This window comes from Nocardiopsis potens DSM 45234, from assembly GCF_000341105.1.
GTDB lineage: Bacteria > Actinomycetota > Actinomycetes > Streptosporangiales > Streptosporangiaceae > Nocardiopsis_A > Nocardiopsis_A potens.
On the sequence record NZ_ANBB01000067.1, the window covers coordinates 1 to 56,631 of the forward strand.

General features: G+C 74.7%; 47 protein-coding genes and 2 CRISPR repeat arrays. Of the genes, 20 read left to right on the forward strand and 27 right to left on the reverse strand.

Annotated features, from left to right (window positions below; genetic code table 11):
* The coding region (locus tag D459_RS32845; RefSeq protein ID WP_017595911.1) for a serine/threonine-protein kinase at positions 1–1,164 on the reverse strand (1,164 nt) is incomplete at its 3' end.
* A gap of 1,321 nt (positions 1,165–2,485) precedes the next feature.
* Positions 2,486–3,247 carry an ArsR/SmtB family transcription factor gene (locus tag D459_RS0125920; protein ID WP_017595913.1) on the reverse strand — a complete coding sequence of 254 codons (762 nt, stop codon included), beginning with the start codon at positions 3,245–3,247 and terminating at the stop codon, positions 2,486–2,488.
* 64 nt (positions 3,248–3,311) lie between these two features.
* Here D459_RS0125920 and D459_RS32855 point away from each other — a divergent pair, with 64 nt between their 5' ends.
* Entirely contained in the window at positions 3,312–4,790 is a 1,479-nt protein-coding gene (locus D459_RS32855; RefSeq protein WP_017595914.1) for an MFS transporter, read from the forward strand.
* Between the two features lie 57 nt (positions 4,791–4,847).
* Positions 4,848–5,765, forward strand: coding sequence for a PhzF family phenazine biosynthesis protein (locus D459_RS0125930; protein WP_017595915.1), 918 nt, complete (start codon positions 4,848–4,850; stop codon positions 5,763–5,765).
* Between the two features lie 579 nt (positions 5,766–6,344).
* Here D459_RS0125930 and D459_RS32860 read toward each other — a convergent pair.
* Together D459_RS32860 and D459_RS0125940 are read right to left on the reverse strand one after the other, a co-directional pair.
* Positions 6,345–7,043, reverse strand: coding sequence for a hypothetical protein (locus D459_RS32860; protein WP_017595916.1), 699 nt, complete (start codon positions 7,041–7,043; stop codon positions 6,345–6,347).
* Between the two features lie 392 nt (positions 7,044–7,435).
* Positions 7,436–8,437 (reverse strand): helix-turn-helix transcriptional regulator, encoded by a 1,002-nt coding sequence (locus D459_RS0125940; RefSeq protein WP_017595917.1) that lies wholly within the window; start codon positions 8,435–8,437, stop codon positions 7,436–7,438.
* A 113-nt stretch (positions 8,438–8,550) separates the two neighbouring features.
* Here D459_RS0125940 and D459_RS0125945 point away from each other — a divergent pair, with 113 nt between their 5' ends.
* From D459_RS0125945 to D459_RS0125955, 3 genes are all read left to right on the forward strand, one after another.
* Entirely contained in the window at positions 8,551–9,018 is a 468-nt protein-coding gene (locus tag D459_RS0125945; RefSeq protein ID WP_017595918.1) for a VOC family protein, read from the forward strand.
* A gap of 439 nt (positions 9,019–9,457) precedes the next feature.
* Positions 9,458–9,922: a hypothetical protein gene (locus D459_RS0125950; RefSeq protein WP_017595919.1), complete on the forward strand. Its 465-nt coding sequence runs from the start codon at positions 9,458–9,460 to the stop codon at positions 9,920–9,922.
* A gap of 175 nt (positions 9,923–10,097) precedes the next feature.
* Positions 10,098–11,408, forward strand: a complete 1,311-nt coding sequence (locus tag D459_RS0125955; RefSeq protein WP_017595920.1) for an MFS transporter — start codon at positions 10,098–10,100, stop codon at positions 11,406–11,408.
* 70 nt (positions 11,409–11,478) lie between these two features.
* Here D459_RS0125955 and D459_RS36610 read toward each other — a convergent pair whose 3' ends face one another.
* From D459_RS36610 to D459_RS0126005, 10 genes are all read right to left on the reverse strand, one after another.
* Positions 11,479–13,359 carry a serine/threonine-protein kinase gene (locus D459_RS36610; RefSeq protein WP_241485131.1) on the reverse strand — a complete coding sequence of 627 codons (1,881 nt, stop codon included), beginning with the start codon at positions 13,357–13,359 and terminating at the stop codon, positions 11,479–11,481.
* Between the two features lie 182 nt (positions 13,360–13,541).
* Positions 13,542–13,997: a CRISPR direct-repeat array (repeat unit 29 nt; unit sequence GGGACCATCCCCGCGTGCGCGGGGAGGAG).
* Positions 13,998–14,051: 54 nt separating this feature from the next.
* Positions 14,052–14,402 carry a type I-E CRISPR-associated endoribonuclease Cas2e gene (cas2e, locus tag D459_RS0125965; RefSeq protein WP_017595921.1) on the reverse strand — a complete coding sequence of 117 codons (351 nt, stop codon included), beginning with the start codon at positions 14,400–14,402 and terminating at the stop codon, positions 14,052–14,054.
* A complete protein-coding gene (gene cas1e, locus D459_RS0125970; RefSeq protein ID WP_051065546.1) occupies positions 14,399–15,373 on the reverse strand; it encodes a type I-E CRISPR-associated endonuclease Cas1e in 975 nt (324 codons plus the stop codon). The genes cas2e and cas1e overlap by 4 nt, the downstream gene beginning before the upstream one ends.
* A 1-nt stretch (position 15,374) precedes the next feature.
* Positions 15,375–16,073, reverse strand: coding sequence for a type I-E CRISPR-associated protein Cas6/Cse3/CasE (gene cas6e, locus D459_RS0125975; RefSeq protein WP_017595923.1), 699 nt, complete (start codon positions 16,071–16,073; stop codon positions 15,375–15,377).
* Complete coding sequence (cas5e, locus tag D459_RS0125980) at positions 16,073–16,786, reverse strand: type I-E CRISPR-associated protein Cas5/CasD (RefSeq protein ID WP_017595924.1); 714 nt, start codon at positions 16,784–16,786, stop codon at positions 16,073–16,075. The genes cas6e and cas5e overlap by 1 nt, the downstream gene beginning before the upstream one ends.
* Complete coding sequence (cas7e, locus tag D459_RS0125985; protein ID WP_017595925.1) at positions 16,783–17,958, reverse strand: type I-E CRISPR-associated protein Cas7/Cse4/CasC; 1,176 nt, start codon at positions 17,956–17,958, stop codon at positions 16,783–16,785. Before cas7e ends, cas5e begins: the two co-directional genes overlap by 4 nt.
* Positions 17,955–18,689 carry a type I-E CRISPR-associated protein Cse2/CasB gene (gene casB / locus D459_RS0125990; RefSeq protein WP_017595926.1) on the reverse strand — a complete coding sequence of 245 codons (735 nt, stop codon included), beginning with the start codon at positions 18,687–18,689 and terminating at the stop codon, positions 17,955–17,957. Before casB ends, cas7e begins: the two co-directional genes overlap by 4 nt.
* 3 nt (positions 18,690–18,692) lie before the next feature.
* Complete coding sequence (gene casA, locus D459_RS0125995; protein WP_026120768.1) at positions 18,693–20,333, reverse strand: type I-E CRISPR-associated protein Cse1/CasA; 1,641 nt, start codon at positions 20,331–20,333, stop codon at positions 18,693–18,695.
* Complete coding sequence (locus tag D459_RS0126000) at positions 20,320–23,223, reverse strand: CRISPR-associated helicase/endonuclease Cas3 (RefSeq protein ID WP_040711121.1); 2,904 nt, start codon at positions 23,221–23,223, stop codon at positions 20,320–20,322. Before D459_RS0126000 ends, casA begins: the two co-directional genes overlap by 14 nt.
* A 162-nt stretch (positions 23,224–23,385) precedes the next feature.
* Positions 23,386–25,083: a CRISPR direct-repeat array (repeat unit 29 nt; unit sequence GGGACCATCCCCGCGTGCGCGGGGAGCAG).
* Positions 25,084–26,001: 918 nt separating this feature from the next.
* Positions 26,002–26,571, reverse strand: coding sequence for a hypothetical protein (locus D459_RS0126005; protein WP_152523114.1), 570 nt, complete (start codon positions 26,569–26,571; stop codon positions 26,002–26,004).
* Between the two features lie 466 nt (positions 26,572–27,037).
* Between D459_RS0126005 and D459_RS0126010 the strand changes: the two genes are divergently transcribed.
* Positions 27,038–28,216, forward strand: a complete 1,179-nt coding sequence (locus tag D459_RS0126010) for a DUF418 domain-containing protein (RefSeq protein WP_017595930.1) — start codon at positions 27,038–27,040, stop codon at positions 28,214–28,216.
* A gap of 578 nt (positions 28,217–28,794) precedes the next feature.
* The gene (locus tag D459_RS0126015) at positions 28,795–29,751 is read left to right on the forward strand and encodes an SGNH/GDSL hydrolase family protein (protein WP_017595931.1); all 957 of its coding nucleotides are present in this window, start codon (positions 28,795–28,797) and stop codon (positions 29,749–29,751) included.
* 301 nt (positions 29,752–30,052) lie between these two features.
* Here the strand turns inward: D459_RS0126015 and D459_RS0126020 are convergent, their stop codons facing one another.
* Positions 30,053–31,867 carry an alkyl/aryl-sulfatase gene (locus D459_RS0126020; RefSeq protein ID WP_026120771.1) on the reverse strand — a complete coding sequence of 605 codons (1,815 nt, stop codon included), beginning with the start codon at positions 31,865–31,867 and terminating at the stop codon, positions 30,053–30,055.
* A 177-nt stretch (positions 31,868–32,044) separates the two neighbouring features.
* Here D459_RS0126020 and D459_RS0126025 point away from each other — a divergent pair, with 177 nt between their 5' ends.
* Positions 32,045–33,049, forward strand: coding sequence for a DUF389 domain-containing protein (locus tag D459_RS0126025; RefSeq protein WP_026120772.1), 1,005 nt, complete (start codon positions 32,045–32,047; stop codon positions 33,047–33,049).
* Between the two features lie 75 nt (positions 33,050–33,124).
* Here the strand turns inward: D459_RS0126025 and D459_RS0126030 are convergent, their stop codons facing one another.
* The 5 genes from D459_RS0126030 to D459_RS0126050 form a co-directional block, all read right to left on the reverse strand.
* Positions 33,125–34,786, reverse strand: a complete 1,662-nt coding sequence (locus D459_RS0126030) for a SulP family inorganic anion transporter (RefSeq protein WP_152523115.1) — start codon at positions 34,784–34,786, stop codon at positions 33,125–33,127.
* Positions 34,787–34,866: 80 nt separating this feature from the next.
* The gene (locus D459_RS0126035; RefSeq protein ID WP_017595935.1) at positions 34,867–36,582 is read right to left on the reverse strand and encodes a SulP family inorganic anion transporter; all 1,716 of its coding nucleotides are present in this window, start codon (positions 36,580–36,582) and stop codon (positions 34,867–34,869) included.
* A gap of 157 nt (positions 36,583–36,739) precedes the next feature.
* Complete coding sequence (locus D459_RS0126040; RefSeq protein WP_017595936.1) at positions 36,740–37,222, reverse strand: DUF1269 domain-containing protein; 483 nt, start codon at positions 37,220–37,222, stop codon at positions 36,740–36,742.
* A gap of 353 nt (positions 37,223–37,575) precedes the next feature.
* Complete coding sequence (locus D459_RS0126045) at positions 37,576–37,830, reverse strand: lipopolysaccharide assembly protein LapA domain-containing protein (RefSeq protein WP_017595937.1); 255 nt, start codon at positions 37,828–37,830, stop codon at positions 37,576–37,578.
* A 246-nt stretch (positions 37,831–38,076) separates the two neighbouring features.
* Positions 38,077–40,692, reverse strand: a complete 2,616-nt coding sequence (locus D459_RS0126050) for a hypothetical protein (RefSeq protein ID WP_026120774.1) — start codon at positions 40,690–40,692, stop codon at positions 38,077–38,079.
* A gap of 208 nt (positions 40,693–40,900) precedes the next feature.
* Here D459_RS0126050 and D459_RS0126055 point away from each other — a divergent pair, with 208 nt between their 5' ends.
* Positions 40,901–41,527 carry a dihydrofolate reductase family protein gene (locus D459_RS0126055; protein ID WP_017595938.1) on the forward strand — a complete coding sequence of 209 codons (627 nt, stop codon included), beginning with the start codon at positions 40,901–40,903 and terminating at the stop codon, positions 41,525–41,527.
* A gap of 172 nt (positions 41,528–41,699) precedes the next feature.
* Here D459_RS0126055 and D459_RS33915 read toward each other — a convergent pair whose 3' ends face one another.
* Complete coding sequence (locus tag D459_RS33915; RefSeq protein ID WP_017595939.1) at positions 41,700–43,694, reverse strand: serine/threonine-protein kinase; 1,995 nt, start codon at positions 43,692–43,694, stop codon at positions 41,700–41,702.
* A 250-nt stretch (positions 43,695–43,944) separates the two neighbouring features.
* Positions 43,945–44,400, reverse strand: coding sequence for a DUF6228 family protein (locus D459_RS37150; protein WP_017595940.1), 456 nt, complete (start codon positions 44,398–44,400; stop codon positions 43,945–43,947).
* Between the two features lie 168 nt (positions 44,401–44,568).
* Here D459_RS37150 and D459_RS37155 point away from each other — a divergent pair, with 168 nt between their 5' ends.
* Entirely contained in the window at positions 44,569–45,141 is a 573-nt protein-coding gene (locus tag D459_RS37155; RefSeq protein ID WP_017595941.1) for a GrpB family protein, read from the forward strand.
* Between the two features lie 49 nt (positions 45,142–45,190).
* Here D459_RS37155 and D459_RS32875 read toward each other — a convergent pair whose 3' ends face one another.
* The 4 genes from D459_RS32875 to D459_RS35975 all read right to left on the reverse strand — a co-directional run bounded on the left by D459_RS32875 (position 45,191) and on the right by D459_RS35975 (position 47,684).
* A complete protein-coding gene (locus D459_RS32875; protein ID WP_017595942.1) occupies positions 45,191–45,760 on the reverse strand; it encodes a DUF998 domain-containing protein in 570 nt (189 codons plus the stop codon).
* 88 nt (positions 45,761–45,848) lie between these two features.
* On the reverse strand, positions 45,849–47,120 hold the full coding sequence (locus tag D459_RS0126080) for an RNA-guided endonuclease InsQ/TnpB family protein (protein ID WP_017595943.1): 1,272 nt from the start codon (positions 47,118–47,120) through the stop codon (positions 45,849–45,851).
* Positions 47,117–47,254 (reverse strand): hypothetical protein, encoded by a 138-nt coding sequence (locus D459_RS36285; RefSeq protein ID WP_169558475.1) that lies wholly within the window; start codon positions 47,252–47,254, stop codon positions 47,117–47,119. Before D459_RS36285 ends, D459_RS0126080 begins: the two co-directional genes overlap by 4 nt.
* Before the next feature lie 277 nt (positions 47,255–47,531).
* On the reverse strand, positions 47,532–47,684 hold the full coding sequence (locus tag D459_RS35975) for a hypothetical protein (RefSeq protein WP_017595945.1): 153 nt from the start codon (positions 47,682–47,684) through the stop codon (positions 47,532–47,534).
* A gap of 81 nt (positions 47,685–47,765) precedes the next feature.
* Between D459_RS35975 and D459_RS32880 the strand changes: the two genes are divergently transcribed.
* Positions 47,766–48,389 carry a TetR/AcrR family transcriptional regulator C-terminal domain-containing protein gene (locus D459_RS32880; RefSeq protein WP_017595946.1) on the forward strand — a complete coding sequence of 208 codons (624 nt, stop codon included), beginning with the start codon at positions 47,766–47,768 and terminating at the stop codon, positions 48,387–48,389.
* Positions 48,390–48,441: 52 nt separating this feature from the next.
* Positions 48,442–48,978 carry an NUDIX domain-containing protein gene (locus D459_RS0126100; protein ID WP_020380339.1) on the forward strand — a complete coding sequence of 179 codons (537 nt, stop codon included), beginning with the start codon at positions 48,442–48,444 and terminating at the stop codon, positions 48,976–48,978.
* Here the strand turns inward: D459_RS0126100 and D459_RS0126105 are convergent.
* A complete protein-coding gene (locus D459_RS0126105) occupies positions 48,962–50,362 on the reverse strand; it encodes a hypothetical protein (RefSeq protein WP_241485132.1) in 1,401 nt (466 codons plus the stop codon). The two genes, D459_RS0126100 and D459_RS0126105, sit on opposite strands and share 17 nt — an antisense overlap.
* A gap of 136 nt (positions 50,363–50,498) precedes the next feature.
* On the opposite strand from D459_RS0126105, the gene D459_RS0126110 reads away from it, so the two are divergent.
* From D459_RS0126110 to D459_RS0126150, 8 genes are all read left to right on the forward strand, one after another.
* A complete protein-coding gene (locus D459_RS0126110; RefSeq protein WP_017595949.1) occupies positions 50,499–50,711 on the forward strand; it encodes a hypothetical protein in 213 nt (70 codons plus the stop codon).
* Positions 50,708–51,148, forward strand: coding sequence for a hypothetical protein (locus tag D459_RS36430; RefSeq protein WP_017595950.1), 441 nt, complete (start codon positions 50,708–50,710; stop codon positions 51,146–51,148). Before D459_RS0126110 ends, D459_RS36430 begins: the two co-directional genes overlap by 4 nt.
* A gap of 184 nt (positions 51,149–51,332) precedes the next feature.
* The gene (locus D459_RS36290) at positions 51,333–51,491 is read left to right on the forward strand and encodes a hypothetical protein (RefSeq protein ID WP_017595951.1); all 159 of its coding nucleotides are present in this window, start codon (positions 51,333–51,335) and stop codon (positions 51,489–51,491) included.
* A 57-nt stretch (positions 51,492–51,548) separates the two neighbouring features.
* Positions 51,549–53,111 (forward strand): asparagine synthase, encoded by a 1,563-nt coding sequence (locus D459_RS0126130; RefSeq protein ID WP_241485133.1) that lies wholly within the window; start codon positions 51,549–51,551, stop codon positions 53,109–53,111.
* 19 nt (positions 53,112–53,130) lie between these two features.
* Entirely contained in the window at positions 53,131–53,652 is a 522-nt protein-coding gene (locus D459_RS0126135) for a GNAT family protein (protein WP_017595953.1), read from the forward strand.
* 488 nt (positions 53,653–54,140) lie between these two features.
* Entirely contained in the window at positions 54,141–55,235 is a 1,095-nt protein-coding gene (locus tag D459_RS32890) for a hypothetical protein (protein WP_081620712.1), read from the forward strand.
* 237 nt (positions 55,236–55,472) lie between these two features.
* Positions 55,473–55,877: a hypothetical protein gene (locus tag D459_RS0126145; protein WP_017595955.1), complete on the forward strand. Its 405-nt coding sequence runs from the start codon at positions 55,473–55,475 to the stop codon at positions 55,875–55,877.
* Positions 55,878–55,915: 38 nt separating this feature from the next.
* Entirely contained in the window at positions 55,916–56,326 is a 411-nt protein-coding gene (locus D459_RS0126150) for a ChaB family protein (protein WP_017595956.1), read from the forward strand.
* Positions 56,327–56,631: the final 305 nt, after the last annotated feature.

Sequence of the window (56,631 nt, forward strand, 5' to 3'; positions counted from 1 at the left end):
GCCGAGGTAGGCCTCGGCGTCGCGCTTGAGCTTCTGCAGCACGAACGCGCTGATCTGCTGCGGCGAGAACCCCACGCCGTCGACCTCCTTCCTCCGGTCCGCCCCCATCTCCCGCTTCACCGACCTGACGGTCCGGCCGGCGTTGGTCACCGCCTGCCGCTTGGCGACCTCGCCCACCAGCACCTCGCCGTTCTTGGCGAAGGCGACGACGGACGGCGTGGTCCGCGCGCCTTCGGCATTGGCGATGACCGTGGGCTCTCCGCCCTCCAGCACCGAGACGACCGAGTTCGTCGTCCCCAGGTCGATGCCGACCGCCCTCGATGAGCGCCTCTTCTTTCCCGCTCGGGGCCTCCCCCTTCCGATCCGGGTACGGCGGAGCCGCTCGGCGAGCTCCCTGCCGTCCGGGCGGTCGTCGGGGTTCTTGGCGAGAAGGTCGAGAACCGCGCGCTCAAGCCCTTCGGGGATATCGCCCCTGTTCGACGATGGGGGAACGGGCGACTTGTTCAAATGGCCGTTGATGACGGCGGGCATTCCGCCGGTGAAGGGCGGCTTCAAAGTCAGAAGCGCGTACAGGGTGCAGCCCAGACCGTACAGGTCCGTTCGCGCTTCGACCGGTTGTGAATCGAACTGCTCGGGTGCCATATAAGGCAGGCTTCCGACCGGCCCCCGGGTGAGGCCGCGGGTGGCGCCGTCCATCCACGCTATACCGAAATCGCAGATCTTCACCCGCCCTCCGGTCGTTCTGAAGATGTTGGAGGGTTTGACGTCGCGGTGGACGACTCCCGCGTCGTGCGCGGCGGCCAGCCCTTCGGCGGCCTGGACTCCGATGTCGAGCACGGAGTCGACGTCCAGGCCCTGGATCCGCCGGGTGAGCACCCGTTCGAGGTCTTCCCCTTCGAGGAGTTCGAGCACCAGGTACGCATGGCCGTCGTCCTCGCCGGTATCGAACACCTTGGCGATCGAGGGGTGGTCCAGGCGGGCGGCGGCCCGCCCTTCCCGGCGGAGCCGGGCCCCGATCTCGGCAGAGGATTCCTCGAGAACGAGTTTGACCGCCACGAACCGGTCCAGGGGCAGATCCAGAGCGCGCCAGACCTGGCCCATTCCTCCCCGCCCGAGCCCGGCCTCCAGCCGGTACCTGCCGTTGAGGACCGTCCCCTGCCGCATACCCACCTCTCCTGAATCCTGCGGCCGGACCTGCGACCACAGGTCGGCTTCGTGCTGACACCCGTGCTCTCGAGAACGGAAGACGGACCTGCCCTCCTCAATGTACGCGGCCCTTCCGACCGATTCCGATGGGAGGCGGGGATCGGTCCCGTGAACCAGGATTTCTCCGCTCGCTGAGACCGAACTCGTGACGCCGCAGGGGCGCTCCGGACGCCTGCGACGCGGGCCCCGCCACCGCGGACCGGACGAAACCTCTCACGACCCCTCCCCCCACCCCCGGGAGGACACGGTGAGCAATGGCAAATTCGGAGACATCCAGGTCGACAGGGGCGACCTATTTCCAAAGCAGAGCAGTGAGGCCCATGCGCCCCCGAAGGACACCACTCTCAAAAGGGCCCCTATTCAGAGATCCGCATGCCGTTCCTCTCTGACGCCTTCAGGGTCGAGGCACCCTTGAACCACAACGCCGTCGAGAAGAAGACGAAACCGGAGGTCGACACTAAGGGCACTGAAACGAAAAGGACTTCAACAAAAGCAACGCCGTGGCCATCCACTCCGACTCCTCGAAATGCCCCAAAGGCTCCCCCGAGGACAAGAATAAAGAGTTCAAGAGCCTATACGGCGAGCACACCATCCTGGCGACCTTCCTCAACCAGACCGAAAACTCAGCGCCCACGAGCGACCAACTCGGGATCGCCCGGACCCCGCGCACGCGGGGAGCACCGCGGTGAGCGCGGGGCGCGAGCGTGCATGGAGGACTCACCCCCGCGCATGCGGGGAGCACCTGCTGGCACTCCGGGCAGCGGCTCAGGCGGGTGGGCTCACCCCCGCGCATGCGGGGAGCACCTGCCCGGCGGTCCGGAGGAGCCCCCGATGGGGGGCTCACCCCCGCGCATGCGGGGAGCACCTGCCCGGCGGTCCGGAGGAGCCCCCGATGGGGGGCTCACCCCCGCGCATGCGGGGAGCACGATGCGCAGGTACGGGGCCTTGGAATCCGCGCGGGCTCACCCCCGCACATGCGGGGAGCACTCGCCGAGGTTGGCGCGGGTGTCGGTGTCGAGGGGCTCACCCCCGCACATGCGGGGAGCACCCCCACGGCCCGGCCGACCACGCCCCGATCATCGGCTCACCCCCGCACATGCGGGGAGCACCCTTCACGAACTGCAGCGATGCAGGGCGTTATCAAAACTTGATGTTTTTGACGGCTCACCCTGTCCTCGATTGTCCTCGGTCGAAGTGAACGGCTCCTCCGGCATGATCGCAGTACCGGAGTGCGGTCAGAGGCGGATCGGGAGAATCACTTCCCAAACGGACGGGGCCGCTACCACTGGAGAGTCAGACCGAGCGAGCGCTCCAGGCCCGCCGCCCCCTTGTCGGTGACGTGGACGACGCGCGGCGCCGTGCCCCAGCGCACCCAGTCCAGTGCGAAGAGTCGGGCCGTCAGCGCCGCGCCGAGTCCGCCGGCCAGGTGGTGCCGGTGCTCGCTCCAGTCGACGCAGTAGAGCACGGCGGGGCGGCGGGGCGGCAGCCGGTCGGCGTCGATGCCGAGTTCGCGGAGCCTTGTCCGACCGGTTTCGGTGAGTTCGTAGCGGATGTCGCGTCCGTAGGAGGCGGGGCGGTCGCGCACGGCCTCATCCGGGCGGTGGACGCCGTCGTAGCCGGTCAGCACTCCGCGGTCGAGCAGCGCGCCCATCAAGGCGGTGCCGAGTCGCCCGGCCAGGTGGTCGTAGCAGGTGCGGGCGCGGTGCAGGGCGTTGGTGCGGTTGCTCTGCTTCAGCGAGGTGATGGGCAGCGGCGGCGCGATCAGGGCGAGGGCCTCCAAGGCGGCCGAGACGTCCGGACCGGCCAGGCGGTAGTAGCGGTGCCGGCCCTGCCGGCTGACCGTGACGAACTCGCCCTCGACCAGCTTGGCCAGGTGCACGCTGGCGGTGGCGGCGCTGACGCCCGCCTCGCCGGCGAGTGCGCTCGCGGGCAGCGCGCGGCCGTCGGCCAGGCACTTGAGCATCCGGGCGCGCGAGGGGTCGGCGATCAGCGCCGCGGCGCGGGCGATGTCGGTCTGCTGCTTGAGCGGTTCGTCCACCATGGCCGCAGCCTACGACGCCGACACTTTGATGTGCGACGAAGTATCCGGCTTCGATGATCATCGCATGAGAGCAACGCACCCCGCCGCTCGCAGCGGGCCGGCCAGGCGGTCGGCGGCCGGACGGGCCGCCGGCGCCCCTCGGCCCGCGCTCGCCGCGGCTCCGCTGATCGCGCTCAGCCTGGGCTACTTCCTCGTCATGCTCGACGTCACCGCCGTCAACGTGGCCCTCCCCGGCGTCCGCGCCTCACTCGGCGCCGGTGCCACCGCCCTGCAGTGGATCGTCGACGGCTACAGCACCCTCTTCGCCGCCCTGCTGCTGGTCGGCGGCGCGCTCGCCGACCGCGCCGGCCACCGCCCCGTGTTCCTGGCCGGACTCGGCGTCTTCGCCGCCGCCTCGCTGGCCTGCGCTCTCGCCGGGTCACCGGCATCGCTGATCGCCGGCAGGCTGGCGCAGGGCGCGGGGGCGGCGCTGCTGGTGCCCGCCTCCCTCGGCCTGCTCCAGGCCACCCATCCCGACCCCGCGCTGCGCGCCCGCGCCGTCGCCGTCTGGGGCCTGGTCGCCTCGGTGGCCTTCGGCGCCGGACCGGTGGCCGGCGGGCTGCTGGTCTCCGCCGGCGGCTGGCGCGCGGTGTTCTGGCTGAACCTCCCCGTCGCCGTCCTCGCCGCCGCCCTCACCCTGCGCCACCTCCCGCCCGCCGCCCGGCCCCGGGACACGCGGTGGAAGGCGGACCCGCTCGGTCAGCTCCTCTGCGTGGCCGGCCTCATCGCGCTGACCGGCGGGCTCAACGAGGCGGGCGCGCGCGGCTGGACCTCGCCCGCGGTGCTCTCCGCGCTGGGCCTGGGCGTCGCCGCCCTGGCCGCCTTCGCCGCCGTGGAACGCGCCCTCGAGGCGCGCGCCCGCGCAGGCGGACGACGCGCCCCGCTGCTCCCGCCGTCCCTGTTCCGCACCCCCTCCTTCGCCTCCACCGCGGCCATCGGCCTGCTCATCAGCCTCGGCTACTACGGCATGCTGTTCCTGGCCACCCTGTACTTCCAGCAGGAGCGCGGCTTCAGCCCCCTGGCCACCGGCCTCGCCCTGCTGCCGTCGGTGTGCACGGGGCTGGTCGCCGCCCCGCTGCTCAGCCGGATCGCCGCCCGCACCGGCCCGTACCCGCCCATGGCCGCCGGCCTCGCACTGGGCACGCTCGGCTTCCTCGGCTGGCTGCCGGCCGGGCCCCACACCCCCTATCCCGTGCTGCTGTTCGCCTTGACCGCCACCGGCCTCGGCCAGACGCTGACGGCGCTCGCCGCCACGGCCGCCGTCATCGACGCCGCGCCCGCCGCCCTCGCGGGCACCGCCTCCGCGGTCTTCAACGTCTCCCGGCAGGTCGGCAGCGCCGTCGGAGTGGCCCTGTCCGGCACGTTCGCCGCAGCGGCGGCGGACTTCACGGCGGGCCTGCGGCTGTCGGCCGGCCTCGCCGCGGCGGCCTTCGCGACCGGCACCCTGCTCGCCTTCGCCGCCCGCCGCCGGACCGCCGGCGCCCCTGCGGCGCAAGGCCGCTGACCCCGGCCCGCCGCCCGGCGGGCCGTCAAGGACCCCCGCAAGAAAGGACGATCGACCATGACGAACCCGACGACTCCCACCGCGACCGGACCGGCCCGCCCCCTGACCGCCGAGGTGCTGCACTACGCCGCCTTCACCACCGACCCCGGCGGAGGCAACGGCGCCGGGGTCGTCCTGGACGCCTCCGGCCTCGGCGACGCCGAGATGCTGGGGATCGCCTCCGAACTGGGCTACTCGGAGTCCGCCTTCGTCACCCCCGGCCCCGACCCCGACGACGACCGGTCGTTCACCCTGCGCTTCTTCAGCCCCAAGGCCGAAGTGGGCTTCTGCGGCCACGCCACCGTGGCCACCGCGGTGGCGCTCGGCGAGCGCCTCGGCGAAGGCGGCTTCGGCTTCCATACCGCCGCCGGCCACGTGCCCGTGGCCGTCCGCGAGGAGAACGGCGTACTGAAGGCCACCCTCACCAGCGTGACGCCCCGGGTGCACGAAGCGGACCCGGCCGATGTGGCCGAAGCCCTGGCGGCGCTCGACTGGCGGGCCGGCGACCTCGATGCCGCCCTGCCTCCGCGGATCGCCTTCGCGGGCGTGCGCCACCTGGTGCTGGCGGCCGCGACCCGCGAGCGCCTGGCCGACCTCGACTACGACTTCGACCGGCTGGCGCGGCTGATGCGGCGGCTCGACCTGACCACCGTCCAGCTGGTGTGGCGCGAAGCCGCGACCGTCTTCCACGTCCGCGACCCGTTCCCGATCGGCGGCGTGGTGGAGGACGCCGCGACGGGCGCCGCGGCCGCGGCGTTCGGCGCCTACGCCCGCGACCTGGCCCTCGTCCCGGCGGAGGCGAGGCTCGTCCTCCACCAGGGCCACGACATGGGCCGCCCGTCGCTACTGGAGGTCGACCTGGTCGCCGGCGACCCGCGGGTGGGCGTCACCGGGGCCGCGATCGGCATCCGGCCGGCGGAGGCGCCGCGGCCGTAGCGGGACACCGCTGGGCCGGCGCGCGAACCGCGCCGGCCCAGCGCCCGGACCGCTCCCAGGCCGCCGGAGCACGGCGATCGTCGGCGCCCCGCGCGATGCCGCGGCGGCCGCGCCGGCGAAGGCAAGGGCCACCGCGGCCACCACGGGCGGGGCCCGCCGCTCCTGAGGCTGCGACGAGCCGCCGAGCGGCACGGCCGGCGCCCGCCTTCGGCGCCTCCCGCCTGCCCGAATCCGATCATGCGAGGGCAGGCGCCGCTTCCGGTCGCTCCCCCGGACGGCTTTCGGGGAGGGCCTCAACGTGGCGGACCCCGGGCGTCCGGTCCGAGGTGCCGGCGGATCGCGCCGGGCCCGCGGACGGCCGACTCACCCCCCATACGCGGGGAGCAGGATCCGGAGAAGGCCCGGGCCGAGCGCGACGGGTTCCGTGCGGTGGTCCGGCCCCCGGTAGGGGCAGCGGGCGGGAGGGCGCACCCTCGGCGGCCGGGCGCGGCTCCGGCGGCCGTCCGCGCCGGCCTCGGCGGGACCCGCCGGATCGGGGGACGGCGGCGGGCGGCATACCGCCGGCCGACAGGGCGGCGGTCAATCACCGCCGTCGCCCCCGTCTCCGAAGCCGCCGCCGTCGCCGCCGGAGCCGCCGCCGGAGCCGCCGCTGTAGCCCGCGCCGCCGCTGCGGTCGGTGCCGTACCTGCGCTTGTACTCCCGCCACTCCCGCTGCTGCCGGTTCCACACCTGTCTGCTCATCCCCTTGGGGCGCCGAGGAGCGTTCCGGTCCTCCCCGTCGATGAGGATCACGAACCCGAGTGTCACCACGACCGTCACGGCGACGGCGACCAGGGTCAGCAGCCCTTCGAGAACCGCCCCGACCGCGTCGGCCGCGCCGCCGACCGCCTCCCGGACGCCCGGATCGGTCAAGGCCCCGGCCAGGGCCAGGAACGCGGCCCCGGCCGCGGTCCACATCGCGACGTCCAGGAGGTCGCGGATGCGGATTCGGTGGCGGGCCTCGTCCACATGGTCGGTCGCCCAGACGCACGCGGCGCACACGAGCACGTACCCGGCCAGCACCACCGAGAAGACCCTCGCGCCGGTGCTCTCCGGCCACTCGGTCACGAGCGCGATCAGGGTCATGCCCGCGCCGCCGCCGGCGGCCACCGCAGCCGAGTGGGTGAGCACGTCGTTGCGCTTCTCGGAGCGCTTCTCCCCATGAGAGCCGACCACGATCCACAGCGACCAGGCGCACGCGAGCGCGCATCCGGCCACGATCAGCAGCATCGACGACATGGCGCCCCTCCACGGGGTGGCGGTGGTCCGCTCCCTACCCGGCCCCGACCCCGCCGACGACCGGCGGCGGCGGCCGGACCAGGACACCGCTCCCCGCACCGGGCGGCCCTTCCGGAACCACCGGGCGGCACGGAGGCGGTGGTCGGGCCGCCCGGGAGCCGGCGGCGGCTTTCACCGCACCGGCCTGGGCCGGCGCGGAGGGGGCGAGGAGCACCGGAACCCGGCCGGGGCCGCCGGTGAAGCGGGGCCGCTCGGCGGCGGACCGGGCTCCGCAGGCCCCGGGGCGGGGGGCGGGTGCGGCGCACGCCTCCGCTGCCCGGGCGGGCGGTTCGGCGGTGCCGGATGCGGCAGCGGCAGGCCGGACACCGCCCGGCCGGTCCGCGGGGCGCGGCTCAATCGGCCGCGCCGCCCGCGGCGCGGCGCGCGCGGCGGGACAGCTCGGCGAAGGCCTCCCGCAGCGGGGCCGGGCCGACGACTTCGATCTCGGCGTCGAAGCGCGCCAGCGCCGCGGCCAGAGCGGCCCAGGACCAGGAGCCCGCCACCAGCCTGGTCCGGTCGGGGCCGACCTCCTCGACCAGTCCGCCGTCGGCGAACGGGGCCACCTGCGCGGCCGGGAGGTCCAGGATCACCTCGCCGCGGCACGGCCAGGCGTCCTCGCCGCCGGAGCCTTTGAACCGGGAGGAGACGAAGGCCGCGACGTCGCCGCCCGGGAGGCGCCGGCGGTCGAAGCGCGGGCCGTTGGGGGTGCGCAGCGCCATCCGGTCGGCGCGGTAGATCCGCCAGTCCGCGCGCTCCGGGTCCCAGCCGACGAGGTACCAGCCTCCGCCCCGGAACACCAGGTGGTGGGGGTGGGTCCGGCGCGGCGGGCGCGGGTCGGCGCCGTCGGGGCGGCCCGGCGGCACGTAGTCGAACCGCACCTCCTCGGCGGAGCGGACGGCGGCGCCCAGCGCGAGCAGGACGCCGGCATCGACCCGGCGGCCGGCCCCGGGCCCGGCCTCGACCGCGGTGAGCTCGAGGGCGTCGACGCGCCGCCGCAGGCGGGAGGGGAGGACCCGGCGCAGCGTCGCCAGGGCCCGCGCGGCGCCCTCCGCGATGCCCTCCCCCGTCCCGGCCGCGATGCGCAGCGCCGCGGCGAGCGCGACGGCCTGCTCGTCGTCGAACAGCAGGGGCGGCAGTTCGGCGCCGGCTTCGAGCCGGTAGCCGCCCTCGGGCCCCCTGACCGCCTCGACCGGGTAGCCGAGTTCGCGCAGCCGGTCGACGTCGCGGCGCACCGTGCGCCCGCTGACGCCCAGCCGCCGGGCCAGCAGCTCCCCGGGCCAGTCGCGGCGGACCTGCAGCAGCGACAGCAGCCGGAGCAGGCGGGAAGAGGTCCCGGTGGAGGAGGCGGTCGGCATGTCCTTCAGGCTGCCACGGGTAGCGGACGATGCCCGTCCGCTACCGCTGGGATGGTCGCTCCCGTCCCCGGAGACCTCCGGGGAGGAGAACCGCACGTGAGGACCGGATCACCATGTCGGTAAATGCTGTCGCCCACCTCAACTTCCGCGGCCAGGCCCGCGCGGCCCTGGAGTTCTACCGGTCGGTGTTCGGCGGGCAGGCCACCATCGCCACCTACGGCGACTTCGGCGCGCCCGCCGGGGCGCCCGGTGCCGGCGACGTGGTGTTCGGCCAGGTCGTCGCCGGCAACGGCTTCCGGATCATGGCCTACGACGTGCCCGGCGAGCACGCGCCGCCCGCCGGGCGCACCCCCGCCACCCGCCGCGAGAACGGCACCACCATCACCGAGGAGCCCTTCTTCCTCTCCGTGCGCGGCGAGACCGTCGAGGAGGTCGGCGCGCTGTGGGAGCGCCTGGCCGAGGGCGCGTCGGTCATCGAGGCGTACGGCCCGGCCCCGTGGGCGCCCGCCTTCGGCATGCTGACCGACCGCTTCGGCATCACCTGGATCCTCGACGTCGAGGCCGGGCACGCCCCGTCCTGACGCCCCTGCCCGCCCCGGGGTGCGGCCCGGCGCCGGGCCGCACCCCGGCCCGCCCGGCCGAGCGCCGGGCGCCGGCGTCTCCACGTCCCTCGAGGACAGCCGGCCCGGCCGTGAAAAGGAGAGCGGTCAAAGCCCTCGCCGCGGCGAACCGCCGCCCGCCGGCTCCCGATGCGCACAGAGCCGGCGGGCACGGCGGTGCAGACCAGCACCGGGTGCGCGGCCGCCCCGATCGAGCGGCGTCGGCCGCCGATCCCTGCGCCGCCCCGTAGTGCGGCCGGGCGGCTCCGGCACCGGAGCGGGCGAGGACAACGAGCGGCGCTCCGATATCGGCACCCATCCCATGTGACCGATTATGGCCATTTCACCCGCTTCGTTCTTCATGTTCTCTCTGTAGCCTCACGGGAATCGAAATCCCCCGCACGAATCGAAAAGAGCGCACATGAAGCTCCGGTCCCGGGCGTTCGCGACCGCCACGGCCCTGGCGATCGCCGCCACCTGCTTCACCGCCGCCGCCTCACCGGCCTCGGCCGCCCCCAAGGTGAGCTTCGGCAGCGGAGGAAAGGCCTCCGACGGCTCCCGCAACGTCAACGTCGCCATCGACGGCTCCGTGGCCGGACGGGGCTTCTGGAACGCCGACCCCGGGTCCACCAACGGCTGGCCCGACGGCGACACCCTCTACGTGATCGATTCGCGCTCCGACGGCTACGCCATCTCCGCCGATATCGTGCACGCGCACAACACCCCTTCCTACTCCCGGACCGCGAGCACCTCGGGCAGAAAGGCCCCCGTCACCGTCAAGAGGGGCGGCAACCTCGCCGAGGGGCGCAAGCTCCAGCTGCGCGTCTGCGTGACCCAGGGGTCGAGGAACGTGGCCTGCTCCCCCTACTACAGCGCCCACGCCTGACGCCCACCGGAGCATCCCGGCGGCCCGGCTCCCGGCCCGCCGGCCGCTCCCCGGGCCCCACCCTTTCCAGGACCGGCCGCCTTCCGGGGCCGGTCCTCGGCCTGTCCGCCGAACCGCGCCCCGCCGGACCACGCCCGCGCGCCGCGGAATCCCCCACTCCGGAAAGGCATCCCCCATGCAGGAGCAATCCCCCACCTCCTCCTCGGACGCCCCCGGCGGGCCGGCGGCGCGGAAGGCGCCGGTCCCGCTCGGGCGGGTCTTCAACCGGTTCTGGGCCGGGAGCCTGGCCAGCAACCTCGGCGACGGCGTGACGGTCGTCGCGCTGCCCCTGGTGGCGGCGGTGCTCACCGATGATCCGCTCATGGTGTCCGGGCTGTTCGCGGCGCGGTTCCTGCCCTGGCTGCTGTTCGGGCTGGCCGCCGGGGTGGTCGCGGACCGGGTCGACCGGGGGCGGCTCATGGTGGCGGCCAACCTGGTCCGGGCCGCGGCGCTCATCGTGCCGGCCGGGCTCATCGGCACCGGGAATGCGGGCATATGGGTGCTGTACGCGGTCATGTTCACCGTCATGACCTGCGAGGTGTTCTACGACATCGGCGGGCGGGCGATGCTCCCCGACGTCGCCCCCGCCGGGACCATCGACCGCGCCAACGGGCGGCTGGAGGGCGGCAAGACCGTCACCCAGGACTTCGCCGGCGGCCCCCTGGCCGGGTTCCTCTTCGCGGTGGCGGCCTTCCTCCCGCTGGCGGTCAACGGCGCCGCCTACCTGCTGGGCGCCCTGGTGCTGCTGGGGCTGCCCCTGGCCGTGCGCAGGCCGGCGAGGCCCGCAGCCGAGGGCGGGGAGGCGGGCGCCCGCCCGTCGCCCCTGGCGGACCTGCGCGACGGGTTCGCCTTCGTCTTCCGCGGCAGCTCGCTGGGGCCGATCCTGCTCTTCAACGTCGCGCTGAACACCGCCTTCATGGGGCTGAACGCCGTCATGGTGCTCTTGGCCCGGGACCACTTCGGCGTGCCGTCCTCCCTGTACGGGGTGTTCGTCGGCTCGTCGGCGGCCGGCGCCCTCCTCGGCGCCGCCGCCGTGGGGACGCTGGCGGCCCGGCTCGGCCGCTTCCGCCTGGAACTGGTGCTGTTCGGCGTGACCGGCCTGTGCTTCCTCGGCTTCGGCGCGGCCCCCAACGCCTACCTCGCCGCCGTGGCCTGGACGGTCCTGGGCTTCGCGATCACCGCGTCCAACATCGTCATGCTCGGAGCGATCCAGCTGATCGTCCCCGGCGACCGGATGGGCCGGGTGATGTCGTTCATCGCGGTGTCGGGGACCGCCTTCGGGCCGGTCGCCGCCCTCCTGGCCGGGCTCCTCGGCCGGGTGGAGCTGCACTACGTGCCCCTCGCCTCCGGCGTCCTCGTCCTGGCCTCCCTGGCCGCCTCGGCCCCCGCCCTGCGCCGGGTGACCGCCGAGGCCGACCGGATCGAGGCCGCCCGGACGGCCGGGTAGAGGTCGTCCCGTTCGGCGGGTCCGCGGTGGCGGATCAGCGTGCAGGCGGTGGTGCACCACCGGGGAAGGGCTACCCGGCCCCGTCGGCCTGCCGCGCTTCCATCCACGACACCCGGGCCCGCCACCGCTCCGCCTGGCGCAGCCAGCCGTCGCCCTCCTCGCCGCGGCCGCGCTCCTTCAGTTCCTCACCGAGAGCGACCATTGCGTCGGCGTCGCCGGCCTCGGCGGCCCGGCGCAGCCAGCGCTCGCCCTCCTCAGCGCGGCCGGCCGCATACAGCAGCGAACCGTGGACACCGGCCGCCCTGACGCCCATTGCGGTGGTCTCCCCCGTCTCAGCGGCCCGCCGGAACCAGGCTCTCCCCTCTTCCTCTCGGTCGTCCTCGAAGAGCAGGGTCCCGAGAGACCCCATGGCCAGGGTGTCGCCCGCCTCGGCGGCGCGGCGCAGCCACGCCTCGGCCTCCTCAGCACGGCCGTCGGAGGCCAACCCGAAACCGAGGTACACCATGGCCACGGTGTCCCCCGCCTCGGCGGCGCGGCGCAGCCACGCCTCCCCCTCCTCAGCACGGCCGTCGGAGGCCAACCCGAGACCGAGGTAGACCATGGCTCTCGGATCGCCGGCCTCGACGGCCCGGCGCAGCCACGCCTCGGCCTCCTCGTCCTCTTCCGCCAGCATGCAGCCGAGGATCAGCATGGCGGTGGTGTCCCCGGCCTCGGCGTCCGGACGGAACCGGCGCCCCAGCTCGTCGGCGCGCCCGGCACCGTCGAACCCGGCGAAGAGGCCGGCCGCGGGGATCATGTCCCTGCAGGCGAACGCCTGACGCAGGCGATGCGCGACGTCCTCGGTGCGGGCGTCCCCGAGCGGCAGCGCGACGAAGAAGCCCATGGCGTTGGTGTCGCCCGCCTCCGCGGCCCGGCGCAGCCAGCGCTCGATCGCCTCGTCCTCGACCCGCCCCGCGTCGTCCCACAGCGCGCTGAGCCAGATCATGGCGTTGGTGTCGCCCGCTTCGGCGGCCCGGCGCAGGTGCGGCTCGGCGTCCTCGGTGCGGCCGGCCACGGTGAGCAGCACTCCCAGAGCGCGCATGGCGGGGACGTCGCCGGCGGCTGCGGCGCGCCGCAGCCGGGTTTCCCGGTCGGTGGCCGATTCGGCTGCGGAAGAACCGCGGTCCGCGGTCGCGGCGCCTGCCCCGAGCAGCTCGTCCAGCACCTGGCGGGCGGTGGGGCGGCGCGCGGGATCCTTGTCCATGCAGGCGAGAACGGTACCGAGCAGCGGGTCGGCGAGGTCCCCGGTCTCCGGCGCCCGGGTCAGCACCCGGTTGATCCGCGCCGCCTGGGTCGGCCCCGGAAAGGCCTCGGCGCCGGTGGCCGCGTGGATGACGACCGCGCCCCAGGCGAAGACGTCGGCGGCCGGGCCCAGGGCCGTGCCCTCGATCTGTTCGGGCGCCATATAGCCCAGGGTGCCGATGCGCGTGGCCGAGGACGCCACGGTGTCCAGGGCGCGGGCGATGCCGAAGTCGATCACCCGCGCTCCGTCCGGCCCCAGCAGGATGTTGCCGGGCTTCAAGTCCCGGTGCACCACGCCGGCGGCGTGGATCGCGGCAAGCGCGGTGATGGTCTGGACCGCCAGGCGCTGCAGGTCGCCCCCGCGGCGCGGCCCGTGCGCGCGGACCGCCGCGGCCAGGGTCGGCCCTTCGACGTACTCCGCGGCCAGCCACGGGCGCTCCGCCCCGGGGTCGGCGTCCAGGATCGCGGCCACGCAGAAGCCCTGCACCTGGCTCGCGTTGGCCAGCTCCCGCGCGAAGTACTCGCGCATGTCGGCGTCCTCGGCCAGATGCGGGTGCAGCAGCTTCACCGCCGCACGCCGCCCGGAGGCGTCCTCCCCCAGGTACACCGTGCCGAATCCGCCCTGCCCCAGACGCCGCACGAGCCGGAAGCCGCCCACCCACTGGTCCACCGCACACCCTCTCGCGCGCCATCTGCCGGTCACGCGCCAAACCTAGGCGGTCGGGGGAGCCCAGGGAAGCGCCTGCGCCTGGAAAGGGCGCCCGCGGCCGCGAGCGCCCTGTCTGCCGCACTTCGCCTTCATCGCGTGCGCGGGGAGGAGCCAGCCCGCCCTACACCGTGGGCGCCGGGTTCGGGACCATCCCTGCGTGCGCGGGGAGGAGCGGCGACCCCACACCCCAGGAGACCCCCGAGCGGGACCATCCCCGCGTGCGCGGGGAGGAGATGCGCGCATCCCCCTGGGGGGAGAAGCACAGGGGACCATCCCCGCGTGCGCGGGGAGGAGCGGACCAGGTGCGGGGGGAGGGGTGCCGACCCGGGACCATCCCCGCGTGCGCGGGGAGGAGTGGGCGAGTTCAGCGGCGGCTGTGTCAGAGGTGGGACCATCCCCGCGTGCGCGGGGAGGAGTGCGGCCGTCGGAGACGGTTTTTTCTAGGACGGGGACCATCCCCGCGTGCGCGGGGAGGAGCATCGGCACGTGCTCACCGCACGGGCCATCCAGGGACCATCCCCGCGTGCGCGGGGAGGAGCGGTCGTGGTCCAGGTAGTCCAGCAGGCCCCGGGGACCATCCCCGCGTGCGCGGGGAGGAGACTCGTTGACCTGGTGTTTCACAAGCTCTCAAGGCTGTTTCGAACCACTTCTCCCTACCGCTTTCCGAAACGGCGGCGCTTTGAGGCCTTGCTCCAGCCCTTGGTAGGGGTCTGCGGCTCGGTGCCGGTCTCGCGGTGGGGGCGCATGAGCAAGGTCAGGCCCTCGTGGTCGACCGGTCTCCACTTGTGGTCGCGGGTCTCGAAGGTGAAGCCCTGCTCAGTGTTGGTGCTGTAGGCGAGAAGGGCGCGCCCGGTGCCCGCGTAAGCGTGGACCTCGCGCCACAGGGCCTCCCGGATGCGGGCCGAAGGGTTGCCGATGAACACCCCGGCCGAGATCTCCATCAGCCACCGGGTCAAGAACCCCCGCAGGCCCGCAGGGCAGGTGGTCAGCACGATGACCGTCACCAGATCACCCCGTGGTTGATTCCCGATTCGATCTCGGTTCCGCCGTCGCCCTGCAGGCTCACCTGGTCGGGGGCATCCTCTACCTCGGTGTCCTCGCTCCCGGGCAGCAGCAGGGTCTTGATGTCCTTCACGCAGCGGTCGAGGAGGCCGGTGTCGTTGATGCGTTCCCGGATCAGGCGCCGGGTGCGGCCTCCCACATCGATCGGCCCTTCGGCCGCGGCGTCGAAGGCCGCGGGGATGCCGATCTCCGTCTTGTACAGGTCGGCCACGTCCAGCACGAACGACAGCTCGTGCCCGGAGTGGACGAATCCGAGGGCCGGCGAGCAGCCGAGCGCCGCCACGATCGCGTGGGCCACCCCGTACATGCACTGGGCCGCCGAGGTGATGCCCTGGTTGGGAGGGTCTCCGGAGTCGAAGTCGCCCGGGGTGTAGTGGCGCCCGTGCCAGGGCACCCCGGTCCTGGCCGACTCCCGGCGGTAGAAGATCTTGACACGGTCGCCCTCCATCCCCAGCAGGCGGCGACGTGTGGCCGTGGAGGGGTCTTCGTCGGGAAAGCGCATGCGGTACATGGCCCTGGCCACTTCCAGGCGGGTGCGCCTGTTCGCCCAGGCCCGGGCCTGGGCCTCGGCCAAGGCGGCCGAGCGGGAGAGCGCCCGGCCGCCGGCGTAGTAGCGAACCCCGTGCTCCCCCACCCACACCACGCCGGCACCGCATTCACCCAGCAGGCTCACCGCCTTGTGGGTGATGCGGGTGCCCGGCCCCAGCAGGAGGGTGCCGATGGTCGCCACGGGGATGAAGCGCGTGCCTTCGGCGTCCTCGGCCGTGATGGCGTTGTCTTCGCGGTGGATCGTGCACCGCTCCAGGTAGACGAAGGAGAGCCGGTCGCCCACGCGGGTCAGTTCCCGAGGGCTGAGCGCTTTGCGGGCGCCGACGCCCTTCGTCTCGGTTCTCCGCGCAATGCCGCCGCTCATCTCAGTTCACCGGGGCCAGTGTCATCAGCCCGCACCCGTAGGCCTTTGCCCGCCCCAGCCCCGCGGTGAGCATCCGGCGCAGGGCACCGGGGTCGGTGATCTCCAGGCGACCGTCGAAGGTCACACTGGTCAGGGCCACCTGGTTGGGCCTCCCGTCGGATTCGGTCTTGCCGAACCGGTGGGCGTGCCGGTCCCGGACGATCACCTCGTAGTCGTCGCCCGGGGCCCTCCTGCGCTCCTCGGGTTTGGCGGTGATCTGGAAGCCGTTGGCCTCCTGGCGCTGCAGCAGCCACCCGAGCTGGTGCCGGGGTGTGCGGTGGGCGGTGACCTTGGTCGGCTCGCCGTCCTTGCGGCGGATGCTGTGCACCGGGTTGGCCGTCAGGCGGAAGGCCCACCTCTGCCCCGACTCGAGCCGCGCAAGGAACGGCGCGTAGTCGCGGGTCTCCCAGGTCTGGGTGGTGGGCCACCCCGCCTGCTCCACGACATGGGTCAGGTCGGGGCGCTCCGGGCTGACGATGTAGCAGTAGACCTCGTCGCGGGAGTTGCGGTCGAGCCGCCAGAGCACCCGGGCCCCCGCTTCAGGGGCGGGAAGACCTTCGGCGAAGGCCTTCGTCACGGCCCCGTGCATGGCCCTGGGGGAGATCAGGAACTTGCGCGCGCCGGCGCGGGCGGTGTTGAGGCGGATCCTGGTCAGGAACATCATTCACCTCCGAGAGCGGCCATCGGGTCGTGGGCGGGTGCCGGGGGCCGGGGCGCGCCCTGGGGGTTGGCGACGGTCACCCTGATGTACTCCAGGCCGCGCATCGCGTACCGACGGTGCTCCGGAGCGAAGCTCAGCGGCAGGTCGCGCAGCTCGTGGTGGGCCGTTTCGCCTTCACGCACGTCGATCCAGGCGCCGAGCTCCACCTCCGGCTCGTGCTTGCGTTTCTCCTGGTACCACTGGGCCGCCAGCCACAGGTGGTCGTCGAGGACGCACTCCAAAGCGCCCTCCCTGACTCCCAGGGGGATCGAGCGCGCCGGAGGGCAGGAGCGCCGCCCCAGGTAGGGCAGGTAGACCGGGGCGTTGAGCGCCTCGTACAGCTCCTCCAGCAGCGCGCCGTCGCCCTCGAAGGCGGCCAGGAAAACCGCGTCGGCCAGGTAGAAGCGCTCGGAGACCGGCATGGCCTCGCCGGTGTCGGCGTGGTGGGCGGTCTGGAAGTCGCGCACCCGCACCCCCGGCTGGTCGGCGCGCACCCCGAAGCGGAGCCCGGCCAGGTCTCCGAGGTCATCGGCGCGGCTGCGACCCTGGGCCGCGGCGAGCAGGCCGATCAGCCCGCTCTTGGTCGGGGCGTTCTCGGTTGAGCGGCGGGCGAACCTGGAGGAGGACCCCCAGGACTGCAAGGGGCCGGCGAGCTGCAGGAGGAGCACGCTCATGCCGAGGTCTCCAGGCGCGCGGCCACCGCCTCGCCGACCTCTTTGACCATCTGGTCCAGGGGGAGCGGCGCGGCCAGCTTCTCGAGCTCCTCGGTGGACTCCCCCACCCGCAGCAGCCACGTCTTGGCCCCTGCGGCCCCGTAAGCGTCCTCGATCGCGGTGATGTGGGCGCGCAGCCTCCGGCAGGCCTCGGCGACCTGCCCGTTCTCCCTCCCCTGGGGCACAGGGGCCTCGAAGGCCCCGGCGAAGCTGATCGGGCGCGAGTCGCGCAGTTTGACGATGACCGCGTCAGGCAGGCTGTGGTTGGCGAAGGTGTTGGCCTTGCCGGTGGGCATGGATTCGACGAAGCAGCGCACGAACGCCTCCACTGCGCGGCGGACCGGTTCGCTGAGCGGCCGGTCGTCGCGGAGCCCGGCGCCGAGGTTGGCGCTGAGCCGGTCGACGTCGACGGCGGCGTAGCGGTAGAGCGTGGCGGCGTTGAACTCCACCGTGCCGATCATGCCGGCGCCCGGTTCGTCGTCCTTGCGGCGGTCGTCGACCGCGGTGTAGTAGTCCGACTCGATGTCGGCGGCATGCACGCTGATGGCGTGGGCGACCTGGGCGGAGGCGTCGACGTTGATGTCGGAGGAGTCGGCGACCATGCGTCCGAACAGGGCGATGTCGATCGAGTGGCCGGTGTCGGCGATCTGCTTGGCCCGCTTCTTGTTCTCCGCGTCCTTCAGGAACGCCTTGATGTCGGCGCGGCCCTGCACCGCCAGTTCGGCCAGGCCGTCGCGCTGGCGTGCGCTGAGGAACATCAGGTAGGAGGATTCGGGCGCCGGGTCCTCCTCGTCGTTCTTGCGGCGTTTGGGTTTTTCGATCTTGGAGCCGGTCGCCGCGGCCACGGTCGCGGCCGCCAGCTCCAGCGCCTCCGGATAGGGGATGTCCGCGTCGAGTCCGCAGATGCGCTCGGCGACCAGGTCGGCGACCCTCTTGGTGCGCGTCCCCAGTTCAGCGGGGTCGAGTACGTTCTTGAAGGCTTCGCGGGTCGCACGCTTCCAGGCCTGGCTGGACACGCGGGCCCGGCGCACGCCGCCGTAGACGGCCCCCTTGGGCGAGCCGGTGTCGTCGCGGTTGATGTTGCTCGGCGGGACGGTCTGCAGGACGTGCACGTCCAGAATGGTTCGGCTCACGGGGTGTCCTTGTCGGTGTCGTCGGGCTTGCGGTAGGCGTTGAAGCCGAAGTTCCAGCCGCGGCGGACCTCTGCGAGTCCTCCCGGCTGCTGGGCGCGGTGCAGGTGCTCGGCGAGCACCGCGTAGTCCAGTGGAATCCGGTGCCGGTGGAGCAGGTCCACCAGCCCGCGGAGCCGGTCGGCCATGGTCGTGACGTCGGAGGCCTTGCCCGCCTGCACGAAGCGCTGGCGCACCGGCTCGTGGACCTGCGGGCGAGTGGGGGTCCGGCCGCCGCCCCCGCCGTCGGCCGCGTCCCGGGGCCGGCTCTCCTCGTCCATGACCGCGCGCACGGCCCATCCCAGGTTGTGCAGGAGCGGGGGCCTTTTCCCGCTCGGCTTCCCCCACCGGTACATCCGCAGGTCCCAGTTGCGCAGTGATTGCTGGTGGCGGGCGTAGAGGGTGAGGGCGATGTGCGCGGCGCGAACGGGAGCATCGTCCTCCAGCCACACCTCGTCCAGGCCGTAGTCGTATCCGAGGAGCCGGGGGACGTCCTCGGGCAGCCGACCTGCCCCGGGGCGCAGCTGGGAGAGGACCTGCACGGCCATCGGGTCGTCAGGATCGCTCACATAGCCCCGCTGCAGCCACAGGAGCTGGCCGTGCACGGCGCGGCCGAAGGCGGTCAGCTCGGGCCTCCCGGCAGCCTCCTCGGCCGCCTCAGCGGTGTGCGTGGTCGTATCGGCGCTGGGCTCCACGTGTCATTCTCCAGGTTCGCTCGGTGCCTGTGTCAGGGGCAGCGCGCTGTTCAGCTCCGACCAGAACCGCCTTTCGGCCTGTCCCGCAGTCAGCCACAGGGACTCGCCGCTGTCGGTCTCGATCACCCGGCCGCTCCAGGCCGCCTCCCCCGCCGTGTCGACGAGTTCGCGGCCGATGGCGCCGATGATGCGGCGCACCTGGCGCTGCCAGTCGCGGCGCCGCTCCTGCGCATCCGCTCCGGGAACGAGGTTCTCCAGCCAGGTCCGGAAGGGCATGTCCAATCCGCCGAAGCCCCGGTCGCGGGCCTGGGCCCGGGGGGCCTCATCGTCGAGCCCCGCCGCGCGGGCGATACCGCCGGCCAGGTACCCCAGGGCGAGCACCGCCCGGTCGGCGTCGGCGACGGCGCCGACCGCCGCCCGGCGCAGCTCGGCGGCCTCCTCTGCGAGCAGGGCGATGCGCATGTTCACCCGGTCCTCGGTCACCTCGTCGATGACCGACTGCTGGGTGCCGTACCTGGCCCCCACGGTCCGCGCGGACACGAAGTGCCCCTCGTCCAGCGCCCCGTCGTTGACCAGGCGGGCCGCCCACTGCATCACCCCGGGGCGCAGCCGGGCGGCGGCCTCGCCCCGCTGGCGGCCGGCCTGGTTCTGGAGCAGCGATTCCAGCCCCCGCCAGGCGCTGCGGGTCGGGTCGTGCTCGGCGGGCATGTAGACCAGGTTCTTGCCCAGCTTCTTCTCCTGAGCGGGGCTGCGCCGCCAGGCGGTCATCGGCTCGCGCCGGTGCTGGTTGGGCGCGTCCAGCGGGTCGCCGTAGCACAGCAGGACGCCGTGGACGCCCTGGTCGTCGGCGAACAGGCGGATCCGGCGGGTCTGCCAGGTGTACAAGTCGCGCAGCCCGTAGGGGCGGTAGACCTGCTCGGGGCCGCGCAGCGCCGCCGCTCCAGCGGGGGGCATCGCCCACACCGGGCGGTCGCCGTCGTCGGTGCGGATGTCGAAATCGGAGGAGATGAGGTTGAGCAGCAGCGTCTGACGCAGGTCACCGGCTTCCAGGAACACCCCGCCCAGGTTTCCCGCCCACCCCACGCCCTGCGGGTAGCCTTTGCCGTTCTTCACCCGCTCGTCGCCCACGGCCCCGGATTTGATGCCGGAGGCGTCGAAGGCGTGGGCGTGCACGAGCCAGCGCGCCGCTTCGGCGAAGCCCAGCCGCCGGGCCCCGTGGGCGCGCATGGTGAAGAACGGCGCCCCGTTGGGCACGTCGGCGACGATGCGGTCCAGGGAAAAGTACTCTCCCTTGGCCGTGTGCAGGTCGGCGACCTGCATGAATGGCGTCGTGGGGTGCAGCAGGTCGAAGCGGTCGCGGTAGCGGTCCAGATAGGCACGGAGCCGTTCGGCGGGAAGCTCTCCGGCCTTCCACAGCTCCTGCCACTCCTCAGTGTCGGCGGGCCCGTCCAGGGCATCGTGCAGGACGGCCAGCAGCAGGCGCAGCAGAGCGAACTCCTGGGTGGGCAGGTCGCCCACCAGCCGCCGGATCGTCGGGGCCTGTTCGAAGACCTCCCTCAGCGAGAGTTCCGCTTCACCGCCATCGCACCTGCGCACCGGGATCCAGGGACGCTCGGTGAGACCGAATCCCTCACCACTGTCCATCGGTCACCTCGAGACCGTCTTCGTGGGAGTAGTGCACGTCGAACCCTGCCAGGCGGGCACGACATTCCTCGTCGAGGACGAGCAGGAGCTCGCCGGCGACCCAGTGGGCGTCCTTGCCCTGCCAGGCCGGGAAGCAGTCCCGCTCCAGCTCCCCGATCACCCGGTCGATCACATCCGGGCGCACCAGCGGGAAAGGCAGCCTGAGCGCGCTGGCGGCGGCGATCCGTGCGGCATCCTCGGGCGGGGCGAACTCGGTGGGCAGCTCGATGCCTCCCCGGTCCTCCCCCAACCCCGGAAGAGTGGTCAGGGCACCGTCGGCGCGCTGCTGGAGCACGAGGACCTCCAGGCTCTCCCCGGTGTCGCGCACCTGGGCGCGCCCGCGCGGGGTGTCGTCGGCGTCTCCGACGCCCGCCTCGACCCACCCGGTCAGCGGGCGTCCCGGCCGCGCCGGCGCGCCCAGCAGGAACGCGCGCGCGTCATCGGCCTTCTTCGCCTGCTCCAGCAAGTGTTCCTCGGCCGCCTTCCCCATCGCCTCGCCCCACTCCGGCGGACCGGCCGGACCGGGCCCATAGGCCTGCTGGACCAGGCCGTCGATGTCGTCGGGCAGGCGCACGACCCCGGTTTCCCCGCCGGCGGAGGCGGCCTCCAGGAAGGGGGCCAGAACCGCAGCCGCGCGCAGCAGGGGGTAGGGGCGGTAGACGAACTCCGAGCCCCCGTCCGGCTCGGGCGGGCACCGCTCCCAGTCCGCGCCGGTGATCAGGCACCGGGCCGTCCGCAGCCTCTTCGGGCGCTCGCTCTGCCCCTCGCCCCGCAGGTGCCGGTGGAGGCGGCCCATCCGCTGCAGCAGCAGGTCGATCGGGGCCAGGTCGGTGACCAGCAGGTCGAAGTCGATGTCCAGGGACTGCTCGGCCACCTGGCTGGCCACCACCACACGGGGGTGTGCGGGGCGCCGCCCGCCGAGTTCGGCGACCTTGGCCGGCGACCCGAAGGACGCCAGGAGCTCCCGGTCCTTTCCCGCGCGGTCCAGGTCGACGAAGCGCGCGTGTGCGACGCTCACCTCGACGTCCGTCCCCTCGAAGTGCTCGCGCAGTTCCCGGACCGCGGCGTGCACGCGCTTGACGGTGTTGCGCACGACCAGGGCGCACCCCCCGTCGGCGAGCTCCTCCCCCAGACGCCGGGACAGCAGCCACAGGTCGTCTGCGAGGCGCTCGATGTGCACCTCGGTCTTTCGCCCCGAGGTCTCAAGGGCCGCCACCCGCGGCGGGCTTCCGAGAACGGCGCTGGTGAGCAGCGGGTACCCCTCGGCCTGCTCGACCGGGTCGAACTCGGGGGCGCCGCGCCGGGCCTGGCAGTAGGCCTCCACCAGCTGCCTGCGGCGCCGCGCCGGCAGCGTCGCCGACAGGACCACCACCGGGACCCGGTAGGCGCCCAGCCAGGCGAGCACCGTGTCGAGGTAGGTGTTCATGTAGGTGTCGTAGGCGTGGGCCTCGTCGATCACCACGACCTTGCCCGCCAGGGCCAGGTGCCGCAGCGCCAGGTGGCGGCTCTTCAGACCTGCGAACAGGAGCTGGTCGATCGTTCCGGCCGCGAAGTCGGAGAGCATCCCCTTCTTGCGGCCGCGCAGCCACCGGTGGGCGACCAGTCCGCCGGAGGCCCCGCCGCGCCGGTCCGGGGAACCGTCGCGGTCGACGTCCTGCACCGGCTCCTGCCCGCCGAACAGCAGGTCGGCGTAGTGCTCGTTGAGCGCCGCCTTGGAGTGCGCCAGGAACACCGACGCCGTTCCGACCCCTTCCAGGGAGCCGATCCACTCGGTCAGGCGGGGGAACATGGCGTTGCTCGTGGCCATGGTGGGGAGCGCGATGAAGCAGCCGCCCGCCCCCGAAGCGGCGGCCAGCACCTCCGCGGCGACCAGGGCCGCCTCGGTCTTGCCTTCGCCCATCGGCGCTTCGATGACGAGCATGCCCGGTCCCTCCATGGCCCGCGCCGCCGCCAGAGCGGCCTGCTGGACCGGCCGCACCCGGGCCTCCTCCGCCCAGGAGAACCTGGCCGCGAACACCTCCTGCGCGCCGCCCCGGGGCGGGCGGGGCCGCCACGGGGCGGGCAGGGCCAGCCTCTGCAGGGCCTGGGAGACCCGCTCCGCGCCGGCGCCGCCCGCCTGCCGGAAGTAGGGGAAGAGCGCGGAGTTGGAGGCGATCCAGTCGCTGACGATGACCAGCGCGCTCAGCAGCACCTGGCCGGGCTGGGGCAGCTTGGCCGACCGCCAGGCGGGCAGGCGCCCGCCGATCCGGCAGGCGGCCGCGGCCCCGTCGAGGAGCTCGCCCTGCACCTGTCGCCAACTCTCGGTCCCGGCGGGCCCGTACAGCAGCGCCGGTTCCTGAGCCGCCTCCTGAAGGTCCATGTCGCCGGGGGGAACACCGTGGTGGCCGCCGACGACCACCGAGAACTGCTGTACCTCCCGCTTGCTCCAACCGCGGCCCTGCAGCCAGGCCGCCAGGAGGAGCTGCCCGGCCACCCCGTGGGGGGCTTTCGAGCGCTCGGTCATCTGCTCGGCGGAGTCCATCACCAGCTCGTTGGACCGCATGCCTTCGGCCAATTCGTCGACCTGGCAGGCGAAAGCCGGCGTGGCCTTGCCGATGTCATGCACCATGGCCAGCCAGACCGCCAGCCTGCGCCCGTCGGCCTCGCCATCAGGCAGCGCTTCGCCGATCCGCGCTCTGACTTGAGGCGCCAACCACTCATCCCACAGATAGGCCGCCACGCCTGCGCTGTCGCCCATGTGCCGCCACAGAGGAAGCCAGCCGCCCGAGTCCCAGTCGTGCTTGGCCCACGCGGAACGCGCCGCGGCACTCAAGTCGGTGCTCAGCCGCTGGGCGTACTCCTCGTAGGACATGGTGAGATTCAAGCGCATCCACTCTGGCGCTTTAGCGGAAACCTCATTGCTGTCCGTATCCGGCCACGCAGACAACCAGGAGACACCATCGAATCTCCTTAATCCCCGTATCCCCGTGCGCGGGGAGCAGCTCCGCACCGGCCGCCGTCGGGGCGCCGCTCTGGGACCATCCCCGCGTGCGCGGGGAGCAGAGCGCCGAGCGCACTGAGCCCGGAGCCGAGCTGTCCCAGGACGGCCCCGGCCTGGGACCATCCCCGCGTGCGCGGGGAGCAGCGGCTGCGCGACACGCTGGCCCGCGCCCGCCGGGGACCATCCCCGCGTGCGCGGGGAGCAGGGCCCATTTTTTATTTCCCCCTAGATCCGTGAGGGACCATCCCCGCGTGCGCGGGGAGCAGCGGAACTTCTCGTCGGGCGTCTTCCGGTCGCCGGGACCATCCCCGCGTGCGCGGGGAGCAGCTACCTGGTGGCCGCGTCCGGCTCGCAGGGCGGGGACCATCCCCGCGTGCGCGGGGAGCAGTCGGTGGCCAGGAGCGGGGTGCGGCTGATCCGGGGACCATCCCCGCGTGCGCGGGGAGCAGTGCTCGCGGTAGGAGAGCACCCGCCCGGCCCGGGGGACCATCCCCGCGTGCGCGGGGAGCAGTCGCCGAAGTCGGCCCGGTTCTCCCGCAGCGCGGGACCATCCCCGCGTGCGCGGGGAGCAGATCAACAACATTTGGTCGGCTGCCGTCGCGTCGGGACCATCCCCGCGTGCGCGGGGAGCAGGCCGCGATGCTGACCTCGTCGCCGGGGTGCAGGGGACCATCCCCGCGTGCGCGGGGAGCAGGGCCCGGGTTGGGTGCGGCCGGTCTGGGCGGGGGGACCATCCCCGCGTGCGCGGGGAGCAGAGCTGGGAGACCAGGTTGGCGTGGCGGGCGGGGGGACCATCCCCGCGTGCGCGGGGAGCAGGCGGACAGGGCCAGGGGGCCGTACAGGCCCGGGGGACCATCCCCGCGTGCGCGGGGAGCAGCTCCGGCGGCGCCGAGCGGCTTTTGCAGCTGCGGGACCATCCCCGCGTGCGCGGGGAGCAGGTCTACGCCGACCTGGAGCCGGTGATCGGCGTGGGACCATCCCCGCGTGCGCGGGGAGCAGTCACGCAGGAGGGCCAGGGCGCCGCCGAGCGTGGGACCATCCCCGCGTGCGCGGGGAGCAGCGCGCCGCGGTGGCCGAGGCGCTGACGGCGCGGGGACCATCCCCGCGTGCGCGGGGAGCAGCCGCGCGGGGCGGCGGTGATGGCGGCGATGCCGGGACCATCCCCGCGTGCGCGGGGAGCAGGTCAAGCCGGTTCGGTCACGATCACCCCTGCGGGGACCATCCCCGCGTGCGCGGGGAGCAGCTGCGGCCCGGCATCGAAGCCTGGCAAGTCGCGGGACCATCCCCGCGTGCGCGGGGAGCAGCGCGGTTCGGCCGCGACCTTGAGCCGGGCGCTGGGACCATCCCCGCGTGCGCGGGGAGCAGGGTCTACGGCCACGACGTGACTTCCTGGGCCGGGGACCATCCCCGCGTGCGCGGGGAGCAGTGCGACGGGCCCGAATGCATTCGACTGCTCAGGGGACCATCCCCGCGTGCGCGGGGAGCAGCGGCACCGCGCGGCGGACCAGGCGTCTCAGGAGGGACCATCCCCGCGTGCGCGGGGAGCAGAGGGATCCGGCCGCCTGCGGGGGGCGGTGGGCGGGACCATCCCCGCGTGCGCGGGGAGCAGGTCGCCGCCAACGTCGTCGTCGGCGAGGACGAGGGACCATCCCCGCGTGCGCGGGGAGCAGCGGTTAGTAATTTTTTCTCTCCCTGAAACGGGGGGACCATCCCCGCGTGCGCGGGGAGCAGACTCGTTGACCTGGCGTAATTCGCCAAGCAACCTCTTGTTTTGAACCACTTCTTCCCTCCTCTCGAACTGGCCAGGTCGCGCCCAAACCATCTCGCTGCCCCTACGACCGATGGCTCCACATGCCCATCCTGCCCTGACCACTCTGCATTTGCTCCCCAGCTGGCCGGTTGCGGGTCGCCTGGACCCCTGGGAAGGCAAGGTGCACTGCGGTCGTGTTGGACGTGTTCTCGCAGCGCGTGGTCGGGTGGGCGAACGACTCATCACCCATAGCGGCCTTGACCGCGAATGCGCTCGTGATGACCGCCGAATGGCCCCGGGAACAGCGGCCCGTTCCGATCTCGGGATGCAGTCCGGGTTTCGGGCCTTCACCCGCCACCTGGCCAAGGAATCCGGGCCGGTGTCCTCGATGGGATCGATCAGGGACCGCTACGACGACGCCGTCAGGGCGGAAGAATCGGCGCCCACAACGCGGAAGCCCCTCAGAAGCGACTCTCGACCGAGCCGCCGACCGCTGGTGAGCCCGTCCAGTAGCGTGATCGGCTCGCGGTCGCGGTACCGGCCGGGGCGGGTGCGCCAGAGCATCCGCGGCGGGGCCCGGGCCGGTAGCAGCACAGCTCGGCCACCGACGGCTCGGCCCGGGCGCTTTCGATCAGATGCAAAGCGGAGGACTGGCCGACCGGGCCCGCGGCGCCCCTCGAGCGGACGCAGTGCCGGCGGTCGGGGGCGCGGGTGTCGGTGCCCCCTCACCAAAGGCGCCCTGCTCGGACAGGACGGCCTCCCGAACGCCGCCACCGGGTAGTCCTGCCCACCACGGAACGGACGCTCAAAGCCCGATCAGGAGTCCCCTGGAGGCTCGACGCGCGCATTCTGCTCGGTCGCCTTGATCCGGGCGGCATTATGCCGGGGCGATTCGGATCTCACGCCGGTTCCGTTCGACGGTGCTCTGCGGACGCTCGGCGGAAGCTCCGGGCCACGTGTTCGAACGGGACGTCCTTCAGTACCTCTGCCGGTATCGACGCGTAATCATCGCCGAGTTCGGCGCGGAACTCGGCGGCGAACAGCAGGCCCAGCCGGTAGTACTCGCCGACGAAATCCATGTCCGGAAGCCTGAAGTCGTCCGGGACGCGCAGACCGAGCCGGGGCAATGTGTATTCCAGAAAGCCCACGACGCTGGGGATGGTCACCTCCCAGATCTCTTTCAGGCCCGGTACCCGGCCGGCGGAGGTCGGCCCGGGGCCGCTCATGGAGCGTGCGGACACGCGGCTGTCCCTGGTCAAGACCGCTTGGACGACGGCGGCGCAGTACTCGTCCTCGAATCTGAAGGCGACCGGCCACTCCCTGTCGATCAGGAGAACGTGCAGAAGGTCGTGCTTCAACACCCTGTCCTTCACCGTTCCGGCCGGTGAATGGTAAACGATGTCGAACTCGGGAAGCGCCCCCATCGACGACGTCAGAACTTCGAGAACACTAGGGGTGGCCACTGGCATACGATCAGTAGAGGACGAACTCCCCGACGGCGTCAAGTCCTTGAGCCGAGAACGGCGCCGAAAAGGCTCGGCGGCCCGGCCTCACGGCATTAGGGAAGTCCTGAAAGCGGGTTCGGCACTCGGGTGCATATCGGCGCCGTTCGGGGGCCGCCCGCGCGGCACGGCACCCATACGGTGCAATTCCGGCCGCGGGTGACGAATGGACGAAAGAAGGGCCGCGAACGGAGCGGGCCGGCCGCACCGCAGGGCGTTCCCTGCCGGGCCGGCCGCCGTGCTCCTGGCCGGGCCGCTCGGGAGGGGAGTCCGCGGTACAGGGTGCGGGGCGGGCGGAGCGGGCGGGGCGTACGGATTTTCCGGCCGGAGGTCCGAGGATTTGACCTCAACCAATATTGAGGTCTTAGTTTCGCTCCCGTGCCGCCCGGACCGCCGGGCGGGCCCCTCCGTCCCCTCTTCGAAGGACATCCCCATGGAAACCGCACGGACGCCCGGGCGCGCGGGCGCTTCCCCGCCGGCCGCCGACGGGTCCTCCTCCCGGCGCTCGCTGGCGCCCGACCTCGCCCGCGGGGTCATGCTGCTGGTCATCGCCACCGCGCACGCGCACATGTTCGCCCAGATGTCGGGTGCCCCGGGCCACGGCATCGCCGATGCCGGGGACAGGATCGCCACCGGCGCCATGACGCTCTTCGCCGACCTGCGCGGCTATCCCATGTTCGCCGCGCTGTTCGGGTACGGGCTGGCCCGGATCCACCGGCGCCGGACCGAGCAGGGCCGGGAGTGGCCGTGGACGCGGAAACTGCTGCGCCGCCGCGGGCTGTGGATGATCGCCTTCGGCGCCGTGCACGCGGCGCTGCTCTTCTTCGGCGACATCCTGGCCGTCTACGGCCTGCTCGCGCTCGCCTTCACCGGCGCGCTGCGCCTGTCCGACCGGGGGCTGCTCCGGGCCGCCTGGGCGGCGCTGGCCGTCGCCGCGGCCTCCCTGCTCGCCTTCAACCTGGCGGTGCCCCCCGGCCCCAAGCCGGAAGTGCCCGAGGGCGTCACCGCGGAGCTGTTCTTCCGGCTGTCGATGTGGCCGTTCCTGCTGGTGTTCATGCTGCTCGCCACCGCCTTCCCGTTCCTGATCGGGATGTGGGCCGGGCGCCGGCGCCTGCTGGAGCGCCCCGGGCCCTACCTGCCGCTGCTGCGCCGCACCGCGGTCATCGGCATCCCGGTGGCGGTCGCGGGCGGCCTCCCCCAGGCGCTCGTCCTGACCGGCGCGTGGGCCGACCCCTCGGGGCCGGCCGCCGCCTTCGCGAGCACGCTGCACCAGGTCAGCGGTTTCGCGGGCGGGTTCGGCTACGCGGCGCTCATCGCCCTGGCGGCGGCGCGGATCTCCGCCGGCCGCCCCGGCCCGGTCGCGACCGCGCTGGCCGCGCTCGGGCGGCGGTCGCTCACCTTCTACCTGCTGCAGTCGGTGGCCTGGGCGGTGCTGTTCGCCTCCTACGGGTTCGGCCTGGAGGTGTCCACCGCCGCCGGCGTGGCCATCGGGACGGCGGTGTGGGCGGCGACGGTCGTCCTGGCCGGCCTGATGCACCGCGCCGAGGTGAACGGCCCGGCGGAGACGGTTCTGCGCCGCCTCGCCTACGGCCCCTCGGGGCGGGCGGACTGAGCCGAGGGGCTCGGAGGAGGCCCGCTCGGGCGGGCCACCGGTCCGAGCCCGGTCCGTCCGGCCCGCGCCCGTGTCCGGGGCGCGGGCCGGACCCGTCGGGACCGATGGGGACCGATGGAGCGGGGGCTGGCGTTCCCGGGCACGGTTCAGCGGCGGCTCCGCGAAGCGGCGCCTCGGCGGAGCGGCGAAACCCTGCGGGGAGCGGGCGGCACGGCGGTTCCGGCTCCGCCCGTCGGGGCCGATGGCGGTCCGGGCGGCGGAGAGCGGGAACCGCTCGGTCTTCGCGGCGGGCGGCCGGGAAACGTCTCCGCTCCGCCGGCCCGGTCGGTGCGGCGGGGAAGCAGCAGGTGGGGGCGGGGAGGAGCGGTCGCCGGGGCGCCGTGCGCGCCGGGGCGGTCCGGGATTCCGGCGGGACGGGGGATTGACCGGCGGGTAACCGTACGGTCACCATTACTGCGCGGTAATCAGATCCGGGCGTCCCCCGCCCGCCGGTGCCGTACGCACCCCTCCCCTGCCCCTCCTATCCCCCGCCCCCCCGCGCGGCCCCCGGCCGCCCCTGGACCCAGCGAGGTCTCGCCATGCCCGCTCCCCGCCCGCTGCCCTCCGCCCCCGCCTCCCCGCGCCCCCGCACCGGGCCGCGGCGCGCGCTGCGCACCGCCGCCCTGCCCCTCACCGCCGCGGCCGCGCTCGGGCTGTCCGCCCTGGCCGCCGCCCCCGCCTCGGCCGACCCCGCTCCGGCCGAGGTCTCCCACTACGTCGCGCTCGGCGACTCGTTCACCGCCGGCCCCGGCATCCCCGAGGAGACCGACCAGAACTGCTCCCGCTCCGACCGCAACTACCCGACGCTCACCGCCGCCTCGCTGTCCCCCGCCGCCTTCACCGACGTCAGCTGCAGCGGCGCGACCACCGAGCACATGACCGGCCCGCAGGGGTCGGCCCCGCCGCAGCTGGACGCGCTGGACGCCGGGACCGACCTGGTGACGCTGGGGGTCGGCGGCAACGACGTCGGCTTCGCCGGCATCATCGCCCGCTGCGTGCTGCTGGGCGGGCTCGACCCGAGCGGCGAGCCGTGCAAGGACAGCTACACCTCGGGCGGCACCGACGAGCTCGCCGAGCGGGTGGAGGAGACCGCGCCCAAGATCGACGCGGTGCTGGAGGGGATCGCGGAGCGCTCCCCGCAGGCGCGGGTGCTGGTCGTCGGCTACCCGGTGATCCTGCCCGACGACGGCTCCAACTGCCACTCCACCGTGCCCATCGCGGCCGGCGACGCCCCCTGGCTGCGCGACACCGAGAAGCACCTGAACACCATGCTCGCCGAGCGCGCCGAGGCGCACGGCGCCGAGTACGTGGACACCTACACCGGCTCCGTCGGGCACGACCTGTGCAAGCCCGCCGACGTGCGCTGGATCGAGCCCCTGGAGGGCGTCGACGCCGACCCCGTGCACCCCAACGCCGCCGGGCACGAGGCGATGGCCGGGGCGGTCCTCGGCACCGCCGCCCCCGCACCGGCCCCGGTCCCGGCCGACCTGCCCTGACCGGAAGGGTGCCCGGCGGGGCCCTGACCGGGGCGCCGGCCGCGCCCCGGGAGGCGGCCGGCGCGATGGCCGGGCCCGCGCGTCGAGCGGGCTCGGAGCGGTGAGCGGGGCGCGGCGGACCGCGTCCGCCGGGTCCCGAACGCGCACCGGGCGGGCCCGTGCGGGTGCCGGGCCGGGAGCGGCCGCCGCCGGGCGGGCCCGCCGTGGAGGCGCGTCCGGCGGTGCTCCCCCGGCGGCGGTGCGCGCCCGGCGGGGCTTCCCGGCGCCGGCGCTCCTCCGGGGGCGCCGGGCCCGGGGCCGGTCAGGGAGTGACGATCGGGAAGTCCGGGTCCGGGTCGTCCAGCACCGCCGTCAGGCGCTGCAGCACCGCCCGGTCGCCCTCGGTCCGCACGTCGGCGGTGTCTCCCGCCCCGGTGAGCAGGGCGAACAGCTCCGCCTTGGTGAGCGTGACGGACAGGTCCGCGGCGGGGCCGCCGTCCTGCGCCCTGCGGTGCGTCAGCGCCCCGTTGGCCAGCGTCATCCGGTGGCGCTCCCCGGTGTCGGTGATGTGCCAGTCCACGGTGAGGCGCTCGTCCCAGGCCTTGGGCCCGTCGACCCGGACGGCCGCCGAGTCGAAGAGCTGCTCCGCGCTCAGCCCGGCGGCCATGCCCTGGGCGAACCCGAACGGGTTGGGCGTGATCCCGTCGCGCAGCTCCTTGGCGCCCATCAGGTAGAAGTTGCGCCAGGTGCCGCACTCGGCGCCCTGGCCGAGGCTCTGGTAGACGCCGGCCAGCGCGCTCTTGGCGCCGGCGTGGCCGGGGTCGGCGAACACGGCGTGGTCGAGCAGCGTCGCGGCGAACCGCAGGTCGCCGTCGCGGGCGTAGGCGCCGGCCTTCTCCACCACGGCGTCGGTGCCGCCCATGCAGTCCACGTAGCGCCGGGCGAGTTCGGCCGGCGGGTGCTCCCACAGGTGGGCGGGGTTGCCGTCGAACCACCCCATGTAGCGCTGGTAGACGGCCTTCACGTTGTGCGAGACCGACCCGTAGTAGCCGCGGGCGTGCCAGGCCTTGGCCAGGGCCGGGGGGAGTTCGATCCGCTCGGCGATCTCGGGCCCGGTCAGGCCCTGGTTGAGCATGCGGAGCGTCTGGTCGTGCAGGTAGGCGTAGAGGTCGCGCTGCTCGGTCAGGAAGCGGGCGATGTTCTCCGCGCCCCAGGTGGGCCAGTGGTGGGAGCCGAAGGAGACGTCGCTGCCCTCGGCGAACAGGGCGACGGCCTCGTCCAGGTAGCGGGCCCACACCCGGGCGTCGCGCACCAGCGCGCCGCGCAGCGTGAGGATGTTGTGCAGGTTGTGGCTGGCGTTCTCGGCCATGCACAGCGCCCGCAGGTCCGGGAAGTGGAAGTTCATCTCCGCCGGGGCCTCGGTGCCCGGCGTGACCTGGAAGACGATCCGGACGCCGTCGACGGTCTCCTGCTGCCCGGTGCGGGTGACGTCGAGGGTGGGCGGGATCAGCGACACCGTCCCGGTCGAGGCGGTCTGGCCCAGCCCGGTGCCGATCATCCCCTCCGGGCCGCGGTCCAGCGCCGCGCCGGTGTGGTACATCCCGCGGCGGGCCATGGCGGTGCCGGCGTAGACGTTCTCCGAGACGGCGTGCTCGGTGAAGCCCTCGGGGGCCAGGATCGGGACGCCGGCCGGGTTGTCCGCGGGGAGGATCCCCTCCGCGCCGCCGAAGTGGTCCACGTGGGAGTGGGTGTAGATCATCCCGGTGACGGGGCGGTCGCCCCGGTGCGCCCGGTACAGGGCCAGCGCGGCGGCGGCCGGCTCGCTCGACACCAGGGGGTCGATGACGATGACCCCGGTGTCGCCCTCGACCAGGGTCATGTTGGACAGGTCGAGGCCGCGCACCTGGTAGACGCCCTCGGTGACCCGGTACAGGCCCTGCCTGGCGCACAGCTGCGACTGGCGCCACAGCGAGGGGTTCGCGGTCGGAGGGCACTCGCCCTGCAGGAAGGAGAAGACGTCGTTGTCCCAGACGACCCGCCCGTGCGCGTCCTCGACCACCCCCGGGGTGAGGGAGGCGATGAAGCCGCGGTCGGCGTCGTCGAAGTCGGCCCGGTCGCCGAAGTCGAGTTGAGTCATGGTGGGGACGGTCGCCATGGACGGGGCGGGGGAAAACCCGCGGCGGGTCAAATCTTCCTCCGGCCCGGGCCCGCGGGAGGGCCGCGGCTCCGCGCCCGCCCAGGGTCTCCCCCGGGTTCGGCAATGCCCGACGTGTCCTGCGCGGCGCCGGGCCGGGGCGGGGCGACACTCGGGCCTGTGCTGAGCGGTTTGATCGGGAGCGTGCTGCCCGCCGAGAAGCTCCGCTCCCAGCGGGAGATGGCGGAGGAGCTGGACCCGTCCTCGGGCGACCGGTCGGGCAAGCGCTCGGCGTTCTGGACGATGCTGGTGCTGTCGGCGGTCATCGCGGCGGCGGGGGTGTTCACCGATTCGACGGCCACGGTGATCGGGGCGATGATCATCGCCCCGCTCTCCACCCCCATCATGGGGATCGCCCTGGGGGTGGTGCGGCGGCGCCGGACCGGGGCGGCGGCCCGGGCGGTCGTCTCCGGGTGCCTGGTGGTGATCGGCGTGGGCGTGCTGTTCTCGGCGCTGGTCCCCGGCGGCTACGACCTGCTCTCCAACAGCCAGGTGGCGGGGCGGACCTCGCCGGGGGTGATGGACCTGGTCGCGGCCGTGGCGACCGGGCTGGCCGGGGCGGTGGCGCTCTCCCGGCGCGACGTGGCGGCGGTGCTGCCCGGGGTGGCGATCGCCATCTCCCTGGTCCCGCCGCTGGTGGTGGCCGGGGTCTGCCTGGGGCGGTTCGCCGGCTGGCTGGCGCTCGGCGCGCTGGTGCTGTTCCTGTCCAACCTGCTGGCGCTGGTCTTCGCCGGGATGGTGGTCTTCGCCGCCGCCGGGTACGGGGGCCGGGCCGGCCGGGAGGAGGGGGCGGTCCCGCGCCGGACGTACACGGTGCTGGGCGTGCTGTTCGCCGCGGTCTTCGTGCCGCTGGCCGCCAACACCGCGTTCACGCTGATGATCGGCGTCTGGACGGACCGGGCCGAGGAGCAGGCCGAGCAGTGGCTGGCCGGGCGCGAGGGGGCGTCGGTGACACGGGTGTACACGGCCTCCAAGACGATGCACATCGAGGTCCGGGTGCCGGGCGAGCCGCCGCCGGTGGAGGAGCTGATCGCCCGCCTGGACGGGCGGGTGCCCGACGGCGTCCCGGTGGTGGTGGAGACGGCGCGCGGCGAGCGGATCGACGCCGGCCGGACCGGCGGCTGACCCGCCCCCGTCCCGAGCGATGATCTCGGCGTTGCGGCCCTGTCCGAGCGCTCCGATAGGGCCGCAGCGCCAAGGTCATCGGGAAGGAGCATCCGGGGGGTCGCCGAGCAGCGCGCGCACGCCCGAGCGGACCGACCAGAACACGCGGTCGCGGCCGATGTCGTCGAGCAGCCCCGTCCGCTCCAGCACCGCCCGGACCGGCGCCTTGGCGCGGGCCAGCGCCAGCGCGGTGCCGTGCGCGGCCAGCTCCGAGCGCAGGTCCCGGAGCATGTCCGCGGCGGTGGCGTCGACGTGGGTGACGGCCTCCATGTTGACCAGCAGGAAGCGGACCGGCCCGTCGGCGCCCTCGACCAGCCCGCGCGCCCGCGCCGCGAAGTAGGGGGCGTTGGCGAAGAACAGCGGGGCGTCGAACCGGTAGACGATCAGCCCTTCGTGGGTGTCGGCCCCGTGCACGGCGGCGTCCCGGTAGCCGTCGATGCCCTCGGCGGTGCCCAGCACCGCGTCGTGCGGGCGCACCGCCCGGTAGACGAACACGCCCAGGGAGAGCAGGACCGCCACCCCCACCCCGGGGAGGACGCCCAGGGCGAGGACGGCGGCGAAGGCGCACACCGCCAGGGCGGCCTCGGCGTCGCCGGCCCGGCGCAGCCGCAGCAGCGAGGCCGCGTCCAGCAGGCTCAGCGAGGCGACGATGATGACCACGCCCAGGGCGGCGGTGGGCAGCGGCCGCAGCAGCGGCATCGCCAGGGCCGCGAGCAGCGCCACGACCGCGGCCGCGGTCACCCCCACGACCTGGGAGGACCCTCCGGTGGAGGCGCCGAGCGCGGTCCGCGAGGCGCTGGAGCCGACCGGGAAGGCCTGGGTGAGGCCGGCCGACAGGTTCGCCGCGCCCAGGGCGGTCAGCTCCCGGTTCGGGTCGACCGGGTAGCCGGAGCGGCGCGCGTAGCCCCGGGAGATCGCGGCGGCGTCGGCGAAGCCGACCAGGGCCAGGCCCAGGGCGGGCACGACCAGGGCGGCCAGGTCCGCCGGGGCCGCCGCGGGCAGGGCGAGCGGGGGCAGGCCGCCGCCGACGGCGCCGACCACGGCCACCCCGAAGGAGTCCAGGTCCAGCAGGGCGGAGGCCGCCGTGGCGGCGGCGACCACGGCCAGTGTGGCGGGCAGCACCGGCGCCCAGCGGCGCAGCGCCAGCGCGAGGACGAGCAGGGCCGCGCTGAGCAGCAGCGTCGGCGGGTGCGTGCGGCCGATGCCGGCGGCCAGCCGCCACAGCGTCGGGAAGAACCCCGAGAAGGCGACCGGGATGCCGAGCACCTTGCCGAGCTGGCCGGCGATGATGATCAGCGCGGTGCCGTTGACGAAGCCGAGCAGCACCGGCTTGGACAGGAAGTCGGCCATGAACCCGAGCCTGAGCAGCCCCGCGGCGACGTAGACCGCCCCCGTCATCAGGGCCAGCGCGGTGGCCAGCGCCGCGTACCGGCCGGTGTCGCCCTGCGCGAGCGGGGCGACGATGCTCAGCGTCAGCGCGGCGAGCACGCTCTCCGGGCCGACCACCAGGTGCCGAGAGGATCCGAGCAGGGCGTAGACGGCCAGGGGCAGCAGGGTGCCGTAGACCCCGGCCATCGGCGGCAGCCCGGCCAGCTCGCTCATGGCCAGGCCGGCCGGGACCGCCACCGCCCCCACGGTCACCCCGGCGACCAGGTCCCGGACCAGCCGCGCCCGGTCGTGCCCGCCGGGCCTGCGCATGCCCGGCGGCAGGAGGCGCCGCCACCGGCCCCCGCCCGCCCCGCTCCCGCCGGGCCGCGGCCCGGCGGCGCCGGCCGGGCTCACTCCCGCCCCTCGGCGCGGTGCGCCTCGCGCAGCGCGGTGTCGACGTCGGGGTAGAGGCCCTCCCGGTCGCCGAGCAGGTCCCGGACCTGGCCGATGTCGCGGGCGACGGCCAGCACCGCCCCCTCCGCGCGCAGCCGCCGGCCCAGTTCGCGGAGCATGCGCACGGCCGTGGCGTCGACGAAGGGGACCGTTTTCGCGTCCAGGACGACCGTGCGGGCGCCGCGCTCCCGGGCCATGGCCAGGATCCGCTCGCGGACGCGGTCGCTGTCGGCGAAGAACAGGCCGCCCTCCACCCGCACCACCAGGGCTCCGGGCGCGGGCTCGTCGGAGGGGGCGCGGGAGAGGTCGGTCCACCGGCCCGTGCGCGGGTCGCGGCCGAGTTCGGCGATGTTGGGCCGGGAGGCCCGGTAGAGCAGGAGCAGCAGCGAGGCGGCGACGCCGAGGAGCAGGCCGCGCAGGGTGCCCAGGACCAGGACGCCGAGCAGGGCGGCCACGGCGGCGATCAGGTCGGCGCGGGCGGCGGGCCCGTAGACCGCGACGAGCCTGCGGGTGGCCATCCCGTACAGGTCGCGGAAGGCGCGGACGTCGATCAGCTCCAGGACGGCGGCGATGACCACCGCCGCCAGCACGGCCTGGGGCAGCTTCTCGAACAGGCCGGTGAGGAAGAGCAGGGTCACCACCGTGAGCAGGGCGGCGGTCAGGCCGGAGACCTGGGAGCGGGCGCCGGCGGCGCCGTTGACGGCGGTCTTGGACAGGCTGCCGTTGACGACCATGCCCGAGCACAGGCCGGCGGCGGCGTTGGCGCCGCCCATCCCGATCAGCTCGCGGTCGGTGTCGACGGTGTCGCCGGTCTCGGCGGCGTAGGTCTTGGCGGCGCCGAGCCCTTCGGCGAAGCCGACCAGCGCGATGCCGGCCGCGCCCGCGGCCAGGTCCGCGTAGGCCCCCAGCGGCACGTCGGGCGGGCCGAGGGCGGGCAGGCCCGCGGGCAGGGCGCCCACGACTCCCACCCCGGCCCGGTCCAGGGAGAGCAGGGCGGTGGCGCCGATGCCGGCCAGCACCACCGCGAGGGAGGCGGGGAAGACCGGCAGCAGCCGTTTGAGCAGCAGCAGGGCGGCCAGGGCGCAGCCGCCGACCGCGAGGGTCGGCCAGTGCGGGTCGGCCGCCGCCGCGGCCAGCCCGGCCAGCTGCGCGAAGAACTCCCCCTCGGCGCCCTCCACCCCGATCAGCTCGGGCAGCTGCCCGGCGATGATGGTCAGGGCGATGCCGACGACGAAGCCCTTGAGCACCGGCTGGGAGATGAAGGCGGCCAGGAAGCCCAGCCGCAGCAGCCCAGCGGCCAGGGCGATCGCGCCGGTGGCCAGGGCCAGCGCGGCGGACAGTGCGGCCGCGCCGGCGCCGGTCGCGGCGGCGCCGCCCACCACGACCGCCGAGAGCGCCGCGGTCGCCGACATCGGCCCCACCACCAGCTGGCGCGAGGAGCCCAGCAGGGCGTACAGGAGCAGCGCGGCCGGGGCCGCGTACAGGCCGACGACCGGCGGGACCCCGGCGATGGCGGCGTAGGCGATGGCCTCGGGGACCAGGACCGCCCACACGGTGGCGCCGGCCAGGACGTCGCCGCGGAGCAGGGCGGGCCGGTAGCCGCGCAGCGTCGGCGGGACGAGGGCGGAGGCCCGGAGGGCGCCCCGGCCGCCGCGGTCCTTGCTCGGTCTCACCCGGGCCGCTCCTTCGGACGGTGGCGGTGGTGGAGGCCCGGCGCCCTGCTCCGGTGGGAGCGGTGCCGGGCCGCCGCGCGAACGCGCCCCGGGCGGGGAGGCGGCGCGGAGTGCGGTGCTCCGGGCCGCGCCCGGCCCCGGGCGGGGGGAGGAGTGGTCAGGAGCGCAGGGCCTCGACCAGCGCCTGCTCGTCGTCCTTGGTGAGGTTGGTCTGGATGACCACCGGGTCGAGGGGTTTGAACGCCTCGACGACCCGGTCCCGGGTGGCGGAGCGGGCGAGGAGGAAGACGGCGGCGCGGCCCTGCTCGAGTTCGGCGCCGATCCGCTTGATCATGTTGTCGTCGATGCCGATGTCGCCGAGCTTTCCGGCGATGGCCCCGGAGGCGGCGCCTGCGGCCAGGCCCAGCAGCGGGTTGAGGAAGAGCAGTCCGATGAGGGTGCCCCAGAGCGCGCCGGAGGCGGCGCCGGCGCCGGTGAGGTTGACGGTCTGGTGGATCCGCGGGCGCCCCTTGGCGTCCTTGTGGACGTAGGCGGCGTCCTCCAGCTGCAGCAGCTCCTGCTGTCCCAGCTCGCCCGCGATGTCCAGGGCCCGTTCGGCGGTCTCGGTGTCGGCGACGCCGAGCACGACCAGGTGCGACATGCGTTTCCTCCTTTACTCGGGTGGGGGCCTGCGGGCCCCGGTTCCGGGGGGTTCCCGAGCTTTTCCCGCCTTAATGCCATGGGCAGGGAAAACACCGGCGTTCCGGGCCTCTGCCGCCGGCGGCGCCGGTGCCGGGGTTCCGGAGGTCCGCTCCGGCCGGCCCCCGCGGCCCACCGGGCGGACGGGGCCCGGTGTTCAGGTCGGGGAGTGATCCGGCTTCCCGTGCGGCCGGGCACAGCCGGCCGGTTCGCCTCCGGAGGCGGCCCGGGCCGCGGTCGCCCGCGCGCCGAGGCGCCGCGCGAGCGGCGCCCGGCCGCAGGCCGGTCGGGGTTCCCCGCCTCCGGGCAGGGGCCTCAGCGCTTGGCCTGCTTCCTGCGGGCCGAGGGGCGCAGCAGCCATCCGATCACCATGCCGGCCGCGACGGCCGCGGCCAGGGTGGCCCACAGCGGGGCCGCCACCGAGATGAGCAGCACCTGGATCTGCGTGGGGTCCCGGTTCTGCAGCACGAAGACGACCACGACGGCCAGGAGTGCCAGCGCCACCCAGGCCCGGGGCGGGATGCTCCGCCCGGGGGCGGTCTTCTTCTCGTGCGCGGTGCCGTCGGCCATCGCGTCCTCCGCTCCCTCGGCCGCGCCGCAGGCCGACGCTGCCCGCCCGCGGTCCCGGTCCCCTCCGCGGCGCCGCCTCCCGCGAGAGTCCCGGTCGGGGCGCCCTTCGCTGACCTCTTCCCCCGCCGGGAGGGGGCCGGGGTAGCGGGAGGGCCAATTCCTCGCCTGGTTTCGACAGCCGCGCCGCCGGTCCCGGGGCGCCCCGGGACCGGCGGGCTTCCCGGGGCCGCTCCCCCGGCGCCGGGGTCAGCCGGCCGCGGCCCCGGCGGTGCGGAGGAGCTCGCCGAGGGTGCCGCGGAAGCCGGGGAGCATGCGCAGCGCCAGCACCCACGCGTCGGGCGAGGAGCCGAGGTGCTCGCGGACCGCGGCGGCCAGCGCCTCCTCCGCGCCCTTGCCGCCGCCCCACATCCACTTCAGCACCGAGACCGCGGACGGGGCGTGCTCGATGACGTCCCCGGGGGCGACGGCGCCCTGCTCGAGCGCGGCGGTCAGCCACTTGGAGAGGTCGATCCCGCCGTCGTAGTGGGCGGGGCGGGAGCGCAGGATCCGCTCCCCCGTCCAGTCCGGCCCGATCCGCAGCCGCGCCATCTCCTCCTTGTCCTCCTCCGGCCGGCCGACGGTGCCCCGGAGCCTGGCGGTGTGCAGCAGCGTCTCCCAGGCCGCGTAGTCGGCGTCGGAGCGCCACACCGCGGCCTCGGCCTCCTTGCGGAAGTCCTCCGGGACGTCGGGGAGCTCGGCCAGTCCGGCCAGGGCCGCGCTGGGCAGCGGGTCCCGCCGGTGCTCGGCCGCGATCTCGGCCCAGTGCCAGGCGTGGGAGTGGCGGAACAGCTCGGCGCCGGGGAAGTGCTGCCCGCGCAGCTCGCGGATCTGCGCACTGGCCGACTCTCCCTCGGCGGCCTGGGCGCGCAGCTCCTCCAGGGCCTTGTCCCGGTCCTCCGCGCCCAGCAGCTCCTCGACGGTCTTGCGCACCTCCTGGCGGAAGACCCTGCTGGTGAAGGCGACCGGCTCGAGGTCCTCCCCGAGCAGGTCGGCGACGGCCTCCGGGCCGCGCCGCTCCCACAGGTTGAGCAGCAGCCGCAGCTGCGGGGCCCGCCCGCGCACCCGGACGTGCCGCAGCAGGTGCCGCTGGAGGGCGGGGTCGGCGCAGTCCACCGGGTCGCGGCCGCTGAACCCGCCCTTGCGCTGCAGCAGCCGCTCCACCAGACCGGGGTCCAGCGGGACCTCGCCGGCGGCGCCGGGGCGGCAGGGGCGGCCGGAGAGCAGCCGCTCGCGCTGGACCGGGGTGGTCCCGGGGCGCAGGAACAGCCGCGCGTTGACCCCGGGGTCGTCCAGCTCCATCAGCCGCCGGACGCCGTCGGCGTCCAGGGTGGGGCGGGAGGCCAGGGCGGTGCGGTAGCGCGGGTCGCCGCCGGCGGCGAGGGCGAACCAGCCGTCCCGGAGCCGGCCGTGCCCGAGCAGGTCGTAGACGGCGCGGTCGTCCAGGTGCGGCAGGAGGGCGGTGCAGACCGGGTCGGCGGCGGCGTCGGCGAGCGCGGTGAACGCCCCGCGGGCCCCGGCGGGGTCGGGCACCCGGTCGCCGGTGGGCGCCGCGCCCGCCCCCGGCCAGGCCCCGCCCGGCTTCGCCCGGGCCGGGGGTTCGGCGGCCAGCAGCTCCGGGACGGTCCCGGTGAACCCGGTCAGCCGGGCGCGGACCGCCCGCCAGCGCTCGACGTCGCCGCCCAGGTGCTCGGCGACCAGGGCGGCCAGCCCTTCGGTGAACTCCTCCCAGGCCGCCCGCCCCTCCGGGTGCTCCGGCGGGCGGCGGGCGGCGGCCAGGACCGCGGCGGCCGGGCGGGCGGTGCACAGCAGCTCGGCGCCGCCGATGCCGCGGCCCAGCCCGCGCCGGCAGAGGGTGAGCAGCACCCGGGCGGCGTCGCGCTTGGGCACACCGACGGCGAGCAGGCCGGCGTCCAGGTGCGCGGCGTGCGCGGCCACCGCCCGCGGCCGCTGGGCGAACAGGGCGTCGCGCACCTGCGCGGGGCAGTCGGCGCGCGCCGCCAGCAGCCCGGCGGCGGTGTCGTCGAAGGGGACCCGGGCGGCGGCCTCGGCGACGGCGGCCCAGTCCAGTCCGGTGCGGAGCTCCAGCTGCTCGGCGCGGTCGGCGAGCGCGGTGTCGTAGAGCTCCTCGATCGCGCCCCGGGTGCCCTCGGCCCGCTCGGCGGCGGCGCGCAGCGGCTCCGGGCCGCCCGCCTCCAGTGTTTTGCGGGCCTCGGCCGCGGCCTCCGGGGAGAGCCGCTCCTCGCCGACGGCGGCCAGCACCTCCTCCAGGGCGGCCGGGCCGCCGTCGTGCTCGTACACGGTGAGCAGGGCGCGCAGCCGCTCGGCGCGGGTCAGCCCGTCGGCGGCGCCCTCCAGGGCGGCGCGCGCCATGCCCGGCAGCGGGCAGGCCACGGCGGCCCGCAGGAGGCGCACGTCCTTCTTGCCGAGCACCTCGTTCAGCTCCCCGCCGGGGGGCCAGTCGGCGGGCCGGGCGGCGGCCAGCACCGCCCGCCGCACGCTCAGCGGCCAGGGGGACCTCCCGTTCCTGCCGTCGGCGGCGACGGCGTGGGGGGAGAGCAGGGGGCGCCCCGCGGCGGCGCGGCCGGTGGCGATCAGCCGGTCGCGCAGGTCCGGCCGGGAGCGGACCATCCGCTCGTTGCGGGCCAGCGCCTCCAGCCACTTCGCGCGGCCGTCGGCCAGGACCGCCTCGAACAGCTCATCGGAGACCGGGAGCCGGGGCAGCAGCGGCTCCACCACGTCGGGGACCGACGCGAGCAGCCGGGGCCAGTCCCCCGGGTCCCCGGCGCTCAGCAGCGGATGGGCGGTCTGGTGTTCCACGCGCATGGGTGGCGCTCTCCTCCTCGGGCCGGTCCACGTCCTCCGGCCGCCCCGGGCGGCCGCCCTCCTCCGGGACGATGATCATGACAGGCGGCGCCGACACCCGCCGTCCGCCCCCTGCCCCGGACCGGATCCGCCGCGACCGATGAGTTCCGCTCCCCGGGGCGGTCGAACCGGGCGACGACGAAACCCCGCGGGAAAGGGCATCCAGGCCATGAAACTGACGACCGTCACGAACGTCTCCGTCGACGGCGTGATCCAGGGGCTCGGCGGCTCGGCGGAGGACCGCCGCGGCGGGTTCGAGCGCGGCGGTTGGGCCCTGCCGCTGTTCGGCGGCGAGGCCGAGGACTTCCTGGGGCGGGTCTACCAGCGCGCCGACGCGTTCCTGTTCGGCCGGCGGACCTATGAGATCTTCGCCGGCTCCTGGGGGCGGATGGCCGACCCGGGCGGCAGCCCCATCGGGGACGCTCTGAACAAGCGGCCCAAGTACGTCGCGTCGACCACGCTCACCGACCCGCAGTGGGCGGGCACCACTGTCCTCTCCGGGGACCTCGCGTCCGCCGTCGGCGCGCTGAAGGCCGAGCCCGCCGGCGAACTGCAGGTGCACGGCAGCGGCGCCCTGGTCCGCCGGCTGCTGGAGGACCGCCTGGTCGACGAGATCACCCTGTTCACCTACCCGGTGATCGTCGGCCAGGGAACGCGCCTGTTCCCGCACGCCGGCCCGGACGCCGCACTCGACCTGGTCGACTCGCGCGCCTTCGCGGGCGGCATCACGATGCAGGTCTACCGCCCTGCCGGACGCCCGCAGTACGCGGCCTCCACCCCCATCCCGGGCACCTGACCCGGGCCCGCGGCCGGTAAGGAGCCGGCCGCGGGCACACGGACGGCGCCGTCGCGGCGGCCCTGCGGGCGCCTTCCCCGCCCGACCCGGGGCACGGAGGGCGCCGCCGCCTGTCGCCCCGCGCCGAGCCGGTCGCGCAGGGTCCGGCCCGGCTCCGGTGCGGGCCGGGTGCTCAGCCGCGGCACGCGTCCTCGGCGGTCATCCCCTCGGGGGCCAGGTCCTCCTCGGTGTAGCCGAACGGCTCGACGATCTCCAGCAGCCTGCCGTCGGCCCGCATCTCCGCCAGCACCCGGTCGACCTCCTCCGCCAGCTCCCGGTCCCGCTCGGCGAAGGCGAACCCGGAGACCGGCGGCTCCGCCTGCCCTTCGGGGAGGAAGCCGCCGGCGACCCGGTAGCCGCTCAGGTCCTCCTCCGCCATCCAGCGGAGCGATGCCGCCCCGCCCCCGATGGCGTCCACCCGGCCGCTCTCCAGCGCCGTCCGGGCATCCGCCATCGACCCGAAGGGGACGATGTTCTCAGCGTCGATCCCGGCCTCGGCCGCGTACTCCTGGCTCGCCGAGGCGTTGAGCACCCCGATCCGCCTCCCCTCCTCGGCGACGGAGGCGTAGTCGGCCAGTGTCCCGCTCTCCTCCTCGGCCGCCAGCACCCCCTCCAGGTTGGCCATGTCGGGGGCGGCGAAGGCCGCCCTAGCGCAGCGCTCCGGGGTGATGTACATGCCGGCGGCGACGGCGTCATGCCTGCCGCTTCTCAAGCCCGGCAGGAGCGCGTCCCAGGCATAGGAGCCGACACGGACCTCCTCGACGCCCAGTTCCGCGAAGACCGCCCTCGCCAGTTCGACGTGGTAGCCCGTCGCCTCCCCCTGCTCGTCGATGTATCCGATGGGCGGTTCGTTGCTGATGGCGATCTCCGCGTATCCCTGCTCGCGCAGCTCCTGCAGCGCGGCGGGGACGCCGTCCCCGGGGCCGCCGGGCGTCGCCCCGGGGCCGCCCTCCCGGTCCGCCGAGGCCGCATCGATCAGCAGGGGCGCCCCCGCGATCGCGAGCGCCCCGCCGACCAGCAGTGCGGCGGCCGCCGCGCCGATCTTCAGCCCCCGCCGCAGGCCCGGCCTCCCCGGCGCGGCGGGGCCCGGCCCGGGGCCGCTGCCCGGACCGGGCGGGGGTGCGACCCCGCCCGGCGGTGCGGATCCCCGGGACGCTGCGAGCGGAGGGGCCTGCGGGGGCGCGCCGCCCGTGGCCGGCGGCGCCGGTGGGCCGCCCGCCGGGCGGGGAGCCCATTCCCGCGCGACCACGGTGGCGACGATCGTCGCGTCGTCCTCCCCGCGGTCCGTTCCGCCGCCCCCGCCCCAGGCGACCTGCCGGAGGAGCCGCTCGGCGGCGGGCCTGTCCGCGGGGTCCCGGGCCAGCGCGCGGCGGACCGGGTCGACCAGTTCGCCGGGGACCCCGGAGAGGTCCGGTTCCTCGTTGAGGACCCGGTACATCAGCGCCTCGGCGCTGCCCCGGCCGTAGGGCGGCCGGCCCGCCGACGCGTAGGCGACCAGTGCGCCCCAGGCGAACACGTCGTCCTCGGGGCCGCTGACGCCTCTGAACCGCTCGGGGCTCATCCAGCCGGGCGAGCCGATGAGCCCGCCGGTCCGGGTGATCCCGGTTTCGTCCAGGGCCCGCGCGATGCCGAAGTCGACGACCTTCGGGCCGTCGGGCGCCAGGATGACGTTGGCCGGTTTGAGGTCGCGGTGCACGATCCCCGCCGCGTGGATCCCGGCGATCGCCTCGGCCATGCCGACCGCGAGCGCCCTGGCCTGCCCGAGCGGCATCGCCCCGCCCCGGCTCACCCGCTGCGCCAGCGTCGGGCCGGGCACGTAGGCGGTCGCGTACCAGGGCTCGGGGTCATCGGCCCCCGCCGCGACGAGGGGTGCGATGCTGCGCGCCCGCACCCGCTCCATCAGCCGGATCTCGCGTCCGAACCGCGCCCGGAACTCCGCGTCCTCGGCGTACTCCGCCCGGACGACCTTGAGCGCCGCCCAGCCCCCGTCCGGCCCGGTGGCCCCGTAGACGACGCCCATCCCGCCGGCGCCGATCCGGCCGTGCACCTGGAACGGCCCGACCCTGCGCCGGTCCTCGGGTCGCAGGTCCGACAGGGCGGGGCGCGGCGGGACGGGGGGACGGCTCATGGAGAGGCGCCTTTCTACCGGCCCAACGGACCGGGTTCCGAGGGGGACCCTCCGTAGCCCAGCAGCGCCGGTGAGCGGCTGTCAAACCTCGCGGGGGTTCCGACCGGCTCAGGACGCCCGCCGCACCCCGCCCGCGGACCGGGCGGCCGGCGGGGAGCGGCGGTGGGCGCTCCCCTGGACGGCCGAGCGCTTCCGGGAAGAGAGGTCCGGCCCCGCTCCGCCGCGGGACCGGGCGTGCGGACGGTGGGCGTCACCGCGGCTCCCGGGTGAGGAAGTGCCGGATGCCGGCCGCCAGGGAGGCCATCTGCTCGCCGGCCTCCAGCCAGGTGGTCACCGATGCGCTCCAGCCGCCGGCGGCCTTCGGCCACGGCCGCAGGGTCCAGGTCAGCCCGACGTATCCCCCGGAGCGGAAGACCGCCGACACCGCCAGGTCCCGGTCGTCGGTCCGCCAGCGCCGTTCGCCGTCCCATCCCCGGTAGTCGGCGGCGAGCCCTTCCAGGAACAAGGCGAGACCGCCGTCGTGGACCCAGGCGACGACCTCGTCGACCCGGGCGGTCAGGCCCGGGGCGCGCAGCTCGACGGCGTAGTGCACGGAGTCCGGGTCGGAGCCGGAGCGGTCGCGGAACGCCACGCCCACGGATGCGTCGTCCTGGCAACGGATGCTCAGGCCGGGCTCGTCGTCGGTGGCGCCGTTCGAGGAGGACATGGGCGGAACACTAGACCGGCACCGCGCGGGCAGGATTCACCGGCCGGCTCTTCACCTCCCCGCCGGTCCCGGCCCTCAGGACGCGGGCCGAGCCGGGGAGCGGCGGGACGCGGCGGTGCGGCGCTACCCTGGACGGCCCAGCGCTTCCGAGGAGAGAGGTCCGGCATCGTGGTCGACGGGCAGGGCGGCGCGGACCGGGTCGAGCGGGCCGCCGTGGGGGAGGCCCCGGCCCACGGCGGGCCGGTCGTGGTCGCGGACTACGACCCGGAGTGGCCCCGGCTCTTCGAGCGGGAGGCGGAGCGGATCAGGGGCGCGCTGGGCGGCCGGGCCCTGCTGGTCGAGCACGCCGGTTCGACGTCGGTCCCCGGGCTGCCGGCCAAGCCGGTCATCGACGTCGTGCTCGAGGTCGCGGACCCCGCCGACGAGCCGTCCTACCTGCCGGCGCTCGAATCCGCCGGGTACGTGCTCCGGTTCCGGGAGCCGGACTGGTTCGCCCACCGCCTCCTCAACGGCCCCGACACCGACGTCAACCTGCACGTCTTCCCGGCCGGCTGCGAGGAGACCGCCCGGATGCTCCGCTTCCGCGACCACCTGCGCACCCACCCGGCCGACCGGGAGCGCTACGCGGCCGCCAAACGGGAACTGGCCCGCCGCACCTGGCGCTACGTCCAGGACTACGCCGACGCCAAGACCGGAATCGTCCAGGAGATCATGCACCGCGCGACCGCGTCCAGCGGCTGAGTCCCGCCCGGGCCTCCCGCTCCCGGGACCGAAGAGAACGCCGGGCCGGTCACCGTCCACCCCCGAAGAACCGGGAGGGCGGGGGTCCCTCCGGTCCTGCGGCCGCGGCGACCGGCGGTGCCGCCCGGAGGGGCGACCGCAGGAGGCGGTGGGCGACGGCGGCGATCCAGCCGAGGCCGATGGCCAGGTTGATCCGCTGCCACAGGCCGTGGAAGGTGCCCGATGCGGCGTCCGGGTCGTACAGGGCGGCCGCGATCGCGAAGGTCACCGGGACCGCGACGGCGGTGGCCGCGCAGTACAGCGCCCAGGGCCGGCCGCCGGGTTCGGCGGCGAACCGGCGGGCCAGCACGCAGGCCAGGGCGGTCAGCGACAGGTAGAACGGCACCGGGTTGGCGTCGTGGACCATGCCGTGCAGCGTGGGTTCCCCGGGGACCTCGGTTCCCGGCGGGTAGCCGGGCTTGGGGTCGGTGGTGAACACGCCGCCGGTGATCAGGCAGAGCCCGAACAGGGCGGCCAGCGCGGGGGCGGCCGCGCCGCCGGGGCCGCCGGCCAGTGCGCGCCGCAGCCCCAGGGCGAAGGCCAGGACCAGGACGCCGGCGGCGATGAAGTTCGCGGTCATCACCCAGCCGTTGATTGAATCTCAGCGATTCTCTCGCTGATTCTTCTTCCTGCTTCATCGACCGCCGCCGGCTCCGAAGAGCGAGGTCTTACGCGGTCTCCACGAGGCGTTTCTCCTCTCCGGGCAACTTCCCGGCGAGCTGTTTCTCAGAGTGCTTGAGCATCGCGTCCAGGAGGTTCCCGGCCGCGTTGGCGTCGCGGTCGCGGACGGTGCCGCACCCGGGGCAGGCCCAGGTGCGGTCGGCCAGGGCCAGGGCGCGGTTGACCCGCTTGCAGTCCCCGCAGGTCTTGGAGGAGGGGAACCAGCGGTCGGCCTTCCACACCGTGGAGCCGTACCAGCCGGCCTTGTACTCCAACTGCCTGATGAACTCGGCGAACCCGGCGTCGGAGACAGCGCGGGACAGCCTGCGGTTCCTGACCATGCCCTTGACGTGCAGGGTCTCCACCGCGACGGCCGACTTGGTTCTCGCCAGCCTCGTGGTGGTCTTGTGCAGGAAGTCCCGCCGCCGATCGGCCACCCGCAGGTGCAGGACAGCGACGCGGCGCCGGGCCTTTTCCCGGTTCCGGGAGCCCTCCGCGCTCCGGGCCAGTCTGCGGCCGGCGCGCTTGAGGGCGCGCTGGGCGGCCTTGAGCGGTCTGGGGGCGCGGACCTCCTCGGTGGTGCCGTCACTGTTGGCGATGACCGCGAAGGTCTTCAGCCCCAGGTCGATCCCGCAGGCGGGGGCACCATCGGGCACCTGGCGGCGTTTGTTGACCTCATCGCGGTCCACCTCGATCTGGAAGGAGACCCACCAGCGCCCGGCCTGCTCACCGACGGTGGCGCCGAGGATCCGAGCGGAGCCGGTGGCCGTCCGGCCGGTCAGCCACGACATGTCCTCGCGCACCGCCACATCCCCGATCGCCGGGAGGCGCACCGTGCGGGCGTCCAGGGGCCTGGCGCGGTCGGCGTCGTAGCGGAACCGGGAGCCGTGCTTGCGCCTGCGCCACCTCGGCCAGCCCACCCGGGCCCCCTTGCGCCTGCCGTCCCGGGAGGCGAAGTAGTTCTTCAGCCCCGCCGCCCGCACCCGGCACGCCTCCTTCGGCACCCGGGAGGACAGCCCGCCCTGGGAGAACCAGGGGTAGCGCTCGGGGTGGGCGGCGCGCCACTCCCTCTCCAGCGCGGGGGCCGACCACGGCACCTTGGTCAGTTCCTCTTCGCGGATTCCGTAGGTCTCCTCGGCTTTGCGCTGGGCGTACTTCTTCTGCACCGTCTCCAGGCAGAAGTTCTCCACCACCCGCGACAGCCCGCAGTGCCGCCCCATGGCGACCGCCTGCTCGCCGGTGGGGGCCAGCTCGAAGCGCACACCCTGCTTGTGGCTCACGTGTCGGCCCCCGCCGCCGTGAGGGCCTTCTCGGCCCGGCCATGGGCCCGCCTGCCGTGCGGGCGGGTGCAGATCGATGCCGCTGCATCGGTCATGTCATACACCGGGTCCTCTTCCGGCTCGCCTTCGCCCATGACCCGCAGGATAGGACCCGGCACTGACAGTAAAGCCTCGATGCACTCCGGGCCGGCTTCGGAGGCGGCCTCGGCCGCGGGCGGCCGGTCTCCAGTAGGGAGGAAGGGAAAGTCCTGCCGGCGTCTTCGACCGCCGGCACGGCCGTCTCGCCTTCTTGTGCCCGCTTTCAGGCGCTCTGGTGGTGAACGCCCTGCATGTGCGCCCGATCGCCGGGCCGCACGCTGAAGATCATGGCAGAGGGGCACTGATCAACGCTGATGAATCGGCCAGCAGAATTCAGCCCCGCTCCCCCAGGGCCAGTTCGCTGCCGAACCGGTGCAGCGGCTCATAGCCGGGGCGCAGCGCCCCTTCCACGAGGACCACCCCGAGGAACAGCACCGGGACGGCCAGGCCGCAGGCGAGCAGGAACCCGGCCGGACGTGAGCGCATCCCCGTCTCCTTATCTTTGATAAGCGGCGTGCCGGAAACACTGCCTTACCATCGATAAGGAGTCAATGGGGGGAGCGTGCGGTGGACCGCCCGACGATCGTGAGCGCGGCGCTGGAGCTGCTGGAGGAGACCGGCCTGGACGGGCTGACCACGCGGCGCCTGGCCGCCCGGCTGCAGGTCAAGTCCCCCGCGCTCTACTGGCACTTCCGCAGCAAGCAGGAGCTGCTGGACGAGATGGCCCGCGCCGTCCAGGAGCGGCAGGACTTCGGGCCCCCGCGCGAGGGCGAGCACTGGCGCGACTGGCTCGCCCGCCGCGCCCGGGAGCGCCGCGAGGTCCTGCTCTCCCACCGCGACGGCGCCCGCCTGGTCGCCGGGACCAGCGCGGGGCCCGAGATCGTCGCCGCCTTCGACCGGGAGCCGGCCGCCCTGGTGGAGCAGGGGTTCACCCCCCTGCAGGCGATGCGCGCGATCACCGCACTGGGCGCGTTCGTGTCCGGCTTCGTCCTGGAGGAGCAGGCGCGCCTCGACCGCGACCGCACCCCCGATCCCGGCCCGGCGGAGGCCGCCCCCGTCCTGGCCGCGGCCATCGGCGAGGGCGGCTCCCCCGACGGCCCCGCCGCCTTCGAGGACGGACTCGCCTACCTCCTGCACGGCATCGGAGCCGCCCTCACCACCGACGCCCCCGGCCGGCCGCCGGAGGGCTGACCGCCGCGGCGGGCCGTCGTCACCCGGATCAGCTGCCTTCTAGGGTGTCCGTGTGACTGACACCCGATGGACCATCCACGGCGAGAAGGTCGTGGACGCCAACCGCCACATCCGCCTGTCCACCGTCGACGTCGAGCTCCCCGACGGCGTGAAGTTCACCCAGTACGTCGCCAGGCTCCCGCCGGCCGCGATGACCCTGCTCGTCGACGAGCGGTGGCGGGTGCTGCTGATGTACCGGCACCGCTTCATCGTGGACCGGTGGGTGTGGGAGCTGCCCGGCGGCTACGTCGACGGCGCCGAGGACATCACCGCCGCGGCCGCCCGCGAGGTCGAGGAGGAGACCGGGTGGCGGCCCGGATCGATGGAGCACCTGGTGACGTTCCAGCCCGCCATCGGGTCGGTGGACCAGCCCCAGATCATCTACCTCGGCCGCGGGCCCGAGCCGACCGGCACCCGCCCCGACATCAACGAGGCCCAGGACGTGGCCTGGTTCGACCTGGACGAGGCGGTGGCGATGATCGGCCGCGGCGAGATCATCGGCGCCTCCACCGTCGTCGCGCTGTACCGGGCTCTCAGCCTGCGGAGCTGAGCGCGGCCGCGCGCTCCCCGAAACCGGCGACCTCGGGCAGGGCGGCGTGCGGGCGCAGGCGGTGGCGCAGGTCCCGCAGGTAGGACACCGCCCGCCTCGACTCCAGCCCTTCCACGAGGTCCAGCGCGCGCTCCCCGATGTCCACGGCCCGGTCCGGTTCGGTCCGGGCGTGGGCCGAGGCCAGGATCAGAAGGTTGAACGCCTTGCCGCGGACGTAGTCGCCGTTCATCTGCAGGGACTGCTCGGCGTAGCGGGCGGTCTGGGCATCCGAGCCGAGCGCGCGGAAGCAGTGCGCGATCTTCGCGCTGAGGTAGGCCCCGTCGAAGTAGGCCAGCCACTCCGGGGTGTCCGCCGGTTCGGCGCCGAACGCCTTCTGTCCGGCGCGCAGTGAGGCCGAGGTGGCCCGCCCGTCGCCGATGCCGGCGTGGCCATGCGCCTCGATCAGGTGGCACTCGGCCAGCAGCGCCGGGTGCCCTGACCGTGCGGCGGCGGCCTGGGCGGCGCGGGCCAGGTCGACGGCCACACCGGCGCGGCCGACGTAGACGGCCTGGTGGCCCATCGCGGCCAGGATCTCCGCCGACAGCGCCGCGTCGCCTGCGGTGCGGGCCATGCGCAGCGCCTGGACGAGGTAGCGCTGGGCGATGCCGTGCGCCTCGGCGTCGTAGGCCATCCACCCGACCATCCGGGTCATCTCCGCGGCGGCGGAGAACAGGTCGCGGCCGACCTCCTCGGTGTAGGTGCCGCGCAGCAGCGGGGCGACGTTGGAGTCGAGGTACTGCACCACCGTGGAGCGGATGCGGCCGCCGCCCACCCGGTTGTCCAGGTCGCGGAAGGCCCGGCTCATCTGCCGGATGGCCTCGATCTCCGGGCGCCCCACCCGTGCGCGCCCGCGGTGCACGGGGACGTCGGCGCCGGGCAGGGTGAGCCAGCGCGCCGCGGTGGCCGGGTAGGCGCCCGGCGAGAACACCGCCCCCACCAGGGCGCGCCGCCGCTCGGTGTCGGAGCGGTACAGGGTCGCCGCGGTGGAGATGCTGTCGGTCCAGGTGAGTGCGAACTCCAGGGCGGCGTCGGCATCGTCTGGACCGAACCCCGCCTCGGCCGGGGTGACTCGGCGGCCCAGCGCCTCGGAGAGCACCGCTGCGACCAGGCGCGGCGCGGGGGCGAGCGGCTGTTCTCCTTCCAGCCAGCGGCGCACGCTGTTGTGGTCATAGCCCAGCCGGGCGCCTCCGTCGCGGCCGAGCGCGACGACCCGGCGCGCCAGCCCTTTGGCCGGCAGCCCGGACTCGTCCAGGAGCTCGGCGAGGCGGGTGTTGGGGCTCTTCGTCCGGCGCGGCACGGCGACCTCCGGTCGTAGGGGGTGGCCGCAGTGTGGCACGGCGCTCACGTCTCCTCCAGCGGTTCGCACGTTCGCGCTCCCCCTGTGCACTCCCCCGCCCGCGGCGCGCGCCTCGCCTCCCCGTGCGCGCCTTCCCCGCCCCCGGTCGGGGGCGGTTTTGTGGGGCGGGACGGAGGCGACGTCGATGGGACACCTGGAGCTGAGGATGATGCTGGAGCAGGCCGCGGCCGAGGCCGAGCCGGCCGCGGACTTCCCCGGGTGGTGCTTCTTCCGGCACCTGCTCGACGGCCCCGGGCGCTGGCGGGGTGTGCGCGCGGGCCGGGCGGTGTCCGCGCCGGGCACCGGCGAGCTGCGCGAGCCGCCGGCCCGCATCGAGCTGGCGGAGGCGGACCGGTGAGCGCGGCGGCCGGCCCCGAGGCCCCCGCCGACGACCTGGTGCGGCTGCAGGGCAGATTCCCCGCCTGGCGGATCTGGCGGACGCACGACGAGCACGGCCGCCATGACGGGTGGATCGCCACGAGGCGCGCCGACGACGAGGTCGAACCGACCGTCGTCGCGGACTCCGCTACCGAGTTGGCCGCCCGGTTGATCCGCCCGGCCAAGCGCGTCGGTCGGGGGCTGACCTGCAGTCAGATCGAGGCCATCGGGCAGCGGCTCGCCGAGGCCGAGAAGCCTCCGGCGGTCTACCCGCCGCCCCCGCCGGAGGCGTGCGGGGCGCGCCTGCCCGGCCACCCCTACCCCTGCGCACGCTCCGCCGGGCACGGCGGGGCGCACGAGTCCGCCGTCGGCGGCACTTGGGCGCCCGAACCTCCGAACCGGCCGCCCCGCAGCTGATATCTCCGTGCCGGCCCCGGGCTTGGTTCCCGGCATGGCCCCCGGCCCGCCCCTGGCGGGGAGGCGCGGGAAGCCGCCCGCCCGGAAGGGCTGCTCCAGGCGGGCGCTGAGGAGGACAGTGCCGACCACACCCGCCCGGGGCGTCCCCGTGTCCCGGGCGGGCCCCTACCGACAAGGAGGAAAAATGGGCGACTTCATGCCCCCGGCCGGTGCGGCCGCGCCCCCGGGAATCTTCGCCTCCCCGGAGCGGGAGATCGTGCAGAGCGCCGAGCAGAGCCACGAGTACAAGAAGAGCTCGGGCTCCTCCGACGGCGCGCACACCTACGACACCATCAAACGCTGACCCCCTGATCCGCTGAACATACGCACGCCCCGGAGCACCCCCATGCTGCGATTGCGGTTGACCCCCTACAGCGAGAGTCCGACCTGGCACTGGTCCGGAGCGTGTTACGGCACCCTCGACCGGCGCAGCAGGATCGAGCCCTTCGGCCATCCGATGGTCGAACACCTGGCCGCCACCGACGGGCACCGGACCATGCTGGTGGTCCGCGAGCGGACCATCGGCCGCCCGGTCTGCGACCCCGCCGTCCGTGATCTCACCCCGAGCGAATACGACCGGGCACGCGACGCCGCCACCGGCTGGCCGGCCGACTTCGTGCTCGTGGAGACCGAGCCCGGCCGGCCGGTGCGCGTCACCGCCGGAGCGGCCCGAACCACACCGCTCTACCTGGCCTCCGACGGCTCCGCGCTACTGGGGTCGTGGGACATGGCCGACCTGCGCGGCCTCACCACCGGGATCAACCCGCGGGAGGCGGCGCGGCTGCTGATCTACCGGCCCCGCTACTCCTCGGAGACGCTGTTCCGGGGCGTGCACCGGCTCACCGAGCGCGCCACCGCTCACTTCGGCGGGGCGCTGTGGATCACCTACCCCGAGCCCGCCCTGCACCGGGTCCCCCGGGAACTGGCACCCGGCGCCGACGTCCTGGATGCGTTCATCACGGCCATGGACACGGCGATGGACCGGCGCCCCTGGGCCGAACCGACCACGCTGTTCCACCTCACCGGCGGATTCGACTCGGGCACCGTGGCCACCCGCGCGGCCGAGCGCCACCCCGGCCTGTTCCCCACCGCCACGCTGCTGGTCGGCGGTCCCGGACGGGAGCAGCAGGTCCGGCGCCGCGCCGAGATGCGCTCCCGGGTGAAGTTCGCCGGCCCCGACATCGTCATCGACGCCATGCGCCGCCTTCCGCTCTCGCCCGGCTGCCCCTGGGTCAGCGGCCTCGTGGTCAACCCCTACGAGGAGCCCCTGCACCGGCCGTTCACCGAGATGGCCCGTGCGGTCGCCGCGGCCGGCGCCCGCACCGTGGTGACCGGTCTGGGCGGCGATGAGATGGTCGCCCTCACCCAGGAGGAAGAGCCGCACAAGGGGCTCGGGGAGATCAACGACACCCAGGGCCTGCCCTGGGTCGGGCCGCGCGCCCGCGCCGCCCTGGAGTTCGCCGACGACGGCATCGCGCCCCCGGCGCGGGTCAACTCGATGACGCTGCTGTCGCTGGAGACCACCGCGCCCGTCCTGCTGCGCGAAGGGCTGTGGCCGGTGCACCCCTTCGCCGACCCGGCCATGGTCGGACTCGGCGAGCAGCTCCCGTTCGCCTGGCGCGAGCTGAAGCAGGTGCAGCGGCGGCGCCTGGCCGCGCTGGGGATGAGCGAGGACGTCGTGCACCCGGTCGAGCGGGAGTCCTTCGCCGAGGTCGTCGAGCACTCCCTGACCGCCCACGCCCCGGGGTTGTTCGCCCGTATGCTGGCCGAAGGGTCGGTGCTGTTCGATGAGGGGCTGGTCGACCCGGACGGGCTGCGCTCGGCGGCCGAGCACCTGACCGCGGCGGACTACGGCGAAGAACCCGACGCGAAGCTTCTGGAAGTGCTGAGCCTGCACCTGAGCGCCGAGGCCTTCCTCGGCTGACCGTTGAGAGGACGAGCCCGTGTTCATCATGCGCCCCGCCGCCGGGACTGACGCCGCCGACATCGCATCGATGATCCGCGCGCGCTGCGACTGGATGGAGCGGCGCGGGTTGGAGTCCTGGCGTGAAGCGGTCGACGATCTCGCCGGGCAGGCCGGAAGCGGCTCCATGTGGGTCCTCGAAACCGAGAGGCGCATCGTCGGATGCACCACGGTCATGGCCCAGGCGCCCCCGAAGGACTGGACGCCCGAGGAGGCGGCCGAGCCGAGCCTGTACCTGTTCACGACCGTCACCGACCCTGTCTACCGGGAGCACGGGCCCGGGACGCTGATCGCGCTGTGGGCGGTCGACCGGGCGGCGCGGCAGGGCCGGAAGTGGGTGCGGCGGGGGTGTTTCCACCCTGAGCTGGTGAAGTACTACGCGACCCAGGGCTTCGCCCTGGTCAAGGAACAGGAGCGGAGCGCCGGGCACCTGTACCTGCTCGCGCGCCGCGCCGAGCGCATCGACCTCGGGCGGCTCGGGGTGACGACGGACACCGACTGATCCGGGCGCGACGGCGCTGCTCCGCTCCCGAAAGAGCAAGGGCGCCGGCGGTGGCCGCCGCCTTGCGTCACTTCCCCGCCGTCCCGCCTGGCACCGCGCCGTAGCCGGCATCCGGCCGGCGGGCGGCGGGCCGTCCGAGCGCCGCCTCGTGGTGAGCGCGGCCGCCCTTCGAAGGGACCGCCGCAGGGCCCCGATCACTTCCCCCGCCGGCTCGACGCCTTCCCGGGGGTCGGGCTCGGTCCCGTGCTTCGGGGCCTCCGGGAGCGGGGTCGCCCGCCTCCTGCGCGGTATCGGGGCCCGCCCTCGCCGCCGGCGGACCCGGGCAGCGGTCGGAGGGCCGGCCGGCGCCGAGCTCCGGAGAGGACCAGCCACCCCCAAGACTCACAGTGTTTTCAGGGCGGGCCGGGGCCCGGTTTCGGTATGCGGATTCGGCGTGCGGTTTGCCGGAAAGCGCCGCCTATGGTCATTGTCGTCCGGTGCGTATCCGGATGCCGTACCGCAGACCCGCCTGTCTCGTCCCCCTGGACCTGTGGCTGTGGGCCGCCGCTCTGGCCATGCTCGCGGTCGGTGGAGCGGCGCACGCCTCCGGGGGACCGGTGGCGGGGTTCACCGCCGCGCTGGCGGCGGTCGCGGTCACCTCGGCGGTGATGGGGCGCGCCGTGGACCAGCTGGGCGGGCGGCTGCGCCCCGCGGTGATCGGCACCTTCCAGGCGGTGATCGGCAACGTCCCCGAGCTCATCATCGGCGTCATGGCCCTCCAGCAGGGCCTGTACCTGGTCGTGCAGGCCGCGGTGATCGGCTCCACCCTCAACCTCCTGCTGCTCGGCAACGGGCTGGCGTTCGTGGTGGGCGGCCTGCGGCACCGGACGCTGCCCATCGAGCCGGACCGCACCCAGATCACCCGGGTCGCCCTGGTCATGCTGATCACGATCCTGATGGCGCCGGCCCTGGCGGTGATGCTGCGCACCCCCGCGGGCGAGCACGCCTCGGCCCTCTCCTACGTCTCGGCCGCCGCGCTGCTCCTGGTGTTCGCCATCTCGCTGCCGACCCGGCTGCGCGCCAACGGGGACATGTCGCCTCCGGAACAGCGCTCTCGGGAGACCGAAACCGGGCAGGCCCCGCCGTGGCCGCTCTGGCTGGTGCTGGCGGTGCTGGCCGCCTCCGGCCTGCTGATCGGGGTCGAGGCCGACTGGTTCACCGACTCGCTGGAGCCGGCCGTGGACGCGGTGGGGATGACCACCGCCTTCGTCGGCCTGTTCATCGTCTCCACCGTGGGCAACCTGTCGCAGATCGGCCCGGCGGTCCAGCTGGCCTGGCGCGGCGACGCCGACACCGCGACGGCGATCACCATGGAGGGCTCGCTGCAGGTGGCCCTGCTGCTGGCGCCGCTGCTGACGCTGCTCGCCCCGCTGGTGGGGGCCGGCTCGTTCACCCTGATCTTCCCGCCGATGATGATCGTGGCGACCATCGCCGCCGTCATCCTCGTGGTGTTCGTGACGATCGACGGGAAGGTCAACGCGGTCGAGGGCGCGATGCTGCTCGCCCTGTACGCGGTGCTCGGCTCGCTGTTCTGGTGGGGGTAGCGGCCGGCCCGGAGGCCGCGGGCCGCCCTCTCCTTGTCCTTCCCGGGCCCGCCCGGCGGGCCCCGGGCGCCCTCCGGCGGGCGTCCGGGTGCCCTTCTCCTGATCCTCCGGCCTGCGGGTGGGTAGGGCAGGGAGGAGAGGCCCTCGAAAGGGCGGCCCGCGACCGGGCCGCCGGCGGCGCACCGCCCGGTGCGCGCGAGGCTCCGGGCGGTGCACTCCGTACCTGAGGAGGCACCGATGACGACGCAGACCGACGAGTTCCTCAGACTGCACCCGAACCCGCGCACCGCCGCTCCCGAGGTGCTGTCCCAGTGCCTGCAGCGGCTGGCCGCCTGCGCACAGGCCTGCCAGGCGTGCGCCGACGCCTGCCTGGCCGAGGAGGAGGTGCGGGACCTCGTCCCCTGCATCCGGCTCAACCTGGACTGCGCCGACGTGTGCACCGCGGCCGAGCGGGTGCTGACCCGCCGCACCGCCGCCGACCCCGGACTGCAGGGGCGGATGCTGAGCGTGTGCGCGGATTTCTGCGCCGCGTGCGCGCGCGAGTGCCTGAGCCACGGCGACCGGCACGAGCACTGCCGCCTGTGCAGCGACACCTGCCTGCTCTGCGAGGACGCCTGCCGGAAGGCGCTGGCCTCGCTGTGAGGGCCGAACGGTTCCGAAGCGACGCGAAGGAGGCCGTCATGCCGGGACGCGATGAACTGCCGAGCACTCTCGAACGCTCCCCGGGCAAGGCGCAGGAGACCTGGATCAAGGCGCACGATTCGGCGGTGGACGAATACGGGGAGGGCGAGCGGGCCCACCGGGTGGCCTATGCGGCCCTCAAGCGCTCGTACCAGAAGGTCGGCGACCACTGGGAGGCCAAGGCCCGGCGCGGGCCCTCCGACCGGCGCGCCGCGGACCCGGACGCCAAGAAGCGGCACGGGTCGGCGGGGACCGCCGGCGGGGTCGACGCCAATGCGCCGAAGGACCGCCTCTACCGGCAGGCCCAGCGCCTCGACATCCGCGGGCGGTCCACCATGACCAAGCCCGAGCTGGTGAAGGCGCTGGAGAAGGCGAGCGCGACCAGGACCCGCCGGGCCGGGTCGCGGTAGCGGCGGCACCGGGCCCGCCGTACGGGTCCGAGGGGCGGAGGGGCGGGGGGAGGAGGCGTTTCCTCCTCGGCCGGCCCCGTCCCGGAGGCGGCGCGGAGCGGCGCCTCCGACGGAGGCCCGGCGCCGCCCTGGCGCCCTTGCGGGCGGGCCGGCCGCGTCCTGGAGGGCGCGGGACCGGCCCGCCGGGGCGCTCCCGCGCGGACGGCGCGGCGGGCCGGCGCGGCCCTGACAGGAAAAGGAGCGGGGGAGACGGGAGGCCTCCCCTCCCCGCCGGGCAGGGCGCGGGACGCCTCGGCGGCGATCGG

Coding starts and splice junctions, on each gene's coding strand:
- D459_RS0125920 (WP_017595913.1), bottom strand. CDS start 3,247: ATGGTGGACGAACCGCTCAAGCAGCAGACCGACATCGCCCGCGCCGCG.
- D459_RS32855 (WP_017595914.1), top strand. CDS start 3,312: ATGAGAGCAACGCACCCCGCCGCTCGCAGCGGGCCGGCCAGGCGGTCG.
- D459_RS0125930 (WP_017595915.1), top strand. CDS start 4,848: ATGACGAACCCGACGACTCCCACCGCGACCGGACCGGCCCGCCCCCTG.
- D459_RS32860 (WP_017595916.1), bottom strand. CDS start 7,043: ATGTCGTCGATGCTGCTGATCGTGGCCGGATGCGCGCTCGCGTGCGCC.
- D459_RS0125940 (WP_017595917.1), bottom strand. CDS start 8,437: ATGCCGACCGCCTCCTCCACCGGGACCTCTTCCCGCCTGCTCCGGCTG.
- D459_RS0125945 (WP_017595918.1), top strand. CDS start 8,551: ATGTCGGTAAATGCTGTCGCCCACCTCAACTTCCGCGGCCAGGCCCGC.
- D459_RS0125950 (WP_017595919.1), top strand. CDS start 9,458: ATGAAGCTCCGGTCCCGGGCGTTCGCGACCGCCACGGCCCTGGCGATC.
- D459_RS0125955 (WP_017595920.1), top strand. CDS start 10,098: ATGCAGGAGCAATCCCCCACCTCCTCCTCGGACGCCCCCGGCGGGCCG.
- cas1e (WP_051065546.1), bottom strand. CDS start 15,373: ATGAGCGGCGGCATTGCGCGGAGAACCGAGACGAAGGGCGTCGGCGCC.
- cas6e (WP_017595923.1), bottom strand. CDS start 16,073: ATGTTCCTGACCAGGATCCGCCTCAACACCGCCCGCGCCGGCGCGCGC.
- cas5e (WP_017595924.1), bottom strand. CDS start 16,786: ATGAGCGTGCTCCTCCTGCAGCTCGCCGGCCCCTTGCAGTCCTGGGGG.
- casA (WP_026120768.1), bottom strand. CDS start 20,333: ATGGACAGTGGTGAGGGATTCGGTCTCACCGAGCGTCCCTGGATCCCG.
- D459_RS0126000 (WP_040711121.1), bottom strand. CDS start 23,223: ATGTCCTACGAGGAGTACGCCCAGCGGCTGAGCACCGACTTGAGTGCC.
- D459_RS0126005 (WP_152523114.1), bottom strand. CDS start 26,571: ATGCCAGTGGCCACCCCTAGTGTTCTCGAAGTTCTGACGTCGTCGATG.
- D459_RS0126010 (WP_017595930.1), top strand. CDS start 27,038: ATGGAAACCGCACGGACGCCCGGGCGCGCGGGCGCTTCCCCGCCGGCC.
- D459_RS0126015 (WP_017595931.1), top strand. CDS start 28,795: ATGCCCGCTCCCCGCCCGCTGCCCTCCGCCCCCGCCTCCCCGCGCCCC.
- D459_RS0126020 (WP_026120771.1), bottom strand. CDS start 31,867: ATGACTCAACTCGACTTCGGCGACCGGGCCGACTTCGACGACGCCGAC.
- D459_RS0126030 (WP_152523115.1), bottom strand. CDS start 34,786: ATGCGCAGGCCCGGCGGGCACGACCGGGCGCGGCTGGTCCGGGACCTG.
- D459_RS0126040 (WP_017595936.1), bottom strand. CDS start 37,222: ATGTCGCACCTGGTCGTGCTCGGCGTCGCCGACACCGAGACCGCCGAA.
- D459_RS0126045 (WP_017595937.1), bottom strand. CDS start 37,830: ATGGCCGACGGCACCGCGCACGAGAAGAAGACCGCCCCCGGGCGGAGC.
- D459_RS0126050 (WP_026120774.1), bottom strand. CDS start 40,692: ATGCGCGTGGAACACCAGACCGCCCATCCGCTGCTGAGCGCCGGGGAC.
- D459_RS0126055 (WP_017595938.1), top strand. CDS start 40,901: ATGAAACTGACGACCGTCACGAACGTCTCCGTCGACGGCGTGATCCAG.
- D459_RS33915 (WP_017595939.1), bottom strand. CDS start 43,694: ATGAGCCGTCCCCCCGTCCCGCCGCGCCCCGCCCTGTCGGACCTGCGA.
- D459_RS37150 (WP_017595940.1), bottom strand. CDS start 44,400: ATGTCCTCCTCGAACGGCGCCACCGACGACGAGCCCGGCCTGAGCATC.
- D459_RS32875 (WP_017595942.1), bottom strand. CDS start 45,760: ATGACCGCGAACTTCATCGCCGCCGGCGTCCTGGTCCTGGCCTTCGCC.
- D459_RS36285 (WP_169558475.1), bottom strand. CDS start 47,254: ATGGGCGAAGGCGAGCCGGAAGAGGACCCGGTGTATGACATGACCGAT.
- D459_RS35975 (WP_017595945.1), bottom strand. CDS start 47,684: ATGCGCTCACGTCCGGCCGGGTTCCTGCTCGCCTGCGGCCTGGCCGTC.
- D459_RS0126110 (WP_017595949.1), top strand. CDS start 50,499: ATGGGACACCTGGAGCTGAGGATGATGCTGGAGCAGGCCGCGGCCGAG.
- D459_RS36290 (WP_017595951.1), top strand. CDS start 51,333: ATGGGCGACTTCATGCCCCCGGCCGGTGCGGCCGCGCCCCCGGGAATC.
- D459_RS32890 (WP_081620712.1), top strand. CDS start 54,141: ATGCCGTACCGCAGACCCGCCTGTCTCGTCCCCCTGGACCTGTGGCTG.
- D459_RS0126145 (WP_017595955.1), top strand. CDS start 55,473: ATGACGACGCAGACCGACGAGTTCCTCAGACTGCACCCGAACCCGCGC.
- D459_RS0126150 (WP_017595956.1), top strand. CDS start 55,916: ATGCCGGGACGCGATGAACTGCCGAGCACTCTCGAACGCTCCCCGGGC.